This window comes from Achromobacter sp. EG18, from assembly GCF_059759395.1.
Genome location: NZ_CM186213.1, coordinates 5,559,551 through 5,614,654, shown reverse-complemented (window position 1 = coordinate 5,614,654; position 55,104 = coordinate 5,559,551). Strand labels below are relative to the sequence as shown.

The window sequence follows — 55,104 nt, the reverse complement described above, 5'->3', positions numbered from 1 at the left end:
GGTCAAGTTCCACGCCAAGTTCTACGGCGCCGGCAAGATCGAATATTCGGCCGTCGGCGACTTCGAGCCCGAAGCCGTCGAAAAGGCCGTCAAGGATGGCCTGGCGGGCTGGAAACGCGCCCCCGCCTACACCCGTGTCGGCAATCCGTACCGCGACATCCCGGCCAAGCAGTTCGACATCGAGACCCCGGACAAGGCCAATGCGTTCTACATCTCGCGCATGCCCCTGAAGCTGCAGGACAGCGACGCCGACTACCCGGCGCTGTACCTGGCCAACTACCTGTTCGGCGCTTCGGAGACCTCGCGCCTGTGGAACCGTGTGCGCGAGACCGAAGGCCTGTCCTACAACGTGCGCAGCTCGCTGTCGGTGTCGTCGTTCGAACCCAGCGCCAGCTGGACCATGTACGCCATCTACGCGCCGCAGAACCGCGAGCGCCTGGAAAAAGCCATCGGCGAGGAACTGGCCCGTGTGCTCAAGGACGGCTTCACCGACAAGGAAATCTCCGAAGGCATCACCGCCCTGCTGAACTACCGCAACCTGGCCCGCGCCCAGGACGATGTGCTGGCCGGCACCTGGCTCGACTACCTGCAACGTGGCCGCACCTTCGAATGGTCGGCCGAAATGGACAAGAAGATCACCGCCCTCACCCCTGACGTGGTCAACGCGGCGTTGCGCAAGTACCTGCGCCCGGACGGCTTCAGCACCGCCGTCGCCGGCGACTTCAAGAAAAAGGCGCCCTGACGCCACGCCTTCCGGCATCCCACGCCCCTGCTCCGGCAGGGGCTTTTTTTTGCCTGTCCGCCACCCCGTTCCCCTCATGAGGGACGGGCTGGGCGCATGACCATGCCATAAACGGGGAGATTTCTTATCCAAATGTTTATTACCCATCCATTTGGAAAGATGTTTTCAAGATATACGGGTTTATCCCAAGTGGGATGACGCGCACAATTCAGTCATCGGGAACAAACAACGAACCACGACGGAGGGCCGCCGGATTCGGCCCCGTCTACAACATTGGAGGTCATTATGAAAACCCTGACGACTACCCTTCTGATTTCCCTAGCCTTGGCCGGCGCCGGCGCGCAAGCCGCCGGTGTCGAGCAAGCCAAGTCGAGCGCCCAGGTCGCGACCGAACTGCAACAAGCCAAGGTCAGCGGCCAATACACCTTCGGCGAGCTGGACTACCCGCCCGCCCTGCCCCAGGCCACCAGCCTGAGCTCGCAGGAAGTGCAGGCCCAGCTGCAACAAGCCAAGACCAGCGGCGAATACACCTTCGGCGAACTGCAATACCCGCCGGTCGTGGCAGCGCCCGCCGCCGGCAAGAGCCGCGCCGAAGTCCAGCAGGAACTTGCCCAGGCCAAGGCCAGCGGCCAATACACGTTCGGCGAGCTCGAATACCCGCCGATCACCCGGTGAGCTGCTTGCTGTAGCCCGACCGGCCTCGGACGGCATCATGGTTCGGGGTCGGTATTTTCCGGCCACAGCGGCAGAACTGTAGCAGTGGAAGTAGCAGGACCTGTAGTAGCAGTACGAAGTCTGTTTTGGAAGAGGCAGCAACTGTAGTTAGCAAGACCCGTAGTTAGCAGCACCCGTAGTCAGCAGTACGAAGTCTGAAGCAAGAAGTAGCAGTACCCGTAGTGAAACCGCGGCGCAAGCCGCGGTTTTTTTTTTCGCCCCGACGTCGTGCCGCCTGCCACAATGAAAGCGGCCCAGGGTCCGGATACCTCCAGACCCTGGGCCGTGGTCCGCCGCAATGGCGGGAGTCAGGTCAGGCGATTCAGCTGAAAAATTCCTTGACGCGATCGGTCCAGGACTTGCTTTGCGGCGAGTGGCGGTCGCCGCCGTCGTTCAGCGAGGCCTCGAACTGGCGCAGGATGTTCTTCTGGTCATCGCTCAGGCGCACCGGCGTCTCGACCACCACGTGGCAGTACAAGTCGCCCGGATAGCTGCCGCGCACGCCGCGGATGCCCTTGCCGCGCAGGCGGAAGGTCTTGCCGGACTGCGTGCCCTCGGGAATCGAGATCTCGGCCTTGCCGCCCAGCGTCGGCACCTGCAGTTCACCGCCCAGCGCCGCCGTGGTGAACGGGATGGTCAGTTCGCAGTGCAGGTCGTCGCCATCGCGCTGGAAGATCTTGTGCTGCTTGATGTGGATTTCCACATACAGGTCGCCCGGCGGGCCGCCATTGATGCCCGGCTCGCCATTGCCGCTGGAGCGGATGCGCATGCCGTCGTCGATACCGGCCGGGATCTTGACCTGCAAGGTCTTGTTGCGGCGGATGCGGCCGACGCCATCGCAGGCCACGCACGGATCGGTGATTTCCTTGCCGTTGCCGTGGCAGGTCGGGCAGGTCTGCTGGACGCTGAAGAAGCCCTGCTGCATGCGCACCGCGCCGGAGCCGCCGCAGGTGCGGCAGGTCTTGGGCGAGGTGCCGGGCTTGGCGCCGGAACCGTGGCAGGTGTCGCAGTTTTCCCAGCTGGGCACGCGGATCTCGGTGTCGAAGCCGGCCGCTGCCTGCTCCAGCGTGATTTCCAGCGCGTACTTCAAGTCGGCGCCGCGGTACACCTGGGGACCGCCACCGCGGCGGCCACCGCCGCCACCGCCGAAGATCTCGCCGAAGATGTCGCCAAAGGCGTCGGCGAAGCCACCGCCCATGCCGCCGCCGCCCATGCCCGCGGCGTTGGGGTCGACGCCCGCGTGGCCGTAGCGGTCGTACGCGGCGCGCTTCTGTTCATCGCCCAGGACCTCATAGGCTTCCTTGGCTTCCTTGAACTTCTCTTCGGCTTCCTTGCTGTCCGGATTGCGGTCCGGATGGTATTTCATGGCCAGCTTTCGATAGGCCTTCTTGAGTTCGTCGTCCGAGGCATTTTTTGCCACGCCCAGGACGTCGTAATAGTCGCGTTTTGCCATGATCGGTGGGCTCGGGGGAGAGCCTTCTTTTCAGTGCTACAGAATGAGTTCGCCCGGTAGGCGGATTTCTCCGGCTACCGGGCGGCAGAGGCAGGTCAGCGCCCGGCCATTATTGGTCGCGCTTGACTTCCTTGAAGTCGGCGTCGACGACATTGTCGTCCACCGGCTTCGCGTTGTCGGCGGCCTGCTGCTGGCCGGCCGCTTGCTGCGCCTGCATGTCGGCGTACATCTTTTCGCCGAGCTTCTGCGAGGCGGTCGACAGGGCTTCGACCTTGGCGTCGATGGCGGCCTTGTCGCCGTCCTTCAGCGTGTCTTCCAGCGCCTTGATGGCCGCTTCGATGCTTTCCTTCTCGGACGCCTCGAGCTTGTCGCCGTATTCGGTCAGCGACTTGCGGGTGGCGTGCACCAGCGCATCGGCCTGGTTGCGGGCCTGGGCCAGTTCGGCGACGCGGTGATCTTCCTCGGCATTGGCCTCGGCATCCTTGACCATGCGCTGGATCTCGTCTTCCGACAGACCCGAGTTGGCCTTGATGGTGATCTTATTTTCCTTGCCGGTGCCCTTGTCCTTGGCCGACACGTGCAGGATGCCGTTGGCGTCGATGTCGAACGTGACTTCGATCTGCGGCATGCCGCGCGGCGACGGCGGGATCCCTTCGAGGTTGAACTCGCCCAGGGCCTTGTTGCCCGCGGCGATTTCGCGCTCGCCCTGGAACACCTTGATCGTCACGGCCGGCTGGTTGTCGTCGGCGGTCGAGAACGTCTGCGAGAACCGGGTCGGGATGGTCGTGTTCTTCTGGATCATCTTGGTCATCACACCGCCCAGGGTTTCAATACCCAGGGACAGAGGGGTGACGTCCAGCAGCAGCACGTCCTTGCGGTCGCCCGACAGCACGGAACCCTGGATGGCGGCGCCGGCGGCGACGGCTTCGTCGGGGTTCACGTCCTTGCGCGGATCCTTGCCGAAGAATTCCTTCACCTTTTCCTGGACCTTGGGCATGCGGGTCATGCCGCCGACCAGGATCACGTCGTCGATGTCGGAAACCTTCACGCCGGCGTCCTTGATGGCCACGCGGCAGGGCTCGATGGTGCGTTCGATCAGTTCCTCGACCAGCGCTTCCAGCTTGGCGCGCGTGATCTTCAGGTTCAGGTGCTTCGGACCCGAGGCGTCGGCCGTGATGTACGGCAGGTTGATCTCGGTCTGCTGGCTGGAGGACAGCTCGATCTTGGCCTTTTCGGCGGCTTCCTTCAGGCGCTGCAGGGCCAGCACATCCTTGGACAGATCGACGCCTTGTTCCTTCTTGAACTCGCCGATGATGTAGTCGATGATGCGCTGGTCGAAGTCTTCGCCGCCCAGGAAGGTGTCGCCGTTGGTCGACAGCACTTCGAACTGCTTTTCGCCATCGACGTCGGCGATTTCGATGATGGACACGTCGAACGTGCCGCCGCCCAGGTCATACACGGCGATCTTGCGGTCGCCCTTTTCGGTCTTGTCCAGGCCGAAGGCCAGCGCGGCCGCGGTCGGCTCGTTGATGATGCGCTTGACTTCCAGGCCGGCGATGCGGCCGGCGTCCTTGGTGGCCTGGCGCTGGCTGTCGTTGAAGTAGGCCGGCACCGTGATGACGGCCTCGGTCACTTCCTCGCCCAGGTAGTCCTCGGCGGTCTTCTTCATCTTGCGCAGCACGTCGGCCGACACTTGGGGAGGCGCCATCTTCTTGCCGCGCACTTCCACCCAGGCGTCGCCGTTGTCGGCCTTGACGATGGCATAGGGCATCAGGTTGATGTCCTTCTGCACCGCCTTTTCCTCGAACTTGCGGCCGATCAGGCGCTTCACCGCGTACAGGGTGTTCTTGGGGTTGGTCACTGCCTGGCGCTTGGCGGGCGCGCCCACCAGGGTTTCGCCGTCGTCCATGTAAGCGACGATCGAGGGGGTGGTGCGGGCGCCTTCGGCGTTTTCGATGATCTTGACCTGACCGCCGTCCATGACAGCCACGCAGCTGTTGGTCGTGCCCAGGTCGATGCCAATAATTTTGCTCATGGTCGGGTTACCTTGGATAAATCTGTGAAATTGGAGAGAAATTTCCTGTCCCCACATAACTGGGGCTGCCCGCAGGGTTTTTCAAGACGCCTGGCTGGAATTTTCCGCCGGGGTCTCCTGCAGGCGCCGGATCGCCGCCGTGAACTGGGGCAATCCGGGCCAACCGGTAATGCGGCCGAGCCGCTTTCCGGCCCGGTAAAGCACAAAAGTGGGGACGCCATGCAGGGAGAAGCGACGGCCCAGGGGTTCGTCGGCGTAGACGTCAGCCTCGAACCAGGTCAGGCCCAGGCCCAGCAGGGTTTCCTGGTGCAGCAATGCCGCCTGCTTGAAGAGATTGCAGTTATAGCAATCCTGGCCCCACAGGAACACGCAGCGCAGGTCCAATCCCGGCGCCTGGACCACGGCCGCGTCGAATCCCGCGGAGTCGACATGCCGCATGTCGAAGACCGCGAAGACCTGCGCCGGGTCGAAACGGGGATCGGTCATGGCGCGCCGCCCGCTCAGCCTTGGCCGGCGGACACCACTACCAGCGCCGGGCGCAGCGTGCGATCGGCGATGACGTAGCCTTTCTGCAGCAGTTGCACCACCGTGTTGGCGGGCTGCTCGGCGGGAATCGACGAAATAGCCTGGTGCAGGTGCGGATCGAACTTGTCGCCCTGGACCGGCGCGATTTCCTTGAGCAGGTTGCGCTCGAAGGCGGCGGCCAGCTGCTTGAGCGTCACTTCGACGCCTTCGCGCAGCGTGTCCACGGTCTGGTCGGCCTGGGCCAGCGCGGCCTCCAGGCTGTCCTTGACCGGCACCAGGCTTTCCGCGAACGACTCGATGCCGAACTTGCGCGCCTTGGACACTTCTTCCTGGGCGCGGCGGCGCACGTTCTCGGCTTCGGCGCGCACGCGCAGAAGCTGGTCCTGCTGCTCATTGACGGTAGCCTGGGCCGCGTCCAGCTGGGCGCGCAACTCGTTCAGCTCGGCCTGCGCGGCGTCCTGGGCGGCGGGGGCCGCATCGGCGTCATCGCCGAATCCGGGCGTCTGATCTACAGGCTCGTTGGGTGCCGTCATGGGGAATCCTCCAAAAAGAATGGCTTTCGCAGACATGAATGGGGGCCAATACCCCTATTTCAAGCCCGGGAAAGCAAATATTCCCCGTCGCGGACCACCCTTGGGACGGGGCGGAATCCACGGCAAGAAGCCCGCCGTTCTCCTGGAGCCCCTTCAGACGCCCAGGATCAGGGGGCAAAATGCCCGTCCGGCCCGGTCAACGACAGGTCATTTCTTGCCCGGCTGGGCCGGGGCCGGCGCGTCGCTGGCGGGAAAGGTGTCTTTCAGGGCCCGGTCGACGGCAGGGTCGTCGTCGGGTTCCGGGTTGATGGCGATCGGGTCGCTTGCGGGGAAGGTCTCGGCCAGCGCCTCGTCCAGCTCGTGTTCGACCTGATCCTCGTCCACCGGGGTGCTGACGTTCCCCTTTTTCACAATCTTGCCCGTCTTGGGATCATGGTGCATGCGCCCTCTCCTTCAAGTCCGTGAATGCGTGGGCCACCCCTGCAAGTGCCGTTCCACCAGAGTGGCCAACCCTGCGATCCAGGCCGGATCGTCGTTCAGCGCCGGAATGTAACGGAATTGCCTGCCGCCCGCGCCAAGAAAGGCGTCGCGGCACTCCAGGCTGATCTCTTCCAGGGTTTCCAGACAGTCTGCCACAAATCCCGGACACACCACATCCACCTCGGTCACGCCCGAGGCGGCCAGCGCCTTGAGGGTCGGTTCAGTATAGGGTTCGAGCCAGCGGGCGGTGCCGAAGCGGCTCTGGAAGGTCACTTCGATCTGCTCGCGCGGCAGCGAGAGACGCTGCGACAGCAGCCGCGCGGTTTCTATGCAGTCGCGGTAATACGGATCGCCCAGCTCGATGGAATAACGCGGCAATCCGTGGAAACTCATGACCAGTTTCTGCGGCTTGCCGTGCTCGCGCCAATGCGCCTCGATGCTGGCGGCCAGCGGATCCAGGTAGAGGGGTTCCTGGTGGAAGCGCTTGATGAAGCGCATTTCCGGCTGGTCGCGCAGCCGGGCCGCATGGCGCGTGACGGCATCGACCACGGTGGCGGTGGTGCTGGCGGCATACTGCGGGTACAGCGGCACGGTCAGGATGCGTTCGCATCCTTGCGCCCGCAAGCGCGAGATGGCGTCGGGGATCGAGGGATTGCCGTAGCGCATGCCCAGCTCGACCACCGCCTCGACGCCGGCGGCGCTCAAGGCCGCCTGCACGCCTTCGGCCTGGCGGCGGCTGTAGACCATCAGCGGCGAGCCGTCCTTGAGCCAGACGCCGGCATAGCGCGGCTCCAGTTTCTTGGGACGCAGCGTCAGCACCAGGCCGTGCAGGATCGGCTTCCAGAGATAGCGCGGGATCTCGATCACGCGGGGATCCGACAGGAATTCGCCCAGGTACTTGCGGATGTCCTTCTTGCCAGGGGTGTCCGGCGTGCCAAGGTTCACCAGCAGCACGCCGACCTTGCCTTCGACCCGCGGCGGCGGATCTTCGTTGAAGGGGTCTTCCTGCTCGGCTTCGGGCAGGTAGCGTTCAGGCCAGAGATACTTGAACAGGCGAAGAAACACAAAAACTCCCCTTCCTCCGCCAGGAGGATGTCGGTTCGGGTGGGACTACTGGTTGTGGCTGAGGGCGTTGGACAGCAGGCGCGCCGTGATGTCCACGATCGGGATGACGCGCTCGTAGGCCATGCGGGTCGGGCCGATCACGCCGAGCGTGCCGACCACCTTGCCGTCCACGCCGTAGGGCGCGGTGATGACCGAGACCTCTTCCATCGGCACCAGCTGGGAATCGCCGCCGATGTAGATCTGCACCCCCTGCGCCCGGCTCGACACGTCGAGCAGCTGCAGCAGGTCGGTCTTTTTCTCGAACAGCGAGAACATCTTGCGCAGGCGGTCCATGTCGGACGCGATGTCGGTGACGTCGAGCAGCTTGCGCTCGCCCGAGATGACCACGGCGTCGCCATCCTCGGCCGCTTCGGCGCTGGCCTCGACCGCCGCCTGCATCAGCCGGGAGATGTCCTCGCGCAACTGCGCCAGTTCGGTCGAGAGGGTGCGCCGCACCGCGTCGAAGGACTTGCCGGCGAAATGGACGTTGAAGAAATTGCCCGCCTCCAGCAGTTCGGCCTCGGCGTAGTCGCGCTGCACGAACAGGATGCGGTTCTGCACGTCGCCGTCGGGCGTGACGATGATCAGCAGCACGCGCTTGTCGGACAGGCGGATGAATTCGATCTGGCGAAAGACCTGGGCCCGCTTGGGAGTCAGCACCACGCCGGCGAACTGGGTCAGGTTCGACAGCAGCGCCGCGGCGGCGTTGACCGCGCGGGTGGGTTCGGCCGCCGCCAGCATGTCGCCCATGTTGTGGGGTTCGAGCTGGTAGGACTGCACCGCCAGCAGCGAATCGACGAACATGCGGTAGCCACGGGGCGTGGGAATGCGCCCCGCGGAGGTGTGCGGACTGTGGATCAGGCCCAGTTCTTCCAGGTCCGCCATGACGTTGCGGATGGTGGCGGGCGACAGATCGAAAACCTTCGATAGCGTCCGCGAGCCGACTGGTTGCCCATCGGCGATGTAGCGTTCGATCAACGCTTTCAGTAATGCGCGTGCGCGGTCATCCATAGCGGGTATTTTAGGGAATCTTTTCCAATTAAGGCGATTTTTGTCCCGCAAGCCGATATGCGGCCCCATATAATCGGCTAACAGGCCCGATTCCGGACCGATTTCGTTTTTCTGATTCGCCTCGCCACCATGCACTTTCCTACCGTCGCGCTGATCGGCAGATACCAGGACACCGGCCTGGCCACTCCGCTAAGGGCGCTCGCGCACGCGCTCACGCAGGCCGGGCGGCAGGTGCTCGTCGATGCCGACACGGCCCGCAACACCGGCCTCACGGAATACCCGGTTGCCACTTACGAAGAAATCGGCAAGGATGCGTCGCTGGCGGTGGTCATGGGCGGCGACGGCACGGTGCTGGGCGCCGCGCGCCACCTCGCGCCCTACGGCGTGCCGGTGGTCGGCATCAACCACGGCCACCTGGGTTTCATCACCGACATCCCGGTGCAGGACGCGCATGGCGCCCTGACGCGCGTGCTGGAAGGCAACTTCCAGATCGAGGAACGCATGCTGCTCGAAGGCAGCGCCTGGCGCGGCGACCAGCAGATGTACGCGGCCTCGGCCCTGAACGACGTAGTGCTGAACCGCGCCGGGCGCGGCGGCATGATCGAGGTGCGTGTCGAACTCGACGGCGCCTTCATGTACACGCAACGCGCCGACGGCCTGATCATCGCCACGCCGACCGGCTCGACCGCCTATGCACTGTCGGCCAACGGCCCGATCCTGCACCCCGGCATGAACGCCATGGTGCTGGTGCCGGTGGCGCCGCAGACCCTGTCCAACCGCCCCATCGTCATTCCCGACAGCGGCGTGCTGAACATGACGCTCACCGCCATGGGCCGCGTCGAGGTCGGCGCCAGCGTGCATTTCGACATGCAGACCTGGTCCGACCTGCAGCCCGGCGACCGCATCGTGGTGCAGCGCGCGCCCTACACCATCCGCTTCGTGCATCCGGAAGGCTACAGCTTCTTTTCCACCCTGCGCCGCAAGCTGCACTGGAACCTGATGCCGCAGGCCACCGACAACGTAGAGTAGTAAGCGCCCCGACATGCTGCGCACCCTGCACATCCGCGACTTCGTCATCGTCGAGCAGACCGAGATCCATTTCGGTCCCGGCTTCACCGTCTTCTCCGGCGAGACCGGCGCGGGCAAATCCATCCTCATCGACGCGCTGGCGCTGGCGCTGGGCGAGCGCGGCGACGTCAGCGTGCTGCGCGAAGGCGCCGCCCGCGCCGACATCACCGCCGTCTTCGACACGCCGCCGGCGCTGCGCGCCTGGCTGGCCGAACGCGAGATCGACGCCGACGACGAACTGGCGCTGCGCCGCGTGATCGACGCGCAGGGCCGCAGCCGCGCCTACATCAACGGCACGCCCGCCACGGTGGCGCAATTGCGCGAACTGGGCGACAGCCTGGTCGATATCCACGGCCAGCATGCGCACCAGAGCCTGATGCGCCCGGAAGCCCAGCGCGACCTGCTGGACGCGCACGGCGGCCACGGCGAGCTGCGCCAGGGGGTAGCCCAGGCCTGGAAGCAATGGCGCGCGCTGGCGCGGCAGCTGGAGCTGGCCGAAAAAGACGCCGCAGGCCTGGCGGCCGAACGCGAGCGCTTGCAGTGGCAGGTAGATGAGCTCGACCATCTCGGCCTCGCGCCGGACGAATGGGACGCCCTGCAATCCGAGCACACCCGCCTGTCGCACTCGCAGTCGCTGCTGGACGGCGCCACGCAGATCCTGGACGCGCTCGATGGCGAAGGCGACTCCGCCCACCACCGGCTGACCGCGGCCAACCAGCGCATCCAGCAGATGCTGCGCCACGACACCGGCCTGCAGGGCATCTACGACGAACTCGAATCGGCCCGCATCGCCATAAGCGAAGCCGTGTCCGACCTGAACAACTATGTCAGCCGCGTCGATCTCGATCCGCGCCGGCTGGCCGACGTCGAGGCGCGCCTGAGCGCGGTGTTCGAGACGGCGCGCAAGTTCCGCACCGAACCCGAGGCGCTATGCGCCTTGCGCGACAGCCTGCACGCCGAGCTCTCGGCCCTGCAGGCCGCCGCCGACATCGACGCGCTGCGCGCCCAGGCGCAGGCGGCGCAGGCGCAGTACGACGCCGCCGCCGCCAAGCTCACCACGGCGCGCCGCAAGGTCGCCAAGGATCTCGGCAAGCAGGTCACCCAGGCGATGCAGACCCTGGCCATGCAGGGCGGCAAGTTCGAACCCACGCTGGCCGCGGCCGCGCCGTCGGCCCATGGCAATGAACACGTCGAATTCCTGGTGGCCGGCCACGCCGGCACCACGCCGCGGCCGCTGGCCAAGGTCGCGTCCGGCGGAGAACTATCGCGCATCTCGCTGGCGCTGTCGGTCATCGCCAGCCGCGCCGCGCGCGTGCCCACGCTGATCTTCGACGAAGTCGACAGCGGCGTCGGCGGCGCCGTGGCGGAAGCCGTCGGCAAGCTGCTGCGCGAACTGGGCGAGCGCCACCAAGTGCTGTGCGTCACCCACCTGCCGCAAGTCGCGGCCTGCGGCAACAACCAGTTCCTGGTCAGCAAGACCGAATCGCGCGGCACCACCCGCTCGCGCATCGAGGAGCTGGACGACGGCGCCCGGGTCGAGGAAATCGCCCGCATGCTGGGCGGCATCAAGCTCACCGCCACCACCCGCGAGCACGCCCGCGAAATGCTGGCAGGCTTCGGCCGCGCGCCGGCCTGAGACTGTTCAGGCCCAGCGATCCCCATTCCCCAAAGCGGACTCGGTCCGGGAATAAAAAAAGCCCCTTCCTAGAGAAGGGGCTTTTGCTTTCACTGACTCGCGGCGAGCGCGGCCGCGGTCAGGTCCGACGCGAAAAAGCTCAGCGGCCTTTCAGGCAGCTGCCGCAGATGCCGTACAGCACCATGGCGTGGCTTTCCAGCGCGAAGCCATTGTCCTTGGCGATCTTCTGCTGGCGCTTTTCGATGTCCGGGTCGGAGAATTCAACCACCTTGCCGCAGTTGGTGCAGATGAGGTGGTCGTGGTGATCGCCGTCGTTCAGTTCGAACACGGCCTTGCCGCTGTCGAACTGGCTGCGGGCAAGGATGCCGGCCTGTTCGAACTGGGTCAGGACGCGATAGACGGTGGCCAGGCCGATTTCGACGTTTTCGCCGATCAGGGCACGGTAGACGTCCTCGGCGCTGAGGTGGCGCTGGTCCGACTTACGGAAGATATCAAGAATTTTCAGGCGCGGGAAAGTCGCCTTCAAACCCATGTTTTTCAGTTCGCTTTGGTCGCTCATGGTGTAATCGCTCTCCGTCCGCGTTGGCATGGGCAAGGATACTCGGTAACCGCGAGCCGGCTCCCCAGAATTCCTGCCGCCCCGCAGAACTATCCTTATGAAACCTTTATGATAACGGTTTTGTCTGCTTCCAAATAATAGGGGCGCGTAGTGTCCATGATTGCACGAATTCCTTCCCGCTCGCTCAAGACCGGTTTGGCCATCGCCGCCCTGGCCGTCGCCCTCGCCGGCTGCACGGGGGACAAGTGGGGCTTTCCCTACAAGGCCGGTGTCCAGCAAGGCAACTGGATCACCCAGGAACAGGTCGCGCTGTTGCAGCCGGGCATGACGCGCGAGCAGGTGCGCTTCGCGCTGGGCAGCCCCACGCTGACCAGCGTGCTGCACGCCAACCGCTGGGACTACCCCTACTACTACAAGCCCGGCTACGGTGAGGCCCAGGAACGCAAGTTCACGGTCTGGTTCGAGAATGACCGGCTGACCCGCTGGGAAGGCGACAAGCAGCCCGACCTGCAGCCCTACCAGATCAACACGCCCAGCGCCGCCGCCGACGAAAAGGCCGACAAGCGCCTGAGCGAGGACGAGGCCCGGCTCAAGCAGGAAGAAGAACAGAAGAAGCGCGACGCCGCCGCCCCCACCAGCCCGATGAACCAGTACCCCGGCCAGCCCGGCAACGCGCCCGAGCCGCTGCGCTAACCCAAGGATTTTCTTCATGCGTATTGCTATCGCCGGCGCCAGCGGCCGTATGGGCCAGATGCTGATCGACGCCGTCCTGAAGGCCGACGGCCTGCAACTGGCGGTCGCGCTCGACCGCAAGGGCTCGCCCTCGCTGGGCCAGGACGCGGGCGCCCCGCTGGGCCAGCAGACCGGCGTCGCCATCACCGATGACCTGGCCGCCCTGGCCAACGCCGACTGCCTGATCGATTTCACCCGCCCCGAGGGCACGCTGGAACACCTGCAGGCCTGCGCCAGGCTGGGCGTGAAGGCCGTCATCGGCACCACCGGCTTCGACGACAACGGCCGCGCCGCCATCGAAGTGGCCGCGCAGAAAACCGCCATCGTGTTCGCGCCCAACATGAGCGTGGGCGTGAACGCCACGCTCAAGCTGCTGGACATGGCCGCCCGCATCCTGAATTCGGGCTATGACGTCGAGGTCTTCGAGGCCCACCATCGCAACAAGGTCGACGCCCCCTCGGGCACCGCGCTCAAGATGGGCGAGACCATCGCCTCGGCCTGGGACGTTGCCCTGCCCGACGTGGCCACATGGAGCCGCCACGGCGACACCGGCGTGCGCAAACCGGGCACCATCGGTTTCTCGGTGCTGCGCGGCGGCGACATCGTCGGCGATCACACCGTGTCGTTCTGCGGCATCGGCGAACGCATCGAGATCACGCACCGTTCGGCCAGCCGCGCCACCTACGCCGAAGGCGCGCTGCGCGCGGCGCGTTTCCTGGAAGGCAAGCACAACGGCCTGTACGACATGCAGGCGGTGCTGGGGCTCTGAGCCCGGCCGCCACCATGAAAAAAAGGACCCGCGCGGGTCCTTTTTCATTTGTGTGCCGGCGGCTTCACACGACCACGGGTTCGGGTTCCAGCGCCACGCCATAGCGATCCATGACCGCGTCCTGGATCGCACGCGCCAGCGCCATGATGTCGGCCGCCGTGGCGCCGCCGCGATTCACCAGCACCAGCGCTTGCCGATCATGCACGCCGGCGGCGCCCAGCTGGCGTCCTTTCCAGCCGCATTGATCGATCAACCAGCCCGCGGCAAGCTTGAAACGCCCGTCCGGTTGCGCATAGGAAACCAGCCCTGGGAAACGCTCGAGCAGCGCATCACGCTGCGCGGCCGCGACGATGGGATTCTTGAAAAAGCTGCCGGCATTGCCGGTAACGGCGGGATCCGGCAACTTGGCGCGCCGGATCTCGCAGACCGCATCGAAGATGGCGCGCGCGGTCGATTCCCCCGCGGCCAGGCCCGGATGGCGCTGCAAGTCGGGATATGCCAGCACCGGACGCCACGGCCGCGGCAGGCGCAAGCGCACCGCCACGATGACCCAGCCGCCGGGCGGCTGATGCTTGAACACGCTGTCGCGATAGGCGAAGCGGCAGTCGGCGGCGGTCATCTCCACGTAGCGGCCCGCGCGCACATCCCAGGCCGTCAAACTGTGGAAGCGGTCGGCCAGCTCGACGCCATAGGCACCGATGTTCTGCACCGGCGCCGCGCCCACGGTGCCCGGGATCAGGGCCAGGTTTTCCAGACCGTCCCAGCCCTGCCGGACGCACTCGGCGACGAAGCCATGCCAGGTTTCACCGCCGGCGGCCTCCACCAGCCAGGCATCGGGCTCCGCCCGCAGCAGGCGCACACCGCGCAACGCCACCCGCGCCACCAGGCCGGGCACGGCCTCGGGCAGCACCAGATTGCTGCCGCCGCCCAGCACCAGCAACGAGGCATGGCCCGCGGCCAACTCGGACAAGGACGGCAATTGCGCGACATCGTCCAGCGTCACGCAGGCCTGGGCCATGGACACCAGGCCGAGGGTATTGAGCCCGGAAAGGTCCTGCGGTGCAGCGGTCAACACGGGCGCCGTAGCGGAGGGATTTGACATGGATACTATTGGGTATGCTATATTTTCTGTCTTCGCTCATATTACTTGATTGAGCTTGGCAGCCGATTCAACCCCGGCGGCGTAAAGCTTAAAGCGCTTGAAGCGATCCGCTGGCCCTGGCAAACAAGCGATGAAACATGCGCCTGAAATTAGCGACGGCAAGCACGATCGAAAAAAATCATGTAGAATGCGCGCCTTCTGATCGATAACCAAGTTGATCAGGCAATCGCGAAAGCGGTTGGCAATAAGAAATGGTTTGCAGGCTGAAAGGCCGGCGGCGCCACTGAAAAGTGCGCCACGGCGCCAGACATGCAAGCCCATGCGGGAGTAGCTCAGTTGGTAGAGCGCAACCTTGCCAAGGTTGAGGTCGCGAGTTCGAGACTCGTCTCCCGCTCCAGATTTTTTGCGCAGCGTCTTCACACTGCGCATGATGAAAAAGGGCCTGCGGGCCCTTTTTTCATTTCCACGACCACCCTCACACTCTCTCTTCATCGCTGCCGTTCGATCGCGCGCGGACACCATCGGCTGGATCATCGGCCGCGCACCTGGCCGCGCTGCTGCCTGGAGGCGTCGACGACCTGCGCCCGTCGCCCCGGCGCGCGATTCATCATCGACGCCCCGAGGCCACGAAGACGTGCGGATGGAACCCTAGGCGGACAGCAGGTCGGCCCGGAACGGGGACGCCGCGAAATGCGCGGCGATATCCGCCTGGGCTCGCAAGCGGGCCGCCTCCAGGGCCTGCCCTCCCATCGCGGTGCCTTCCACCGAGAAGAATGTCAACCGCTTCAGGCCGATGGTGGCCAGCGCCGCCTTCAGGTAGGGCGTGAGGAAATCAGGCTGGCGCGCGTCGGACCCGGAAAACAGCCCTCCCGAGGACACCGCCACGAACACCGGCCTGTCCACGAGGATGCCGACCTTGCCTTCGCGCGTCACACTGAATGTGCTGCGCACCCGCACCACATGATCGATCCACACCTTCAATGCCGACGGCACGGTGTAGTTGTGCATCGGCGTGGCGATGACGACGTAGTCGGCATCGGCCAGGGACCGGATCAAGCGGTCGGACTGATGCAACGATCCCGATGGATCGCCGTCCGGATCGCGGGATGAGCCCAGCGCCCAGGCGTATTCGGCATCCACATGCGGCAACCGGTTGGCGTCGAGCTCGACCAGGTCGTGGCCGCGCTCGGCGTCGACCCGCGCCAGGCCATCGACAATGAACTGCGACAACCGATGGCTTTCGGAATCCGCGCCGCGCGGGCTGCAAGTCAAACGCAGGACGCTCATGCCGCTTGCTCCCCCAGGACCTTGCTGAAGCGCATCGCGCCGGTCAGCAGCCCCTGCCGGAAGTAGAAGCGCTGCGCCAATGCGTTGCCCAGGCCGGTATCCAGCACCAGCTTGGCACAACCGGCCTCGCGGGCCATGCGCTCCAGCGCTTGCAACAGACTGGCGCCATGGCGCGCCCCACGACTGCGCTCGGTGACGACCAGATCGTCCACATAGAGAAAGCGCCCGTAGATCAGGTTTTCCTGAAAGCGGTAGCCGGCCAGCGCCACGGGTACGCCCTCCTCCCACACCGCCAGCAAGGCGTAGTTCTCGCCGCGCATGCGCGCGACGCGATCGGCGAAATCGGCCTCGCCGGCCAGGTGCGGGCGCAACTCCCGCATCACCGGGAAGCAGGCGCGCAGCTCCCCGGTGGTTTCGATGTGACGGATTTCCTGATGACTCATGACGGTCCTGTCCTAAATGAAGCCTCCCGCCGCGACGGCGGGAACAGACACCATGCTAGGGAAGCCATGCCATAATTTGAAGAACCATAAATTGATCTTTCAACTAGGCCATGATGCCCCCGCCTCTTGCCAGCCTGCCGCCCGCGACCAGCGGCGAGCCGTTGTACCGCCAGGTCTATGAACGCTTCCGGGGCGCGATCACCCAGGGCACGCTCAAACCGGGCGACCGGATCCCCTCGGCACGCGCGCTCGCCAAGGACCTGGGCGTGGCGCGCGGCACGATCGAAATGGCCTACTCGCTGCTGCACGCGGAAGGCTACGTGCAGCCGCGCGGCCAGGCCGGCACCGTGGTCACCCCCGGCCTGCAGGCCCAACCGGCGGCCAGACCGTCGCCGCCGCCGGCGCGGCCGGACCCCGACACCTGGCGCCAGCCGCCGGAACCGCTGCCGTTCCAGATGGGACTGCCCGCGCTGGATGCCTTTCCGCGCAAGATCTGGGCGCGGCTCGGCGCTCGGCACCTGCGCGCCACGCAGGCGGCCGACCTGTCCTACCCGCCCACCGACGGCTTGCCCGCATTGCGCACCGCCATCGCCGCCCACCTGCAGGTCGCGCGCGGCATCCATTGCACCCCGGACCAAGTATTCATCACATCGGGTTATCGCGAGAGCCTCAACCTGGTGATCCAGGCGCTGCTGCAACCAGGCGACCAGGTCTGGGTGGAAGACCCCGGCTATCCGCCCACGCGCGAACTGCTTAAGCACTCCGGCCTGACGTTCGCGCCCGTGGAGGTCGACAGCGAAGGCATCATCGTGTCGCAAGGCATCGCCCAGGCTCCCCAGGCGCGCGCCGCGATCGTCACACCGGCGCACCAGAGCCCGCTGAGCGTAACGTTGTCCTTGACCCGGCGCCAGGCATTGCTGGATTGGGCCGAGCGCCACCAGCGCTGGATCGTGGAGGATGATTACGACGGCGAGTACCGCTATGTCAGCCGGCCGCTGCCGGCACTCAAGAGCCTGGATCGCCACGGCCGCGTGCTTTACGCAGGCACTTTCAGCAAAGTGATGTTCCCCGGCATACGCCTGGCTTACCTGGTGGCGCCCGCAGCGCTCGTGCAGCGCTTCGAGATCGTCAACCGGGTGCTGGGCAACGGCATTCCCGGGCTGACCCAGGCGCTGGTCAGCGCATTCATGACGGAGGGACATTTTGCCCGCCACATCCAGCGCATGCGCAGGCTCTACGCGGAACGGCGCAATGCCACGGCGGCGGGCCTGGCCAAGGTTTTCGGCCCTGGCATGCCGATCGATCCACAGCCGGGCGGCATGCACCTGCTGGTTCGCATGAAGGGGCGCCATACCGACCGCGAACTGGCGCAGCGCATGCTCAGCAATGGCCTCTACGCGCACGCGCTGTCGCGCTGGGCTACCGCCGCGTCATGCGGTTCGGGCCTGCTGATGAGCTTCACCAACATCGAGTCGCAGGACCGCGCCGAGCAACTCGGCCGGCGCATACTCGAACTGATGTAGCGCGCCCGGCCTGCCGCCCCGGAAGGAGCGGCGCGGGCATTGCCGCGGGTTCAATCCAGGCCGGCCTTGTCCAGGCCGAAGGCGACATCCGCAGAGCCCGGTACGGTGCGGAAAGCGACATTCAAGCGGTTCCAGCCGTTGATGCCCACGACCAGGAAAGTCAGATCCGAGATTTCCTCTTCGGACAGTTGGGCACGCACTTGCTCGTACACCGCGTCGGACACGCCATGCGGGTGCAGCACCGTCAAGGCCTCGGTCCATTCCAGCGCCGCCCTTTCTCGCGCGCTGAACAGCGGGGATTCGCGCCAGATGGCGATATGGTGCAGGCGCAACTCGCGCTCGCCGGCTATCCTGGCCTGCTTGATGTGCATGTCCAGGCAGAAGCCGCAGCCGTTGATCTGCGAGGCGCGAATGGTCACCAGGTCGTTGAACTCCTTGATCACCGCCTTCTTTTTCAGCGAGGCGCTGAAGTCGAGGTAGTACTTGGACAGTTCGGCGGAAACCTGGAAGTAATTCAGACGCTGGCTCATTTCAGAAACACCTTGGTGGGATGACCTGCGGACGACATCGCCGCATGGCTGCATATTGCGGCCAGTCGCCAAGGCGAAGAAAGCGCCAAGAAACGTCATTCGGCCTGGGCCATGCGGCTGTCGGATCAGGCCCACCCCGGGCAGGGCGCTATCCGACGGCCGCGTCCCGCCTTCGTTGACCGCATGTCAAAATCCTGTATACTCACGCCTCTTCAAAGCAGTACCCGCGCGGGAGTAGCTCAGTTGGTAGAGCGCAACCTTGCCAAGGTTGAGGTCGCGAGTTCGAGACTCGTCTCCCGCTCCAGTCGATGCGTCGTTGGCTGAATGCCACCGCATCATTGGCCCCCACCGCCGGACCGCCAAAGCCGCCTGGACCACAATCGGGTCCGCTCAGCAGCAGCCCCCCCCCCATTACAGTTCCCAACGCTCCCGCAGTGCTCCCGGGCAATGCCCCCAAAGCAACGCCCGCCGCAACATCGCGTCGTAGCGGCAACTCGTGGTCGCGCGCCTGCGGATTCGATATGCGCAAGGATCGAACCGCAATGGGTGGACCGCGATAGACGAGGCGAGCCACGAGCGGCAATGGGCGCGCCATGCGCGAGCGAGACCTGCTCGCTGGCAACGAGCGCGATGCCGCGGCGGTTTTTTCCGGTAGAGCAACGTCGAGCCCGCACAAGTCCTAAAAACTGTGTATAATCGCTGTCTTTGGTGGACACGGGCTCTTTCAGAACGTGTCGATGTGCCGGCAGCAATACCGGCAACATACTGGCAACACACCAGAACGCAGTGCCCCCGCGGGAGTAGCTCAGTTGGTAGAGCGCAACCTTGCCAAGGTTGAGGTCGCGAGTTCGAGACTCGTCTCCCGCTCCAAATACAAAAAGGAAGCACCGGCCTATACCGAGCTTCCTTTTTTCTTGCAGTACTGGCGCAATGGCAGAGTGGTTATGCAGCGGATTGCAAATCCGTGTACGTCGGTTCGATTCCGGCTTGCGCCTCCAGTACCTTCCCTGCAATCCCCCCCTGCATCTCGTTACCCATCCCTACGCCCGGTCAATCGATTGATTGCTATGGTGACGCCGTTTTCATTTGACGACGCTCCCATGCTCAACAATCAAAAATCCCGCCGCCCCTCCCCTACGTTGTTGGCATTGTCCACCGCCGCCTTGATGACGCTGGCGCCGCTGGCCGCCGAAGCGGATTCCGATCGCCATCACCATCGCCATGGACATGGGCATGGCCGCGGCGAGTATAAAGAGAAGTATTGGGATGGCGCCTGCGAAGTCGAGCGCAAATGGAAACGCAACGGCGACTATCGCGAAAAGCGTAAATGCCGCGATGACTACCGCTATGGCTACGCGCCCCAGCCGGTTCTGGTGCCGGCGATGCCGGCGCCCGCCATCGTCATCAACCCGCCCCCCATCATCATTCGCCCCTGACCATGGACCCCTTGGTGAAAGACGCCATTGCCCGCTGGCCCGACGTGCCGGCAGTATTCGGCTGGCTGTCGCTGGACGCGCGCGGCCGCTGGCGCCTGCATCCTCAGGGACAGGCCGCGCAAGGCGGCGCGGGCGAATCGATCACCAACCCGCAGATCCTGGGATTCATCAACCGCAATTACGAACGCGACAACGATGGCCGCTGGTATTTCCAGAACGGGCCGCAACGCGTGTTCGTGCGGCTGGACGCGGCGCCATACGTGCTGCGCCTGGGCGATGATGGCGGCAGCCTGGTCACGCATACCGACGCACCGGTCGATACCATCACCGCCTGGTGGCTCGATGACGCCGGACAGTTGTATGCCATGGCGCCGCAAGGGCCCGGCATCGTGCTGGACCGCGATCTACCCGCGCTGATGGACCGTTTGACCACGTCCGACGGCGTGCCATTGCTGGACGCCGTGGAATCGCTGGCGGGCTCGCATCCCTTGCCCGTCACGCTGCCCGGCGCCTATCCCGCCGCGCCATTGCGGCAGGTCGAGCGCGCCGACGTGCCGCTGGTGCTCGGCTTCCAGGCAAATCCCACCGCCTGAATCTCACCCCCCACTGCGGCCGCGCGCCGCGCCGCATGCCGTTCAGAACATGCCATTGCCATTGGCGGACTGCTCGGGGATCGGCTGGACCGCGTCCCAGTGCTCGACGATCCTGCCCTTTTCGAGACGGAAGATGTCGATGATGGCGTTGCCGCGCGTGCCCGGCTCGCGCACCGCGTGCACGTGCAGGATCACGTAGTCGCCGTCGGTGAAGACACGCTTGATCTCGCTTCTGGACTGCGGGTACTTGTCGCGCAAGAAGGCGACGAACTTGCGGAATCCCTCGGGCCCGTCGGCGGCGTTGGGGTTGTGCTGCACGTAGCGGTCGCCCAGATAGCGCAAGGCGGCATCCGCGTCCTTCTGGTTCAGGCCCTTCTCGTAGAAGGCCAGCACGGCCGCCTTGTTGGCGGCTTCCTGTTCGGGCGAGGCCTGGGCAGTGGACGACAGGGAGGCCGCGAACAGGACGGCAGCAAGGACTCGCATAACGGGTGACATGGGATCTCCAGAGAAGCCAAGGCGGCCGGCCCATTCTAGGGCCGGCCGCGCCGGGGACGATGCCCAATCCAGTAGACAGTTTGATGCGCGGGGCGATCAGCCGCGGCCGCTCTTGAGCAACGCGAACTTGCCGTCGCCCAGCAGCGCCAGCACCGCGGCAGCCACGGCCAGGAACACCGGATATTCCCAGCCGCCGCCCGGGTTGCCGAAACCCCAGCCGTTGCCGAAGTGGACGCTGGACGCGACAAACAACTGCACCGCCGCGATCACGGCGATCCAGCGCGGCCACACGCCGAGGATCAACAGCGCGCCAGCGCCGATTTCAAAAAAGGTCACGGGATAGGCCAGCCAACCGGCGAACCCGATCTTGGCAAAGAACTGCGCGGTGCCCGGCAGCGTGAACACCAGCAGCTTGGTCAAGCCGTGGGCCAGGAACATCACGCCCAGCGCGATGCGGAGCAAAAGCGCGGCATACGGCGCGGTACGGGTGTCGATCATTGTGCATTCTCCGGGAGCGAATCGCCCAGGACGGGAAGATTCTTGATGGCCGCTATTCTTGCGATTCCAAAAACAAAGATAAACATGCAAAATCGCAACTTATTGTTCCCCATTAGGAAACAATCATGGACACCCATACCGCCATGCAGACCTATGTCCGGGTCGTCGAACTGGGCTCCTTCGCCGCGGCCGCCGACAAGATGGGCCAGGCGCGCTCGGTGGTGACCCGGCAGATCGCCTTCCTGGAAGAGAAGTACGGCGTGCGCCTGCTCAATCGCACCACCCGCAAGCTCAGCATGACCGACGCCGGCCGCGCCTTCTACGAGCGCGTGCGGCCGATATTGGCCGAAGTGACCGACCTGGAGTTGTCGCTGCAGGCCGAAGGCCAGGCTCCGAGCGGCCGCCTGCGCATCAGCGCCCCGGTATCGTTCGGCATCCTGCACCTGGGCCCCGCCATCGCGGAATATCTGCTGCGCTATCCGGACGTGGTGATCGACCTGGACCTGAACGACCGCGTGGTCGATCTGGTCGAGGACGGCTATGACGTCGCGGTGCGCATCGGCCCGCTGCAGGATTCATCCCTGGTGGCGCGGCCGCTGGCCCCGCAGCAACTGTTGGTGTGCGCCGCGCCGGCCTACCTGGAAAGCCATGGCGTGCCCCTCGTCCCCGAAGACCTGAAACAGCACCGCTGCCTGCACTATGCCTACGCCAGCACCGGCAACGAATGGCATTTCGAGAAGGACGGCGTCAGCCACCCGGTGCGGGTCAACGCGGCCTTGCGCGCCAACAACGGCGACGTGCTGCGCACCGCGGCGCTGGCCGGGCACGGCGTGATCCTGCAACCGGAATTCCTGGTGGGCGATGACGTGCGCGCCGGCCGCCTCGTCGCCCTGCTGCAGGACTATGTCCACACCCCGATTTCCATGTACGCGGCCTATCCCCATCGCCGCTTCCTGTCGCCCAAGGTGCGTTCCTTCGTCGAACACCTGGAAACGCGCTTCGGTGGCAACGCGCCGACTCCGCCCGCGCGGCGCACCAGCCGGCGCCGCAGCCGTTAGAATCGTATCCATGACCGCCAAATCGCCCCTCGAATATTTCCCCGCGCCGCGCCGTGCGAATTTCTGCAGCCAATGCGGCTCGCCCGTGAACCGCCGGGTGCCCGAGGGCGACAACCGCGAACGTGACATCTGCGACCACTGTGGCGCCATCCACTACCAGAATCCGCGCCTGGTGGTCGGCACGGTGCCTGTGCTGGACAACCGCGTCCTGCTGTGCCGCCGCGCGATCGAGCCGCGCTACAACACCTGGACGCTGCCGGCCGGCTTCATGGAACTGGGCGAAAGCACCGCGCAGGGCGCCGGCCGCGAAACGCTGGAGGAATCCGGCGCCCGTATCCGCCTGGGCGACATCTACACCATCATCGACGTGCCGCAGATCGAACAGGTGCACGTCTTCTACCTGGCCGAAGTCCTCGGCCCCGAGCTGGATCCCGGCCCCGAGAGCCTGGAAGCCCGCTTCTACGACGAGGCCGACATTCCCTGGGACGACCTGGCGTTCCGCACCGTGGCGACCACGCTGCAACGCTACTTCGAGGACCGCAAGCGCGGCACGTTCGGCCCTCACCACTACACCTTAGAATCGCACCGTTGAAGCTGCCCTGGCTCGCCGCAGACACGCCGTTCCCGCCAGCCGAATTCGCCCTGACGGATCCGGACGGGCTGCTGGCGGCTGGCGCGGACCTGTCCATCGATCGCCTCGTCCAGGCCTATTCCAACGGCATTTTCCCGTGGTATTCCGAGGGCGAGCCGATCCTCTGGTGGAGCCCCGACCCGCGCATGGTGCTGGCCTGCCAGGACTTCGCGCCCTCGCACTCGCTGCGCAAGCTGCTGCGCCAGGTCGCCAGCCACGAACACGAGGCCGCGCCGCGCATCGAGGTACGGGTGAACACCGCCTTCGCCACCGTCATGGCCGAATGCGCCGCGCCCCGCGAGGGCCAGCCGGGCACCTGGATCACCGCCGCCATGCGCCAAGCGTACCGCGCCTGGCACGAAGCCGGCTACGTCCATAGCGTCGAAACCTGGATCGACGGCGAACTGGCCGGCGGCCTGTACGGCATCAGCCTGGGGCGCATGTTCTTCGGCGAATCGATGTTCACGCGCGCGCCCAACGCCTCCAAGATCGCGCTGGCCTACCTGGTGCGCTATGTCAGCGCCCAGGGGGTGCAGTGGATCGACTGCCAGCAGCAGACACGGCACCTGGCCAGCCTGGGCGCCCGGCCGATCCCGCGCTCGCGCTTCCTGGCGCACATCCGCGCGGCGACCTCGCGGCCCGCCATCGCCTGGGCGCCCGGCAGGCTGGACAGCACCGGGCGGTTGATTCCGTTCGCGGCCTCGGCAGGCTAGCCGCGGCGCGACGGGCGCCGCCATGGCCGCGGCGTTCATGCGTCCCCTGGTCACATCGGATCGCGGGTTAGGCGTTACTATGTAGTCGTCCCCGTCACCGACTTGGCGCCGGACACCGGGATTCCAAATGAGCCAGCTAAAAGAATTACCTTTCTCCACGCTGCAGTTCTACGCGACCGCGCCCTACCCTTGCAGCTACCTGCCGGGACGCCAGGCCCGGTCGCAGGTCGCCGCGCCCGGCCACCTGATCAATGCCGGCACTTATTCGCAACTGGTCGAGCAGGGCTTTCGCCGCAGCGGCCTGTTCACCTATCGCCCGCATTGCGACAACTGTCACGCCTGTGTGCCGGTGCGGGTCGATACCGCCGGCTTCGCGCCAAACCGGAGCCAGCGCCGGGCCTGGCGCGACCACCGCGACCTGCAGTCGTTCGTGGCGGAGCTGGCCTGGTCGCCCGAACACTACCGTCTCTATACCCGCTACCAGCAAGGCCGCCACCCAGGCGGCGGCATGGACGAGGACAGCCGCACCCAGTACGCGCAGTTCCTGCTGACCAGCCGCGTCAATACCCGCCTGGTCGAATTCCGTGACCCGGGCGGCGTGCTGATGATGGTGTCGATCATCGACGTGCTGGACGACGGCCTGTCGTCCGTCTACACCTTCTACGACCCCGACGTGCCTGGCAGCCTGGGCACCTACAGCATCCTGTGGCAGATCGAGCAGTGCCGCACCCTCAACCTGCCCTGGCTCTACCTGGGCTACTGGATCGAGGACAGCCGCAAGATGTCCTACAAGGCAAGCTTCCATCCCGCCCAGTACCTGATCGACGGCGCCTGGGGCGAGCCTCCGGCGCCGGCCGGCGGCGCCGACGATCGCGCCGCCTGACCCGCGGCGGCGGGCGCGCCCAAAGACGTTCTACAATCCCGCTCCATGTCGATCCTCTTCCACGCCTATCCCCTGGCCCGCCCGGCGCTGTTCGCCATGGACGCGGAAACCGCCCACGAAGTCACCCTGTCGGGGCTGCAACGGGCCTATGAATGCGGCGCCACGCGCAAGCTCCTGCATGCGCAGCCCAAGGCGCCATGCACGCTGATGGGCATGCATCTGGCCAACCCCATCGGACTGGCGGCCGGCCTGGACAAGAATGGCGCGTATATCGACGCCCTGGGCAACCTGGGGTTCGGTTTCATCGAAGTGGGCACCGTGACCCCGCGCGCGCAACCCGGCAATCCCAAGCCGCGCATGTTCCGGCTGCCACGCGCCAATGCGCTGATCAATCGCCTGGGGTTCAACAACCAGGGCCTGGACGCATTCCTGGCCAACGTGCAGCGCAGCCAATGGCGCAAGCAGGGCGGTATCCTCGGCCTGAACATCGGCAAGAACGCCGACACGCCGATCGAGCGCGCGGCAGACGACTACCTGATCGGGCTGGCGGGCGTGTACCCGCATGCCGATTACGTGACGGTGAACATTTCGTCGCCCAACACCAAGAACCTGCGGGCACTGCAAGGCGGGGACGAACTCTCGGCGTTGCTGGGGCAATTGGCGGACAAGCGCCGCGCGCTTGAAGACCAGCACCAGCGGCGCGTGCCGATGGCGGTGAAAATCGCCCCCGACCTGACGGTCGAGCAGATCGACGCCATTGCCGACACCCTGCCCCGCCACGGCATCGATGGCGTCATCGCCACCAACACCACGCTGTCGCGCGACGCGGTCAATGGCATGGCGCACGCCGAAGAAGCGGGCGGGCTGTCCGGCGCGCCGGTGCATGAACTGTCGCTGGCGGTGATCCGGCGCCTGAAGGAGCGCCTGGGCGACAGCCTGGCGATCATCGGCGTGGGCGGGGTGCTGTCGGGGCAGCAGGCACGCGAGAAAATGCAGGCCGGCGCCGATGCCGTGCAGCTCTATACGGGACTGATCTATCGCGGCCCCGCCCTGGTGGGCGAGTGCGTGCGGGCCGTCCGCCGCTGAACGGCAGCCTTGCGCGCCAACTACGGCACGCGGACGACAGGCAAAAAAAGAGGCCACCCCGAGGGGTGGCCCTAATTCCAGCTCTGCTCTGTCACTCAACAGTACTACATAACTGCAATTTGCGCAGCACCGCTGCGCCAAATACTTAGGCGCTGCGGCGGCTGCGGCTGGCGACCTTGGTGGCGGCGTCGGCGGCGTCCGTCGCGGCCTTGAAGGTCGCGTTGGCGGCGGCGTTCAGGTTCGACTCGGCGACTTCGGCGGCCTGCTTGGCGGCCTTGGTCAGCGAATCGTAGGCGCTGTTGGCGGTGGCCAGCGAGGACTTGATCAGGGCGACGGCGCTTTCCGAACCCGTGGGGGCGTTCTTGGAGAACTGCTCGACGGCGTCGGTCAGCTGCTGCTGGCCTTCGGCGATCTGTTCTTCGGTCAGCTTGACCAGGTTGCCCTGCACGCCGGCGACGATGTCATACACGTGCTTGGTGTAGGCCAGGGCCTTTTCGGCGCCCGGTTGCAGCAGGCCCGAGGCGAACGCCACGGCTTCCTGCGGATCCTTGACGTCGGCGGCTTGCTGCGACTTCTGGGCGACTTCGTCCAGGGTGGCGCGCACGACCTTCAGGTTCAGTTCGACCAGCTTTTCGAAGCCGGCGAACACGGCCGACTGGGCGGCCACGAAAGTGTTGATGCTGGCTTTTTGACGGTCCAGGACTTGTTGCGGGATAGCGCTCATAGAATTGCTCCTTTTAGGGGTAGCCGGAGGCTGTCCGGCAGGTAAGGATGGTGTCTGCGACGAAATAAGGAACGTGCGCGGAAACTGGTACTACAAGCTACCGCCGGCCCGTTTGATGCACTGCACAATTGACATTCTACGGGCCAAAAAAACCTTGTCAAGCAATATTGGTGCAACGCAACAACTATTTGCACATTAACAGTGCAGGCGCCGGTGCCGATTTGATCCAGCACAAGGATTTCCCATGATTCGGGAAATACCGGACATGACGGCGTATCAATTCTTTTCTACACTGCTTGCACGCTGATGACAGACAAACACAAACGATAAGTCAGCGGTCAAAAACACATCGCAGCAAGCAAAACCCTGCAATTGGAGACTTCATGACCCTCATCCCCCGCACGCTTTCGGCCCTGCTCGCGGCCAGCGCCATGCTCGCGGCCGGCGCCGCCCACGCGGAATATCCGGAACGCCCCATCAACATGGTGGTGCCTTTCGCCGCAGGCGGCCCGACGGACAACGTCGCGCGTTCGCTGGCTGAAGCCATGCGGCAATCCCTGGGCCAGACTGTCGTGGTCGAAAACAAGGGTGGCGCGGGTGGCACGATCGGCACCACGCAGGTCGCCCGCTCGCAGCCGGACGGCTATTCCGTGCTGCTGATGCACGCCGGCTTCTCGACCGCGCCCTCGCTGTACAAGAATCCGGGGTACGACCCCTACAAGAGCTTCGAGCCCATCGGCCTGGTGGTCGACGTGCCGATGACCATCATCGCGCGCTCGGACTTCCCGCCCAACACCATCCAGGAACTGGCCGACTACGTCAAAAAGAACAAGGACAAGGTCTCGCTGGCCAATGCCGGCATCGGCGCCGCCAGCCACCTGTGCGGCACCATGCTGGTCGAGGCCCTGGGCGTGCAACTGCTGACCATCCCGTACAAGGGCACGGCGCCGGCCATGAACGACCTGCTGGGCAAGCAGGTGGACCTGCTGTGCGACCAGACCACCAACACCACGCAGCAGATCGACGGCGGCAAGGTCAAGGCCTACGCCGTCACCAGCCTGCAGCGGGTGCCCACCCTGCCCAAGCTGCCCACCATGGACGAGTCCGGCTTCAAGGGCTTCGAAGTGGGTATCTGGCATGGCATGTGGGTGCCGAAGGGCACGCCTAAGCCGGTGGTCGACAAGCTCGTCAAGAGCCTGCAGGCCGGCCTGGCCGACCCCAAGTTCCAGGAGCGCATGAAGCAACTGGGCGCGACGGTGCTGACCAAGGAAGCCAACCCGCAGGCGCTGGAGGCCAAGGTCAAGCAGCAGGTCCCGCAATGGGCCGAGCTGTTCAAGAAGGCCGGCGTCGAACAGCAGTAAGCCAGAGGCCCCGCCAGACGGGGCCTGCGCTGCCTATCCCGCCTGGTGGACATCCTGTCCCCGGCAGTGAAAAAGCCCCTCGGTTGCTGAAACCGCGGGGCTTTTTCGTTGGGGGATGCGACGGGCGTATCAGGTGCGCATCGCCTCGGCCGCCATGCCCAGGCCATTGAAGCCGCTGGACACCGAGGGCTCGTAGCCCAGGGCCTCGGAAATGCTGGCGGCGGTATCGACCAGCGCCTTGATCCAGTCGTCCTGCAGGCGTTCGGCCGGCGCCGAGATCGACAGCCCGGCAACCAGCTTGCCGGTGTCATCGAAAATGCCCGCGGCGATGCAACGCACGCCCAGTTCCAGTTCCTCGTTGTCGCGCGCATAGCCATGGCGGCGCACCAGCGCCAGCTCGCGTTCGAGGCGCTCCAGGTCGGTCAGGCTGTTGCGGGTGTGGCCGGCCAGGCCGGTTCGGAGCGCATAGGCGCGCACCTGGCGGGTGTCGGCGGTGGACAGGAACAGCTTGCCGGTGGAGGTCAGGTGCAGCGGCGCCCGCCCGCCAATGGCGCGCACCACCTGCATGCCGGAACGCTCGCTCCAGGCGCGGTCGATATAGACGATCTCGTCGCCCTGCTGCACCGACAGGTTGACGGTCTGCCCGGTCAGCTTGTGCAGCGACCGCATGGCGGCGATGGCCGCCTCGCGTACGTTCAGCCGCCCCTTGACCAGCGAGCCCAGTTCAAGCAAACGCATGCCCAGCTGATACAGGCCGTTGTCCACCCGCTCGACGTAGCGCCCCACCACCAGGTCGTTCAGGATGCGGTGCGCGGTGGAGGCGTGCAGGCCGGTGGTCGCGGACAGTTCCTTGAGCGTGACGGGATCAGGCTGCGCGGCCAGCGCGTCGAGCAGGCGCATGGCGCGCTCGATGACCTGGATGGCGATGGGACTGCCCGAGGCGCCGTCGGTTTCGGCATCCAGGGCGTTGCGAGTGGAGGAAGGGCGGGACATAGGCGGGGAAAGGGCTCGCGCCGCGCCACCGGAAGAGCAAACTTGCGGCAACGCAGCAAACAGTTCTTTCCCGTATTGTGAAATTTACGGAGCCATTTGGCAACCGTTTTTTGGCCGGCCTATCGGGGACACTCCCCGATTCGGCCGGCATCTGTCCTCAGGCCGCGGGCGGCGCCAGCTTGCCGCCCAGGCGCAACACTTCGGCTCGCAGAAACGCCAATGCCTCGGCGGCCGCCTCGGGCTCGCCCTTCACGCCCAGGTCGATGTGCGGCGTGCCGCCGGCTTCGCCGACGCTGGGCAGACTGAAGGCGCGCACGCCGGGCCAGCGTGTTTCCACCGTCTGCATGGCCGGCGTGATGCGGGATTCCGGCATGCTGAACACCAGGAAGGAATGCTCGGCGTGGCGGCGCGTATGTTGCAACGCACGATAGCGCGTGTCGAGCGTCCATTCCAGCATCGGCCACGCCATCACCGGGAAGCCCGGCACGAAGGTGTGGTCACGGATGAAAAAGCCCGGAATGCGGTTGTAGGGGTTGGGCACGATCTCGCAACCCTCCGGGAACACGCCCATCTGCAGCCGCTGCTGGTTTTCGGGCGCGCTCATGTCGGCCGTGCCCTGCCCCTTGGCCGCCATTTCGGCGGTGCGCAGCGCGATGGCCTGTTCGGCCTCGGGATGCAGGGCCAGTGGCAGATCGAGCGCGGCGGCGGCGGCCTGGCGGGTATGGTCGTCGGGCGTCCCGCCGATGCCGCCGCACGAGAACACCACATCCCCGGTGGCGAAGCTGCGCCGATAGGCCGCCACCAGGGTCTCGCGGTCGTCCGGCAGGAATTCCGCCCAGCCCAACTGCATGCCGCGCGCGCCGAGCAGTTCCACGACCTTGGAAAAGTGTTTGTCCTGCCGGCGGCCCGAAAGGATTTCGTCACCGACGATGATGAGGCCGATGCGGCGGGAGGCGGGTTCTGCTGCCATGTCCGGTTCCAGAGAGTGGCGGTTGAGGGAGAGGCGGGACGACGCCGCGTCAGGCGACGTCGATGGTGCGATCCTGACGCAGCCGTTGCACCGCGTCCAGTCCGTAGTGGGCATAGACCAGCGCCGAAAACACCGGCAGGATGATCCAGGCCGGCGGCAGCAGGTTGAGCAGCGCGCAGATCAACCCGATGATCCAGAAGCCGCCATTGTTGCGTTCGAGGATGAGTTTGCGCTCGGCCGGGCTGGCATGCTCGACGATGGCGTCGACCCGCATCATGCGCGAGAAGGCGAAGGTCCACCAGAAGACCGGCAGCACCAGGGCCATCGGCGGCACCAGCCACAACGGCATGGTGAACAGCCAGCCGAGCACGAACGCGCCCGACACCCATACCGCGTTCCAGACGCTGACGGTGGTGGCCAGCTTGCCCTGCCGGCTGAGACCGGCGTATTCGCGCTGGCTGACGTGGCGCAGCACCAGCGGCATGACGAACACCGCGGCGATCGCCAGGCCCAGCACGCCCGACAGCGGCAGCAGGATCGACACGGCGACCAGCGGCACCAGATAGAGCTTGAGCGAGAACAGCCCCATCGCCAGCAGCCATTCGTCGGTGCGGTTGATGAAGTCCCAGTGCGAGGCCTGGGCGGCGAGCCAGTCGGTCAGGGGCGTCCAGAACAGCCAGAACAACAGCAGCGCGCCGACCAGCGCGATCAGGAAGGGCAGCAGCAGCGCGAACAGCATGGCCGGGTGGCACTGCGACACGAGCGCGCGCTTGAAGGCTTGCGCCACACCCGCCATGCTGCGGGTGTAGCGGCTGGCGCCGGGCATCTCGGTATCAGGGCGCAGGACAGGCATGGCGGGAACAATGGAGGGTGGTCATCCCGGGTATGATAGTCAAACACGCTTTCCCGCGCTCGTATGACATTACTGGTTCCCGGCTCCGATCTCACCGCCCTGCGCGCCCAACTGGCGGCCTCGCCCAAGGCCTGGCTGGTGGCATGTTTCTGCGCCGCCTGGTGCGACACCTGCGAAGAATACAAACCCAAGCTGCGGGCCTTGTCCAGTACCCTGCCGCACCACGTCTTCGCCTGGATCGACATCGAAGACCACGCCGAACTGCTGGGCGAGGTCGACGTCGAGAACTTCCCCACCCTGCTGGTCCAGGTCGGCGGACGCGTGGTCTTCTACGGCCCCATGCTGCCGCATATCGGCCATCTCGAGCGGCTGCTGGAAAGCCTGGATGAACACAGCGCGGCGGTCACCGCGCCGTTGCCCGACCTGCCCCGGCTGCTCGCCGCCTGAATCCGCACATATGAAAAAAGCGCCCTGTGAACTGACCCCCGAAAGTTGGACGCAATCCAACCTTCGGGGGTTTTTCGCATGGCGAAGTACGAAGAGCAATTCAAGATCAAGGTGGTGCAGGCATACCTGCAAGGCACAGGCGGCTTCAAATCGGTGGGGCGCCGACACGATGTGCCGTACTCCATGGTGCGGCGGTGGGTCGAGAGCTTTCGAGCGCATGGCGTTGATGGGTTGCGCAGGCAATCTGGCTCGTACAGTGCGGCCTTCAAACAATCGGTGCTGATCAAGATCCGGCGCGAAGGTCTATCGGACACGCAGGCAGCGGTGTTGCTGGGGATTCGTCATACAGGGCACATTATGAAATGGCGCGCCCAGTATGATGCTGGGGGTATAGAGGCGCTGGCGCGCAAGCGCCCAGGAGCAAGCATGCCGCATAAGTACCCCCCAGAGCCGGTGTCCAAGGACATGACCAAGGAAGAACTCGAGCAAGAGCTGGCCTATCTGCGCGCGGAGAACGATTACCTAAAAAAAATGAAGGCCTTGATCGAAGCGGAGAAGACCCGGGCGCTGGTTGGAAAGCGCAAGTGGTCCAAGGATTAAGGCCCAAGCATCCGCTGGCACTACTGCTACGCGTAGCCAAGCTGTCGCGCAGCACGTTTTATTACCACCTGAAGTCGTTCGGAGCCGTGGACCCGTACACCGAGCTCAAGCAGCGCATCAGCGCGGTCTACGCCCATCACAAGGGCCGCTACGGCTACCGCCGGATTACGGCGGTCTTGCGCCAGGCCGGCGAGCTAGTGAACCACAAGACCGTGCAGAAGCTGATGCAGGCGCTAGGCTTGAAGTCGCTGGTGCGCGCCAAGAAGTACCGGTCCTACCGAGGCCAATCGCACCACGTGGCGGCCAACGTGTTGGCGCGCGACTTCGAGGCGGCGCGTCCGAACCAAAAGTGGGTCACCGATGTGACCGAGTTCAACGTACGTGGCGAGAAGCTGTACCTGTCGCCGGTGATGGACCTGTACAACGGCGAGATCGTGGCCTACGAGACCAGCCGCCGGCCGGTGTTCAAGCTCGTAGGCAGCATGTTGAAGAAGGCGCTGGCGAAGTTGTTGCCCGATGACCGACCCGTTCTGCACTCCGACCAGGGATGGCAATACCAGCAGCCCAACTATCGGCAGATACTGGCATCTCGGTCTGTGACCCAGAGCATGTCACGCAAGGGCAACTGCCTGGACAATGCCGCCATGGAAAGCTTCTTCGGCACGCTCAAGGCCGAGTTCTTCCACCTGAACCGCTTCGAAAGCATCGACCAGTTGCAGACCGGTATCCGGCAATACATCCGTTACTACAATCACGATCGCATCAAGCTCAAGCTAAAAGGCCTGAGCCCGGTGCAATACCGAGTCCAGGCCTTCGGGCTTTAGCCGACCGTCCAACTTCTGGGGGTCAGTTCACTGCCAGGGCGCTTTTTCGTTGGGCGCGCAGCGCGGCCGCGACGCCGGGGCGGCGATCGTCGCCCTACTTGCGGCTGCCACCCAGCAACACGGCAAGCTGGCGCTTGGGCGCGGACGAATTGCCATTCTGGCGCGGCGCCTGTTCCTCGGCCGGCGCCGACGGGGCCGACGGCTCGTAGGGCTTGAGGAAGAAGTCGTCCACCGGCTGGCGCGAAGCGCCGCCGCCCGAGCGGCGTTCGGACGAGCGGCCGCGTTCACGGCCGCCTTCGCGCGACGACGAACCGCGTTCCTCGCGGCGGCCATGGCTGCGCGCGACCAGTTCGGCCGGCACGTCGAGCGTGCCGCGCGGCACTTCGCGCTTGATCAACTTCTCGATGTCGAGCAGGAAGCGTTCTTCGTCGGCGGTGAACAGGGCGATGGCTTCGCCCGTGGCGCCGGCGCGGCCAGTACGGCCGATGCGGTGCACGTAGTCTTCGGCGTTGTACGGCAGGTCGTAGTTGATGACGCAAGGCACGCCGGCGACGTCGAGGCCGCGCGCGGCCACGTCGGTGGCCACCAGCACTTCGAGTTCGCCGGCCTTGAAGGCCTCGAGCGCCTTCATGCGGTCGGCCTGGGTCTTGTCGCCGTGGATCGATTCGGCCTTGACGCCGTCGCGCTCGAGTTCGCGCGCCAGGCGCGCCGTGCCGATCTTGGTGTTCGAGAACACGATGACCTGCTTGAGGCCACGCGACTTCACCAGGTGCACCACCGCGGCGCGCTTCTGGTCGCCGCTCATCTTGTAGGCGATCTGCGTGATGGTGTTGGCCGTGGCATTGCGCGCCGCGACTTCGATTTCCACCGGGTGATTCAGGTAGGAACGGCCCAGCTTGCGGATCTCGTTGCTGAAGGTGGCCGAGAACAGCAGGCCCTGGCGCTGCGCGGGCAGCAGCCGGATGATGCGTTCGAGATCGGGCAGGAAGCCCATGTCCAGCATGCGGTCGGCTTCGTCCAGCACCAGGATGCCGACCTGGCTCAGGTTGACGTTCTTCTGCTCGACGTGGTCGAGCAGGCGGCCGGGCGTGGCCACCAGCACTTCGCAACCACGGCGCAGCGCTTCCTTCTGCGGCCCGATGTCGACGCCGCCGAACACCACGGCGGAACGCAGCGGCGTCTGCTTGCTGTAGCGCTTGACGCTTTCGTAGACCTGGTCGGCCAGCTCGCGCGTCGGCGTCAGGATCAGCGCGCGCACCGGATGGCGCGCGGGCGAGGCGCTGGTATTGGCCAGCGGCATCAGGCGGTGCAGGATCGGCAGCGTGAACGCCGCGGTCTTGCCGGTGCCGGTCTGGGCCGCGCCCATGACATCACGCCCTTCGACCACGACGGGAATGGCTTGCGCCTGGATCGGGGTGGGCGTGGTGTAGCCGGTTTCGGCGATCGATTGCAACAGCAGGGGATGCAGCCCGAAATCGGAAAACGTGGGCGTCGGCGCGGGCGCGGCGGCGGGTGCTGCGGATTGAGTGGATTCAGTCATCAGGGTTTGGCAGATACCGGGACCAGTAAAAAAAGAACAAAACGAGAGTGCTGCGAGCACTGCACTGCATATGCATCAGGACAACCAGAACGCGCGCCACGCTCGCGCGGCCACGTGCGAACCACCGCGAGGCGCAAGCGCATCGCAGGCAATCAGCACCCTGCCTTGCAGGCCAGGTGGCGCATTCTGGTTTCGATACTTATGAGGGCAGTACCAGGCCCGGATTGCTGTGGATAACTTGATTTTAGCGCAGCCGGGCGCCGGGGCGGTCAAGCCAGTGCCGGGGGGCGACTCCTTTGGCCTGGCGAAAGCTCTTGCTGAAATGGCTCAGGTTGGCGAATCCGGTGGCCAACGCGGCGTCGGTGACCCGGTATCCGGCCTCCAGCATGGACGCCGCGGCCTCCAGCCGGACCGACTTCAGGTAGGCGTGGACCGAGCGGCCGGCCACCTGGCGAAAGCCCGCTTTGAGCTTTTTCTCGCTCAGGCCGACCTCGCGCGCCAGCCGCGGCACCGTCCATTCCTCGCCATAGCGGACTTCGATCAGACGCCGGGCCTGGGCCAACTGGCGCCGTTCGCGGGCCGCCACCGGCGGTTCGCCGGCCGCGCCGCTCAGGGTTTCCAGCACGATGGCCAGGGCTTCGAGCGCCTTGGCGCGCATGTAGAGGCGACGCGCGGTGGCGTCTTCGTGGCGGCAGTCCAGCACGTCGGCGGCCAGCCGTAACAGGCCCGGCGGGGCCGGGAATCCCGCCATCAGCGAGCCGGCCGTCGGCACGCTGTGATCCAGCACGAACGCGCCACGCAAGGCCGCGAGCGGCCTGCCCCCGGCACGCAGCAGCCCGGCGGGCGAATAACGAATGTCCACCAGACGGACGAGCTGCCCGCCCGACATCTGGAAACGGCCGCGCGCCCCGCGTTCGCCCGTCTGCACCACCGCCATGCCGGGACCGGCGCGCAGCGGCACCCCGCCGTCGATCGACATGCAGGCCTGGCCCTCAAGGAAGACCGCGATGCAGAACATGGGCGGCCCTTCGGCGGCGACATCCAGGTCAACGCCCGGCGCCCCGCTCCAGACCGACATGGTCAGGTCTTCGTCGAACGCTTCCAGGCGGGACAGCGCCTCCCAGGCGGCCGGGATGACCGCGGCCGGCAGGAGCGGATGGCCGCAATGGTGCCCGGGTCCGTGGGCGGTTTGCACGCGCGTGCCAGTGGCGAAATCCAAATTTAGACCCCGAATTGAATAGTGGCGGCACCGAAAGCGTTAGTCCGCGCCCGAACAAATAACAATAATTCTCATTAATGATTCTACTGAAAACCCGCTTCGACGACATGACACTTTCGCTCCCTTTCCGCCACACCGCGCTGACGGCCGCGCTCTGCGCACTGACACTTCCCGCCGTCGCGCAGTCCCAATCCGTCAGCGAGCTCGCTCCCATCACCGTCACCGCCAGCAAACAGGAACAAGCGCTGCGGGATATCAACGGCGCCGCCATCGTGGTGCCGGCCGAAACCCTGCACGCCGCGCAGGTGGACAACACCCTGCAGTTGTCGCGCGTGCTGCCGGGCGTGCAGATGTCGGGCAGCGGATCGTTCCTGTTCCCCGTCATTTCCGTGCGCGGCATCACCTCGGCGCAGGATTTCTACAACCCCGCGCTTACGGTTTATGTGGACGGCGTGCCGCAATTGCCCACGTTCGCCTCCCAATTGCTGACCGATGTCGATCGCGTGGAAATGCTCAAAGGCCCGCAGGGCACGCTGTACGGCAAAAGCGCCATGGGCGGCGTGCTCAATATCGTGTCGCGACAGCCGGACGACACGCCGTATTTCCGCGCGACCGCGGGTGTCGCCAGCCGCGATGGCTACCTGTTCAAGGCCAGCGGCGGCGGGCCGCTGGTCGACAACCTGCTGTATGGCTCGGTGGCCGCCGTGGTCAACGACGCCCCCGGCCGGCTCGACAGCCCGGTCACCGGCGCCAGCCATATCGGCGGCACCTCGGCCAACGCGGGAACGGCGCGCCTGCGGCTGGCGCCAGCCGGCAGCCCCTGGGAAATGGGGTTGGCCGTCAGCGGCGAATGCACCCGCGGCAGCCAGGATGTCTACGTGCCCTTCGATGCCCCTGGCAGCGGACAAGCGGCGATTTCTCCGGACATGCCCGCAACGCTGGCCGATCCCTACCAGAAGCGCTGCAGCGCAAGCCAGGCACTGACGGGCCGCTACGATTTCGATGGCTGGCGGCTCGATGCGGTCGCCGCCTGGCAACGCCTGCACTACGACCGCCACTTCTCGCTCGGCTCGACCTATACCAGCCAACCCGAGCGCTGGCGCCAGCAGGTGCAGGAGCTGCGCCTGTCCACCACCGGCACGCGTGCGGTCGACGGCGTCCTGGGCCTGTACCGCCAGCGGGTCACGCAGTCGCGTTCCGCGCTCAGCCAGATGCAGATGCCCGGGATGCAGCTCGACGCGTTCTCGGCCGGTTCCCGCAACACCAGCGAGTCAACCGCCTTCTACGGCGACGCCACCTGGCATGCCACCCGCGCGCTCGACCTGTCGGCCGGCCTGCGCTATTCCCGCGACAAGGCGTCCACCCGCTACGACGGCTCGACGCTCAATGGCATGACCTACGGTCAGGACCCCTTCGGCGGCGCGGGCACGGCCTCCGGCAACACGGTGCTCGGCAAGCTGTCCGCCGGCTACCGCCTGTCGCCCGAATGGCGCGCATACGTCAACGCGGCGCAAGCTTACAAGCCCGGCGGCTACAACCTGGCCCCGTCCAACCCCGCCGATGCGCGCCCCTTCGGCAAGGAACGTGGCGTGAGCTACGAAGCCGGCGCGCGCTTTGACGGCGATGCGTTGCGCGCAGGCGCCGCCCTTTACCGCACCGACATCCGCGACGCGCAGCTCTATGTCAGCGACCAGATCGGCTATCAGCACATCGAGAACGTCGGCAACACGCGCTCCACCGGGGTCGAATTCGACCTGAGCTGGGACGTGACCTCGCAATGGACGCTGGGGCTGGATGGCTTTCTCAACCACACCACGTTCCGCAGCTTCAACAGCAACGCCGTCTGCCCCGGCTGCGATGGCAACCGCGTGCCGTTTTCGCCGGGCTATGGCCTGAACGCCAGCGCGCGCGGCCATTTCGACCCGGGTGTCGGGCGGCTCTCGCCGACCCTGGTCGTGCGCCGGGTCGGCGCGCAGTTCTTCGACATCGGCAACAGCCTGCGCCAGGACGCCTACACACTGGTCGATCTCAGCCTGGCGTGGCGCATTCGGCCACAGGTCGAGGCCACGCTGTACGTCAACAACCTGACCGACCGGCGCTACCGCACCTACGCCTTCGGCGGTGGCGCGCGCGGCAGCTACGCGCAGGTCGATCCCGGCCGCACGGTGGGCCTGAACGTCGCCTTCGAATACTGACCCGGGACCCAACGCGATGCCGAACGCCTCCCTGGCGCGCCTGCCCACCGCGCGGGTCATCGCCGCCATTGGCGGCATCTGCATGGTCCAGAGCCTGGTCAGCGGCATTGCCTTCCAGGGCGTGCCGACGCTGCTGCGCGACAGCGGCACGCCGCTGGACCAGGTTGGCCTGGCCTACCTGGCCTTCCTGCCCTGGTCCCTGAAATTCCTGTGGGCGCCATGGATCGAGCGCTATCGGCTGCCCCACGGGCAGGCGGGGCGCCGCACCCGCCGCATCGTGCTGCCTGGCCAGTGGCTGCTGGCCGCCCTGCTGTTCCTGCTGGCGGTCCTGGGGCAACCGACGCTGCCCGCGCTGCTGGCCGTGCTCGGCCTGATCTCGCTTACCGCGGCCACCGTCGATATTGCCGGCGACGCCTTCGCGGTCGAGCAATTGGCGGCGCGCCGGCGCGGCTGGGGCAATGCCACCCAGGTCGGCTCCAACTACGTGGGCATGTTCCTCGGGGCCGGCCTGTTCGTGGTGCTGGCGGGCAGCCATGGCTGGCGCGTGGCGGCCGCCGCCATGGGCCTGCTGGTCCTGTTGTTGACCCTGCCGTTCGCCGGCTTGCCCGAACCGGCCCGCGCGACCGACACGCCACCGCATCGGCCCAGCCTGCCGCATGCGCTGGGTCGGTCCGGCGTGCGGCTGGGCCTGCTCATCACCGTGGTGTTCCAGATCGGTTCGCGGCTCGGCGCCGGCATGACCTCGCCACTGTTGCTGGACCGCGGCGTGCCGCTGGCCTCGGTGGGCTGGATCAACGGCGCCGGCGCGGTCGTCGCGGGCCTGGCGGGCACATTGCTGGGGGCGCTGGCGCTGCAACGCTGGCGCGCGCCGCGCGCGGTGGTCGCGGCCATGGCCCTGCAGGCGGCCGCGCTGATCCTGTTCGTGGCCGGCGTCGCCGCGCCCGGCCTGGGGCTGCCGGCCGCCAGCCCCGGCTGGCTGGTGGCGCTGACGCTGTTCAAGGCAGCCACCGCCGCCACGGGTTTCGTCACGCTGTACGCCTTTCTCATGGGCCTGGCGTCGCCGGCCCAGGCCGGCGTCGATTTCACGCTGTTCCAGTGCGCCGATGCGCTGGTCGCCATGGTTGGCGGCGTGGCCGCCGGTTGGCTGGCGCAGCACCTGGGCTACGGCGCCTGCTTCGGCATCGCCGCCGCACTGGGCGCGGCCGGCCTGCCTGTCCTTTCCGTCCTGATGCGGCGCGCCGCGCCGCTTTCATCTTCTGGAGAATGAACATGTCTGAACGCACCGTGGTCATCGCGGGCGCCGGCGTCGCCGGACTGGCCTGCGCCTGGTGGCTGGCCCGGCAGGGCTGGCGCGCCATGATCGCCGAACGCGCCCCGCACCTGCGTGACGGCGGCTACATGATGGGCCTGTCCGGCCCTGGCCTGCTGACCGCCCGCCGCATGGAGCTGGTGCCCGCCCTGCGCGCCGTGGAGCGCGAAATCGGCGAGAACGTCTACCGCGATCGCCGGGGCCGCGAAGTCATGCGGGTCCGCTATCGCGAGCTGCTGCGGGAACTGGACTGGGTCACCCTGCGGCGCACCGATCTCGTCCAGGTACTGCACGCCGCGGTGCGAGACCGCGCCGAAATCCGGCTGGCCACCACCGTGGCGGACTGTAGCCAGGATGCCCACGGCGTGGACGTGACGCTGTCGGATGGGTCCCAATTACGCGCGGATCTGCTGATCGGCGCCGATGGCGTGCGCTCGGCGTTGCGCGCCCGGGTCTTCGGCGCCAGCACGGCGGTGCCATCGCCGCTGGGCTACCGATATGCCGCCTATGACGTCGACGACGACACCGGCATGGCGAGCGACTTCGTGTCCTATGCCACGCCGGGCCACCAGGTCGAATACCATGGGCTGGGCGGCGGCCGCAAAGCGGCCCTGCACGTCTGGCGCAGCCATGAGGCCGGATGGGTCGAGGCGCCGCGGCGGCTGGGCCTGCTGCGGGAACTGGCGCGCACGACTCACGCGGAAGTGGGACGGCAGCTGGACACACTGCCCGCCGACGCGCCGATCGTCATGGATGACCTGGCGCTGGTCGAGATGCCGCGCTGGCACCAGGGCCGCATCCTGCTGGCCGGCGACGCCGCACATAGCCTGTCCCTGATTTCTGGCCAGGGAGCGGGGATGGCGCTGGCCAGCGCCTACGTGCTGGCCCAGGAACTGGCGTGCGCGCCCCTGCCGGAGGCCCTGGCCGCTCATGAGCGGCGGCTGCGGCCGGTAATCGACAGCCTGCAGCAGCGCAGCCGCAGGCTTGCGCCCGTCTACGTGCCCGCCTCGGCATTCGCCTTCGGCCTGCGCAACACGGCCCTGCGGTTACTGCCCAGGTTGATCCTGAAGCGCTACTTCCTCAGCGGGCTGAAATCCGAAATGGAGGCTGCCGCCGCGCTTGGCTGAGCGGCCTCAGCCCGCCAGCCAGCGCAGCCCCCACAGCACCAGCATGCCGACCACGATGACCAGCACGGCGCTGCGGGTGCGCAGGAACACCAGGATGGCGATGATGCCTGCCACCAGCTTGTAGTCGAAGATGGGGCCCAGCCCGGCCTTCCAGGGCAGCAGGTCGGGCACCACGATGGCGGTGAGCGCGGCGGCCGGCGCGTAGCGCAGGGCCCGGCGCACGCCATCGGGCAGCGGGATGTAGTCGCCGAACAGCATGAAGCCGGCGCGCGTCAGCACGCTGCACAGCGCCAGCAGCAAAATCGCAGAATAGACGTAGATTTCCGAAGGCCAGAGAGTCATGCGCGCGCCTTGAAGAAGCGTTCGGCCCACATGCCCGCCACCACGCCGGCAATGACCGCGGCCGCCAGGCCCAGGCGCAGCGGCAGCACCTGGCCGGTCCAGGCGACCACGCCCGCGGCCAGCATCGACACCAGCATGGGCTTGGAATTGGCCAGCGGCACGGTGATGGCCAGCAACGCCAACACCGCCGCGAAATCCAGCGACCACGCGGCCGGCACCATGGTGCCCAGGTAGATCCCGACGATCGACGAGGTCTGCCACACGAACCAGCCCGGGGCGATGGTGCCGATGAAATACCAGAGCTGTTCACGGGTGCCGCGCTCGGCCGCATCGCCGAAACGCGGCATGAACAGCACGAAGCCCATGTCGGTGGTGAAATAGCCCAGCCCCAGCCGCTTGGGCCACGACAGGTGGCGGAAATAGGGTTGCAATGCCGCGCCGAAGATCAGGAAGCGCAGGTTGACCACGCAGCCGGCGGCGAAGATCAGCCACAGGGGCGCGCCAGTGGCGATCAGGGGCAGCGAAGTGAGCTGGGCCGAACCGGCGTACAGCAGCAGCGTCATGGCCAGGGCCATGGATTCGGTAAGGCCGGACTTGACCATGGCCACGCCGGTCACCAGCCCCCAGGTGGCGGTGGCGATGAGCGCGGGCACGATGGCATGCACGCCGGCACGGAAAGCGGCGACACGCTCCTGGCGGACCGCCCGTGGGTCTTCGGTTTCGGGAAACGCGGACTCAGAGGACAACGGCAAGCCCCTGGGGAATCGGACAGGACGACATGGAAACTCTGTGGGAAGGAAACTCACGACAACCTGCTCGCCCGCCGGGGCCGCGGGCGCCGCAAGGCACCGCGCCGGTGCGCGAATAGGCCGCTATTGTAACCTCGCCGCTTGATACAATACGGCCCTCGGGTTTAGAGAGGGAGACAGGCCATGTCGATGGCTGACCGCGATGGCTTCATCTGGTATGACGGCAAGCTCGTGCCCTGGCGCGACGCGACCACGCACGTCCTGACCCACTCCCTGCACTATGGCCTGTCGGTATTCGAGGGCGTGCGCGCCTACCGTTCCGAGATCGGCACGGCGATTTTCCGTCTCGAAGACCACACCAACCGCCTGTTCAACTCGGCGCACATCTACCAGATCCCCATGCCGTTCGATCGCGACACGATCAACGAGGCGCAGCGGACGGTGGTGCGCGAGAACCAGCTGGAATCCTGCTACCTGCGGCCGCTGGTGTTCTACGGTCCTGAAAAGATGGGCGTGTCGCCCAAGGGCGCCAAGGTGCACGTGGCGATCGCCGCCTGGCCCTGGGGCGCCTATCTGGGCGAGGAAGCCCTGTCGCAGGGCATCCGGGTCAAGGTCTCGTCGTTCGCGCGCCAGCACGTCAACGTGACGATGCCGCGCGCCAAGGTCGCCACCACCTACGCCAACTCGATCCTGGCCAACACCGAGGCGCTGCAGGACGGCTACGACGAGGCCCTGTTGCTGGACACCGAAGGCTTCGTGGCCGAGGGCTCCGGCGAGAACCTGTTCCTGGTCAAGGACGGCGTGCTGTGCGAACCCGAGATCGCCTCGGCCCTGACCGGCATCACCCGTTCCACCATCCATGCGCTGGCCGCCGATTTCGGCCTGCGCGTGGTGACCAAGCGCCTGACGCGCGACGACGTCTACATTGCCGATGAAGCCTTCTTCACGGGCACCGCCGCCGAAGTGACGCCGATCCGCGAGGTCGACAACCGCCAGATCGGCTCGGGCCGGCGCGGCCCCATCACCGAGAAGCTGCAGAAAGCCTTTTTTGACATGGTGAATGGCCGCAACCCGAAGTACCATCACTGGCTGAGCAAAGTCTGATTCGCGCCGTCCTGCCTGGCGGGACGGCATTACTGCCCCAACCTACCGTCCTACCGGTATTTTTTATTCAGGAAATTCCATGACCGCCGCTGCCCCGGCCGCCGCCCCCCACGAAGTCATCGAAGTCGGCGCCGAAGACCTGCCTGTGTTCTGTCCGGGTCCCAAGGCCCCGCTGTGGAGCATGCACCCGCGCGTCTTCCTGGACGTCGCCCACACCGGCTCGGCGCGCTGCGCCTATTGCGGCGCCGAGTACAAGCTCAAGCCCGGCACCGTGCTGCACGGCCACCACTGAGAATCGCCGCTCAACAGCCATCCGTCCCGCCATCATGTTCGCCACGCCCGAAGAAGCAGAACACGCGTTCTACGAAGCCCTTGAGCAGGGGGACGCCGTCCGCCTGATGCAAGTGTGGGCGGACGACGAGGAAGTCGTCTGCATCCATCCGGGAGGCCTGCGCATCGTCGGCCACTCGGCCGTGCACGAATCCTGGCAACACGTGCTGGCGAACGGCCCGTTGCACATCCGGCCGCTGCGCCCGCTGGTCATGCTGAGCATGATGTGCGCGGTGCACGTGCTGGTCGAACAGGTGGCGGTGCGCACGCGGGAAGGCACGCAGTTCGCCAACTGCTACGCCACCAACATCTATCACAAGGGCCCCACGGGCTGGCGCATGGTCATGCACCACGCCTCCTCGGCGCCCACCGAAGCCGGGGTGCTCGACTTGCACGACGTGCCCGACATGCTGCACTGATCGGGTCGATTTTGGCTGCTGCTCGTTTCGATACCACGCCCTGCCCCGTTCCCTCCTGGCTCCCCGGAGGCGATGCCCAGACGGTCTACGCCGCGCTGTTCGCGCAATACCACCGCATCGCTTTCGTGCGCGACCGGGTCGAGACGCCCGACACCGACTTCGTCGACTTCGACTGGACCGGGCCGGGGCTGTTTCCGCACAAGGCCGCCGACGGCGCGCCCGTCAGCGGGCAGCAACCCGTGGCCAACGGCAAGACCGCGGCCGCGCGCTGGATGACCGAGGCCGACTGGAAATCCTTGCCGCAGACGGCCGACACACCGGCGCTGCTGCTGTTCCACGGCCTGGAGGGCGGCAGCAACAGCCGCTATGCGCAATCCATCGCGCACCACTTCCGGGCGCGCGGCTGGATCGTGGTCATCGCGCACTTCCGCGGCTGCTCGGGCGTGCCAAACCGCCTGGCGCGGGCCTATTATTCGGGCGATTCGGCCGAAGTCGGCTTCCTGCTGAACACGGTGCGCAACCGCATCCCGCACGCGCGCTGGCACGCCGTGGGCGTGTCGCTGGGCGGCAATGCGCTGCTGAAATACCTGGGCGAGCACCAGGAGGACACCGGCTGGCTGACCGCCTGCGCGGGCGTCTCGGTGCCGCTGGACCTGGTGGCCTGCGGCAAGACCCTGTCGACCGGATTCTTCAACCGCAAGGTCTACACCAACCACTTCCTCAAGACCCTCAAGCACAAGGTGCTGGAGAAAGCTCATCGCTACCCCGGGGCCATCGACGTGATGCGCATCGCCCACGCGCGCGACCTGCGCGACTTCGACGATGCCTACACCGCGCCCATGCACGGCTTTCGCAATGCCCTCGATTACTGGACGCGCGCCTCCAGCAAGCCCTGGTTGCCGCGCATCTCGGTGCCGACGCTGGTGCTGAACGCGCTGAACGATCCCTTCATTCCCGCCAGCGCGCTGCCCAAGCCCGACGAATGCTCGTCCAGCATCCTGCTGCACCAGCCCACCGATGGCGGCCACGCGGGCTTTCCGACGGGCGCCTTTCCCGCCCACCTGGGCTGGCTGCCGCAGCGCCTGGGCCGCTTTTTCGAAACCGGGCTGTAAACGGCCGCCGTCGGGCGGCTCCCCACGGCGCATCCGCCGGGCGTCAGCCTGACTTGAAGCGCTCCAGCAGCTGACGCTCTTCGGCCAGCTTGTCCTTGACTTCCTTGATCTGCACGTCGATCTGCGATTGCTCGTAGAAGTCGCTGGACATGCCGCGTGCCTGCTGCAGTTGCGATTCCGCCGCGGCGAAGGCGCCTGTCATCACGTAGTAGCGCGCCAGGTCGCGCCGCGCCTGCACCGGCTTGCCGGTGCGTTCCTCGCTCTGCGCCAGCATCTGGTAGAGGCTGGGCTCATCCGAGCCCCATTGCTTGATCTTGGCGCGCAGGTAGTCCTGCGCTTCGGCGTGGCGGCCGTTGGCCTGCAGGGCCGTGGCGTAGGCGATGCCCAGGGCCCGCTGCTCGGGCCAGCGGCGGGTGGCGGCCTGGGCCAGGTCCTGCGCCCGCCGGTTGTCCTTGCGGGCCAGCGCGATGTCGACGGCAAGCCTGGCCATCTGCGGCGAATCGCGGCCATCGGCCTGGGCCTGCGCGAGCTGGCGCTCGGCCTCGTCCAGGCTGTTGCGCTGGAAGGCCTGCAAGGCCAGTCCGTAGTAGGCCGCCGAGCGGCGCACGCCGGACAGGGCCTGGGCCTCGTCTTGCAGCTGCTGGCCGGCCGTGCGCAGGCTGACCGCGTCGCGGCCCTGCACCACGCGCATCTTGGCGCGGATGTACCAGAAGTCGTCGCTGTCGACATGGCGCGACACGGGCAGCGATCGCACGCGGTTCTGCACGTCGGACATCCGCTCGATCGACAGCGGGTGGGTGCTGGCCCAGGAACCGCCGCCCGCCCCTTCGTTCAGGCGCGAGGCGTTCATCAGGCGCGAGAACATCTGCGCCATGCCCTGGGCATCATAGCCGGCCTTGGTCAGCATGGTGAAACCGGCCCTGTCGGCCTCGCGTTCGGCGTCGCGCGAGAAGCCAAGCTGGCGGTTGATGGCGGCGGCCTGGCCGAACGCGGCCACGCCCATCGCCAGGTTGCCGCCGCCGCCGGCCAGGGCCGCCAGCAGCGCGCCCGCCAGGCTCGCCAGCATGACCATGCTGTTCTGGCTCTGCTGCGTCATGCCGCGCGCGATATGGCGCTGCACCACGTGGCCGATTTCGTGCGCCAGCACCGCCGCCAGTTCCGATTCGCTGCCCGAGGAGACGATCAGCCCGGTGTTCACGCCGATGAAGCCGCCCGGCATGGCGAAGGCGTTGATCTCGGGATCGCGCACGCCGAACATCTCGACGTCGGGCACCGCCCCGGGCGAGAACGCCGCCAGCTTGCGCCCCATGGTGGTCAGGTACTGGCTGAGTTCGGGATCGTCGACATAGGTCGGATCGCGGCGCCCCTGCGACATGATGGCTTCGCCGAGGCTGCGCTCCAGCGCGGGCGAGAGATCCGCGGAGGATGCGGCGCCCATCGAGGGCAACCCCACCGGCTGGGCCCAGGCCGTCGCCGGCAGGGCCGGGACGGCCAGCGCGGCACAGATTCCGAAGATCGCGCCCCGCTGCGCAATCGAGCAAATGGATGGCATTTTCCTGCGGTTCATGAGCCTATGATAGCGATGCGCTTAAAATGTTTCATCGATACCCCCAACGAGGTTTCAATGCGTCCCGTCCGTAAAGCCGTTTTCCCCGTCGCCGGCATGGGCACGCGCTTCCTGCCCGCCACCAAGGCGATGCCCAAGGAAATGCTGCCCGTCGTCGACAAGCCGTTGATCCAGTACGCCGTCGAAGAAGCCGTGGCCGCCGGCATCACCGACCTGATTTTCGTTACTGGTCGCAACAAGCGGGCCATCGAAGACCATTTCGACTCCGCGCCCGAACTCGAATCCGACCTCGAAAGCAAGGGCAAGCACGAGCTTCTCGCCATGGTGCGGGGCATTCTACCCGCCCACGTCAATTGCCTCTATATCCGTCAATCGGCGCCGCTGGGACTGGGCCATGCCGTGCTGTCGGCCGCGCCGGCCGTAGGCGACGAGCCGTTCGCCGTGCTGCTGGCCGATGACCTGATCGACGCCGACACGCCGGCCATGAAGCAGCTGGTCGATATCGCCATGGCCCAGAACGCCAGCGTGCTGGGGGTACAGGACGTGCCGCGCGAAGACACGCGCAAGTACGGCATCGTCGCCACCCGTGATGGCGAAGGCGATGGCCGCACCGAACGCGTCACCCACATCGTTGAAAAGCCCGATCCCGACGCCGCCCCCTCGACCCTTGCGGTGGTGGGACGCTACGTGCTGGAAGCCGCCATCTTCGATCACCTGCGTTCGACCAAGATGGGCGCCGGCAATGAGATCCAGCTGACCGACGGCATCGCCTCGATGATGCGCGAACGCGCTGTCTATGCGCACCGCTACGACGGCACGCGCTACGACTGCGGCAACAAGGCCGGGATGTTCCAGGCCACCGTGGCGCTGGGCAGGAAGTACCACGGCCTGCTGCCGGAATGACGACGAGGCGGCCGCACGGGCCGCCCGATCAATCGCTTGCGTGGGCGCGGCCAATCGGCCGCGCATGACGCGCCCGCGCCAGAGCGTCGCGATCGGCCTTGCGCAGGCGGCCCTTGGCCGACAAACGCATCAGCGTCCCCAGGGCCACCATCAACCCGATCACCTCGACCAGCGCCGCGGGAATCCACATGGTCAGGCCGCCGATGGTCTGGTCGGTCTGCGCCGACATGGCGATGGCCCGGCCGCACAGCTCGAACAAGGGATAGATATCGCTTTCGGTGAAGGCGATGACGGCGCCCGCCACCATCTGCGGCAACATGGTCAGGATCGGCGAAATCACCCGGCCGCCCGGGGTCATCGCGGCCGGCGGGGCGGGCCGGCGGTCCAGGATCAGGTTCCAGTACATGAAGCCGCTGATCACCACCGACCAGTTCATCAGGCGGTAGAGCCGCCAGTCGAGCATCGAATAGAACTGCACTGACGGGATCAGCCAGACCAGCACCAGGAACACGAACAGCGTCGGCACGAAGATCTTGTTGGTCAGCACCGCCACGGTCAGGCGGCCGGCGCCGGTGCGCAGGAAGTCACGCAGCCGGATGCGCCACGCCATCGGCAGGCCGGCGCGCATGACCTGCCCGGGAAATGCCGCCATCACCAGCAACGGCCCCAGGTGGTGCAGCACCAGATGCTGGATGCGGTGGATGAAGAACATGCGTTCGGCGTAGTAGTCCAGCCGGGTGTGCATGGACAGGTACAGCAGCACCATGCCCGTCCAGAACAGCACGCGGCGCGCGCCCGTGACGTGATGCACGCGCTGGCCGCGCACGAACAGCACGATGGCCACCAGGAAGGAGGCCACCAGCGTGGGAGAGAACTCCCAGGGTATGAGCCATTCGAGACTGTCCATGCGGGTCATCCGGAAAATGCCGACGGGGGCGTGGCGGGTTCGGGCCGGAACACGCAGCCGGGTCGATTGTAGTAGACCCGGCCGCCCCCGTACGGCTCAGAACCGGTGCGAAATGCCCGTACCGAAGCGCGAGGTGTGGGAATGGCCAGGGTCGAACTGGTTGTCCAGGGTGTAATTGGACGCGTAACCGGCGAACGCGTAGAGCGTGGTGCGCGGCGACAGGTCATACGTATACCCCAATGTCACCAATTGCGCATTGCGCGCCGTCGAACCGTCCTCCCATTTCCAGTCGGGCCGCGCCAGCGACCACTGCGCCACCACGGCGCCGTGGCCCACTGGCACGCTGGCGCCCAGCAGCCAGGCGTTGACGCTGCCGCCGCGCGCAAAGGCCGCCGGCCCCAGGTTCTGCCCCAGGCTGTCCGGATCGCCACCATCCAGCCCGACATAGCCATTGCGCTGGCGCGACCAGGCGACCGACACCTTGACGACTTCGAAATCGTAGGACGCACCAAGCTGCACCGCCCGCGGCCGCCCCGCCTGGCCCGCCGGCGGCTCGGCCAGACGCAACTGGTCCCAGGTGGCGACCGCCAGCAAGGGACCGTCCTCGTACTTCAGGCCCAGGCTCAGCGCGCGGTTGTTGGCCGCGGTCTTGAAGCGGTCGCGGCCGTCGGCGTCGAAGGAATAGCCGATGCCCGCCTGCAAGCCCTGCCAGGTGGGCGTGTAATAGTTGACTAGGTTGCTGAACTGGTAGTTGTCGGAGGCCTTGAAGGTGGCGCCCATGCCCATTTCCTTCCATGACGCCAGCTCCAGCGCGTTGCCGTAGGTCTTGCCGACCGTGTACTGGCGCCCCAGGCGCAGGTCGCCGTAGCGATCATGGGCCAGACCGACCCAGGCGCCGTAGTTGAACAGGCGGTCGTCGTCGGCGCGCTTGCCGGTGGACGGATCGAAACCGCTTTCGAGCTGGAAACGGCTGCTCCAGCCGTCGCCCAGGTCGTCGGAACCGCGCAGGCCCCACAGGGAGTCGGTCAGGCCGCCGTTGAGCAGGCCGTTGTGCGTGCCCTGGCCGGAGGTATGGGTGGTGGCCACGCCCGCGTCGACCACGCCGTAAAGCGCTACGCCCGACGCCCCGCCGGCCGCACAGGTGGCCAACGGCCAGCTGGCCGCGCCCGCCACCAGGGTGGTGGCAACAGTCGAGATTTTCATGCACATCTCCTGAACCCGGCGGCGGGCCCTCCGCCGCCGGACATATCGAATTGACTATTGCCAGCCGTAGCGACGCACCCAGATACCCTTGAGCATTTGGGTCAATACGCAGTAGCTCAGCAGGATCCCGGCCAGCCAGGGGAAATAGCTCCACGGCAACGCCTGCAGCTGGAAGTAGCCGGCCAGGGGCGAGAACGGCAGGAACAGCCCCAGCCCGACCACCATCACCGTCATCGCCATCAGCGGCCAGGCGGCGCGGCTCTGCAGGAACGGAATCTTGCGTGTGCGGATCATATGCACGATGAGCGTCTGCGACAACAGGCCTTCGACGAACCAGCCGGACTGGAACAGGGTCTGGTGCTCGGGGGCGTTGGCCTGGAACACGTACCACATGAGCGCGTAGGTGGCGATGTCGAAGATGGAGCTGATCGGGCCGAAGAACACCATGAAGCGCCCGAGTCCGGCCGGATCCCACTGCTGCGGCTTCTTGAGCAATTCCTCGTCGACATTGTCGAAGGGAATCGCGGTCTGCGAGATGTCGTACATCAGGTTCTGCAGCAGCAGGTGGATCGGCAACATCGGCAGGAACGGCAGGAAGGCGCTGGCCACCAGCACCGAGAAGACGTTGCCGAAATTGGAGCTGGCGGTCATCTTCAGGTACTTGAGCATGTTGCAGAAGGTCTTGCGGCCTTCGATCACGCCATCCTCCAGCACCATCAGGCTCTTTTCCAGCAGGATGATGTCGGCGGCCTCCTTGGAGATATCGACCGCCGAGTCCACCGAGATGCCCACATCCGCGGCGCGCAGGGCCGGCGCGTCGTTGATGCCGTCGCCCATGAAGCCGACGGTGTTGCCCTGGGCGCGCAGCATGCGCACGATGCGCTCCTTGTGCGCCGGGGTCAGGCGGGCGAACACATTGGCCTCGCGCACCGCCGCGGCCAGCCTGGCGTCGTCCATGGCCTCGATCTCGGCGCCCAGGTACACCTTGCGGACTTCGAACCCGACTTCGCGGCACACCTTCTGGGTCACCAGTTCAACGTCCCCGGTCAGGACCTTGACCTCGATCCCGGAATCGCGCAGCGCGGCCAGGGCCGGGCCAGTGGATTCCTTGGGAGGGTCGAGGAAGGCGATGTATCCGACCAGCACCAGGTCGGCCTCGTCCGCCACGCCATAGGCCTGCTGGGTGGGTGGCAGCTCGCGCACGCCCACCGCGATCACGCGCAAGCCGTCGCGGTTCAGCTCGGCCGTCACGCGACGGATATCGGCACGCCGCGCCTCGGTCAGCAGATGCACCTCGCTGCCGACCCGCAGGCGGGTGCAGACGGACAGCATTTCCTCCAGCGCGCCCTTGCAGATAAGTTCGTGGTGCTCACGCCCGTTTTCGGTTTCGCTGACCACCACCGACATGCGGCGGCGCGAGAAATCGAACGGAATCTCGTCGATCTTGCGGTAGCGGGCGGCCAGGTCCAGCTTGCGTTCGACCTCGGCGTGGCGCAGCACGGCCACGTCGAGCAGGTTCTTCAGGCCGGTCTGGTAGTAACTGTTGAGATAGGCGTAGGCCAGCACGTCGTCGCTGGTGGCGCCGTACACATCGGTGTGGCGCTCGAGCGCGATGCGGTCCTGCGTCAGCGTGCCGGTCTTGTCGGTGCACAGCACGTTCATCGCGCCCAGGTTCTGGATCGCGTCGAGCCGCTTGACCACGACCTTGCGCCGGGACATCCTGACCGCGCCCTTGGCCAGCGTGGCGGTGACGATCATCGGCAGCATCTCCGGCGTCAGGCCGACGGCGATGGCCAGCGCGAACAGCAGCGCCTCGAGCCAGTCGCCCTTGGTGAAGCCATTGATCAGCAGCACGATCGGCGCCATCACCAGCATGAAGCGGATCAGCACCCAGCTCACCCGATTGATGCCCTGCTGGAACTGCGTCGGCACGCGCGAAGCCTGGGTCACGCGCCCGGCCAGTTGGCCGAAGTAGGTGCCGGAGCCGGTCGCCACCACCAGCGCGCTGCCGGAGCCGCTGACCACGTTGGTTCCCATGAAGGCCATGTTCTCCAACTCCAGGGCGTTGCCCGTCGCGGTGCGCTGCACTGCGTACTTTTCCACCGGCAGCGACTCGCCGGTCAGGGCTGCCTGGGCCACGAACAGATCCTTGGCGCCCAGGATGCGGCAATCGGCCGGGATCATGTCGCCGGCGGAAAGCAGCACCACATCGCCGGGCACCAGTTCCGCCAGCGGCACCTCGATCTGGCGCGAACCGCAGGCGTGCAGCGTGGCGCCGAAGAAGCGGCGGGCATCGCCCTCGGCCATGCCCGCGGGGTCGCTGCGCAGCACGGTGGCGGTGTTCTGCACCATCGCCTTGAGCGCTTCCGCGGCGCGGTTGGAACGGCGTTCCTGCACGAAACGCAGCAGCGTCGAAATCGCCACCATCGAGCCGATGATGATGACGCCCTTCCACGACTGGTCGTCGGGCTCGGCCATGTACACGTCCGTGACCCAGGACAGCGAAGCCAGGCCGGTCAGCAGCAGGTTGAAGGGATTGCGGAACGATTGCCAGAGATGGGCATACCAGGTCAGCGGCTTTTCGTGGTCGACCTCATTGGCGCCGTAGCGCGCGCGGGCCTCTTCGGCCTGGACCTGGGAAAGGCCGCCGCGGCCGCTGCGGAACAGGGCGAACAGCGCGTCGAAATCCTGTTGCGCCACATCCAGCATGCGGCGGTTGGCGCGACGCGCTGCATCGGAAGTGTCGGCCGCGGCCTGCCCGCCGCCCTGCTCCAGCATGGGCGAACGCCGGAAGTGCCGGCCAGAGCGCCGCAGCCCGGCCGCGGACGAGAAAAAAGTCTTGAGGAATTTGAACATCGTAGTGTTCCCGTTATTGGTGTTGTTATGGAAGACACGGACGACAGGCGCCAGGCGCCGCGCGCGGGCAGCACGGGGCCGCGACCCGGGCGGGTCGTGGTCGCCCCGTACGGGCGTGCGCAGGCACCGGAGCGATGTTGCCGGTGTCCGGATCGCGTCGAGGCGCGCCGGGTGCGTGAAAGCGGAACGGGAAACTAGCGGGAGAACCGGGGCCGGCGGCAGTAGCGCGCGAGGAGCGGGCCTGGCCGGAGGTTCGGGGCTGCGGATTCCGTACTAGACCGGGTGACTATCCGGCCAGTCGGCTCGCAAGGGAGAAGACGGGTCAGACAGGCATGCCGGCGCCGCGCACGTGGCGCAATCGAGGCTCGGGGTCTAAGGCACTGGGCATGGTCTCTCCTGGGGGTGACGGGCGGCTTCAGGCCGCCAGCGGTTGCGCGCCGAAATGCACGTGGCGCACGGCGGGGTTGGCGCTGAGCCGACGGGCTTGCGACATCAGTTCGCCACGCAGTTCGGGCGGGCAATTGACGGTGATGCAGGCCGAAGCCAGGCCGGGGTCGCGCCCCTGGTCGATCTGCACTTGCGACACATCGAGCCCGGCGGCGCTGAAGTCCAGGCAGATCTGCTTGCGCAGGGCGCCCAGTTCATCGCGCGGGCAGATGACCGTCAGGCGCGACGTGCCGCGGCGGCGGCCCATGGCGGTGGCACGATCGACGCCGGCGCGGCGCAGGAACAAGTCGAAGAAACGCATAGCGACCTCCATTGCGTAATGGGAGCGGCTTTCGCGCATACGCGCGCACGCGAGGCACACGGCGCCAGGCGAACGGGCACGGAAAGACGTGCGCGCGCGTTGACGCTGCGACTAGCGGCGGTTCTGGCGGTTTATGTTGGGAAGAATCCCCGCAAGCCGTGGGCTTGCGCTGCTGCCCGGCACGAGACCCGGGGCGGGGGATACAACCGCAACCTGTTCAACAGGTTGCGGCAGACGGAGTTCTGCGTGGACCTGTCAAACAGCGGCGTCGATGCAAGATCGACTACTTTCGCCGGAATCGGTATTCACGAAGACTGCTCCTGGGATGGATAACGGGCAGAATTTTACGCGGGTTTCCACTGATGGACAAGGTTTGCCGGCATAAAAATTGCTTTTGCGCGCAAAAAAGGCGCGAGGCCGCGGTGCCTCGCGCCCTTGCCCGGTCACGCGTAGAAATGCCAGCCCAGATAGGCCGCGAACAGGGCATAGAAGCCGCCCACCGCCGACAAGGCCGGCACGCTCATGCCGGCGCGACGGAAACGCAGCCACAGCAGGCTGATGGACAGCATGGTGAACAGGCCGGCGGCCAGCAGCGGGCCATCGAGCAGCCAGGGCGTCAGGAAGATGCCGAGCGCGCTGGGAATGGTGGCCTGGATCATCATGGCGCCCGAGATGTTGGCCAGCGCCAGGCGCTCCTTGCCCTGGCGCACCCAGATCAGCGCGTTCATGATTTCCGGCAGTTCGGTGGCCACGGGCGCCAGCAGCAGCGCGGCTACGTGCGGCGAGGCGCCCATGGCGATGCCCAGCAGTTCGATCTGGTTGACGAACACGTGCGAGGCGCCGGCAATCACGACCAGGGCCAGCAGCGTCTGGGTCGCGGCCCAGAACATCGACGGATTGTCGTCGCGCGGGCGCAGCTTGAGCGGTTCCAGGTCCTCGCAATCGATGCAGTCCTCGTCGTTGCTCAGTTCGCGCTTGATGTACAGGCCGTAGGTGGCCAGGAACAGGATGCCGAGCCAGGGTTTCCAGGCGAAGGCCAGCAGGCCCAGGCCGACCTTGAAGACGAAGATGCCCATGAACCAGGCCTGGTCGCGGGCCAGCCGGCGCTGGTCCGCGTTGATACAGTTGGCTTGCGCGGGCTGGCCGCGGCGCGCGCGCCACAAGGCCAGGCCGACCACGGCATAGGCCAGCGTCGCCAGCACCAGCGGGCCGCCCATGGCCGCGCCGACGCCGATGTCCTTCTGTTCGGGCGTGTCGCCGAACACCACGGCCATGAAGGTCACGGCGCTTTCCGGCAAGGCGGTGCCGAAGGCGGCCAGCACCGTGCCGGTCGCGGTGGCGCCGAGCTGGAAGCGATGTCCGACCCATTCAACGCCATTGACGAAGAATTCGCAGGCGAGATAGATCACTGCCGCGGACAGGAAAAACAGGAACAGGGTGAGCAACATATAGGCGAGCCGGACGAGCAGAAACCAATTGGCGCGACGCAGCGGCTCGCCCGGCCAGGGTGAACGCTACGCGGCCAAAGGTCTCGCCTGGCTGATCCATGCGCGGGCGGACCGCAGCATGGAGACCGTTAGCGCCATGGAGTCCTGGAAACCGCAGTGCGGCACCGAACCACCAAGTCTGTTGACGCTAACTCCTTTGGGGACAAAGGATGGCTACTCCCCAATGACAGAGCCGCGATTGTAGCAGTCCGCCGGTGACAGTCCAGTGAATCCGCACGCCGCGCGCGGGAATGGCGCCGGACTGTCGCATCGGCGGCACGACGGGTAAAGTAAGTGGCACCACAGCTTCCCGCCGGGCCTTGCGCCCCTTTGCCCATGAGCCTGCCTCCCACCGATATCGCCCCCTTCGCCGCCCGCCGCCAGCGCTTGATGGACCGGATGCGCGCCGATGGCGGCGGCATCGCGATCCTGGCCACCGCGCCCGAAGCGATCCGCAACCGCGACGCCGAATACCCGTACCGGCACGACAGCGACTTTTTCTACCTGACCGGCTTCACCGAGCCCGGGGCCTGGCTGGTGCTGATCGCCGGCGCCACCGACCGCGCCCTGCTGTTCTGCCGCCCGCGCCACATCGAACACGAGATCTGGGAAGGCCGGCGCTTCGGCCCGGAAGCCGCGGCCGAGCATTTCGGCTTCGATGACGCGCACGCGCTGGACGCCCTGGACGAACTGGTGCCGCAGCTGCTGCAGGACCAGCCGACCCTGTATGCGCCGCTGGCGGGCGACAAGCGCGGCGACGGCCGCCTGCACCGCTGGCTGGCGGCCGCGCGCGAAGCCAGCCGCGGCGGCCACCAGCCGCCCGCGCGCCAGCAGGACATCCGGCCAATCCTGGCCGAGATGCGGCTGGTCAAGGACGCCAGCGAAATCGCCGCGATGCGGCGGGCCGCCAAGATCTCCGCCGGCGCCCATGCGCGCGCCATGCGGGCCACGCGCGCCGGCATGCGCGAATACGAACTGGAAGCGGAACTGCTGTACGAGTTCCGCCGGCATGGCGCCCAGGCGGTGGCCTACAACAGCATCGTGGCGGCCGGCGCCAATGCCTGCGTGCTGCACTACCCCGCGGGCGAAGCGGTGCTGCGCGACGGCGACCTGGTGCTGATCGACGCCGGCTGCGAGGTCGACAGCTATGCCAGCGACATCACCCGCACCTTTCCGGTCAACGGCCGCTACAGCGGCCCGCAGCGCGCCCTGTACGACCTGACGGTGGCGGCCCAGGAAGCGGCGGCGCAGGCCACCGCGCCCGGCCGCGGCTGGAACGACGGCCACGAAGCCGCCGTCCGCGTGCTGGCGCAGGGCATGCTGGACCTGAAACTGCTCAAGGGTTCGCTGGACGGGGTGATCGAGTCGGGCGACTACAGCCGCTTCTACATGCACCGCACCGGCCATTGGCTGGGGCTGGACGTGCACGACGTGGGCGACTACCGCCAACCGGGCGCGGCGCCCGGCGCCGAACGCCCGTGGCGCACGCTGGAGACCGGCATGATGCTGACGATCGAGCCCGGCATCTATGTGCGCCCGGCCGACGACGTGCCCGAGGCCTACTGGAATATCGGCA

General features: G+C 66.5%; 55 protein-coding genes, 4 tRNA genes and 1 riboswitch (2 of these 60 only partly in view). Of the genes, 30 read left to right on the top strand and 29 right to left on the bottom strand.

The window, feature by feature from the left end:
* Positions 1-742, top strand: partial view of a M16 family metallopeptidase gene (locus AC6CR5_RS25970; RefSeq protein ID WP_395500806.1) — the final stretch only. 2,012 nt of this gene lie to the left of the window's left edge; only the last 742 of its 2,754 coding nucleotides appear in the window; the start codon falls outside the window, past its left edge; it ends in the stop codon at positions 740-742.
* A gap of 285 nt (positions 743-1,027) precedes the next feature.
* The gene (locus tag AC6CR5_RS25965; protein WP_006389048.1) at positions 1,028-1,417 is read left to right on the top strand and encodes a DUF4148 domain-containing protein; all 390 of its coding nucleotides are present in this window, start codon (positions 1,028-1,030) and stop codon (positions 1,415-1,417) included.
* A gap of 361 nt (positions 1,418-1,778) precedes the next feature.
* Here AC6CR5_RS25965 and dnaJ read toward each other — a convergent pair whose 3' ends face one another.
* From dnaJ to hrcA, 7 genes are all read right to left on the bottom strand, one after another.
* On the bottom strand, positions 1,779-2,909 hold the full coding sequence (gene dnaJ, locus AC6CR5_RS25960) for a molecular chaperone DnaJ (protein WP_006389047.1): 1,131 nt from the start codon (positions 2,907-2,909) through the stop codon (positions 1,779-1,781).
* A 109-nt stretch (positions 2,910-3,018) separates the two neighbouring features.
* Positions 3,019-4,944: a molecular chaperone DnaK gene (gene dnaK, locus AC6CR5_RS25955; protein ID WP_020924906.1), complete on the bottom strand. Its 1,926-nt coding sequence runs from the start codon at positions 4,942-4,944 to the stop codon at positions 3,019-3,021.
* 81 nt (positions 4,945-5,025) lie between these two features.
* Entirely contained in the window at positions 5,026-5,430 is a 405-nt protein-coding gene (locus AC6CR5_RS25950) for a thioredoxin family protein (protein ID WP_498085053.1), read from the bottom strand.
* Between the two features lie 14 nt (positions 5,431-5,444).
* Positions 5,445-6,002: a nucleotide exchange factor GrpE gene (gene grpE / locus AC6CR5_RS25945; RefSeq protein WP_006389044.1), complete on the bottom strand. Its 558-nt coding sequence runs from the start codon at positions 6,000-6,002 to the stop codon at positions 5,445-5,447.
* Between the two features lie 207 nt (positions 6,003-6,209).
* Positions 6,210-6,443 (bottom strand): hypothetical protein, encoded by a 234-nt coding sequence (locus tag AC6CR5_RS25940; RefSeq protein ID WP_006389043.1) that lies wholly within the window; start codon positions 6,441-6,443, stop codon positions 6,210-6,212.
* A gap of 12 nt (positions 6,444-6,455) precedes the next feature.
* Entirely contained in the window at positions 6,456-7,547 is a 1,092-nt protein-coding gene (hemH, locus tag AC6CR5_RS25935) for a ferrochelatase (RefSeq protein ID WP_498085052.1), read from the bottom strand.
* A gap of 45 nt (positions 7,548-7,592) precedes the next feature.
* The gene (hrcA, locus tag AC6CR5_RS25930; protein WP_006389041.1) at positions 7,593-8,597 is read right to left on the bottom strand and encodes a heat-inducible transcriptional repressor HrcA; all 1,005 of its coding nucleotides are present in this window, start codon (positions 8,595-8,597) and stop codon (positions 7,593-7,595) included.
* Between the two features lie 129 nt (positions 8,598-8,726).
* Here hrcA and AC6CR5_RS25925 point away from each other — a divergent pair, with 129 nt between their 5' ends.
* Both AC6CR5_RS25925 and recN read left to right on the top strand, forming a co-directional pair.
* Entirely contained in the window at positions 8,727-9,626 is a 900-nt protein-coding gene (locus tag AC6CR5_RS25925; protein WP_020924910.1) for an NAD kinase, read from the top strand.
* A gap of 13 nt (positions 9,627-9,639) precedes the next feature.
* Positions 9,640-11,301 (top strand): DNA repair protein RecN, encoded by a 1,662-nt coding sequence (gene recN, locus AC6CR5_RS25920; RefSeq protein ID WP_498085051.1) that lies wholly within the window; start codon positions 9,640-9,642, stop codon positions 11,299-11,301.
* A 139-nt stretch (positions 11,302-11,440) separates the two neighbouring features.
* Here recN and fur read toward each other — a convergent pair whose 3' ends face one another.
* Entirely contained in the window at positions 11,441-11,860 is a 420-nt protein-coding gene (gene fur, locus AC6CR5_RS25915) for a ferric iron uptake transcriptional regulator (RefSeq protein WP_006223539.1), read from the bottom strand.
* 156 nt (positions 11,861-12,016) lie between these two features.
* Between fur and AC6CR5_RS25910 the strand changes: the two genes are divergently transcribed.
* Together AC6CR5_RS25910 and dapB are read left to right on the top strand one after the other, a co-directional pair.
* Entirely contained in the window at positions 12,017-12,553 is a 537-nt protein-coding gene (locus AC6CR5_RS25910; protein WP_006389038.1) for an outer membrane protein assembly factor BamE, read from the top strand.
* A 16-nt stretch (positions 12,554-12,569) separates the two neighbouring features.
* Entirely contained in the window at positions 12,570-13,361 is a 792-nt protein-coding gene (dapB, locus tag AC6CR5_RS25905; protein ID WP_076415311.1) for a 4-hydroxy-tetrahydrodipicolinate reductase, read from the top strand.
* 64 nt (positions 13,362-13,425) lie between these two features.
* Here the strand turns inward: dapB and murB are convergent, their stop codons facing one another.
* Both murB and AC6CR5_RS25895 read right to left on the bottom strand, forming a co-directional pair.
* Complete coding sequence (murB, locus tag AC6CR5_RS25900; protein WP_026382332.1) at positions 13,426-14,463, bottom strand: UDP-N-acetylmuramate dehydrogenase; 1,038 nt, start codon at positions 14,461-14,463, stop codon at positions 13,426-13,428.
* Positions 14,464-14,499: 36 nt separating this feature from the next.
* A complete protein-coding gene (locus AC6CR5_RS25895; protein WP_127481512.1) occupies positions 14,500-14,784 on the bottom strand; it encodes a hypothetical protein in 285 nt (94 codons plus the stop codon).
* On the opposite strand from AC6CR5_RS25895, the gene AC6CR5_RS25890 reads away from it, so the two are divergent.
* Positions 14,785-14,860: transfer RNA gene (locus AC6CR5_RS25890), tRNA-Gly, on the top strand.
* 251 nt (positions 14,861-15,111) lie between these two features.
* Here the strand turns inward: AC6CR5_RS25890 and AC6CR5_RS25885 are convergent.
* Entirely contained in the window at positions 15,112-15,750 is a 639-nt protein-coding gene (locus AC6CR5_RS25885) for an FMN-dependent NADH-azoreductase (protein WP_026382624.1), read from the bottom strand.
* The gene (locus tag AC6CR5_RS25880) at positions 15,747-16,193 is read right to left on the bottom strand and encodes a GNAT family N-acetyltransferase (RefSeq protein WP_006389034.1); all 447 of its coding nucleotides are present in this window, start codon (positions 16,191-16,193) and stop codon (positions 15,747-15,749) included. The genes AC6CR5_RS25885 and AC6CR5_RS25880 overlap by 4 nt, the downstream gene beginning before the upstream one ends.
* Before the next feature lie 110 nt (positions 16,194-16,303).
* Between AC6CR5_RS25880 and pdxR the strand changes: the two genes are divergently transcribed.
* Positions 16,304-17,716 carry a MocR-like pyridoxine biosynthesis transcription factor PdxR gene (gene pdxR, locus AC6CR5_RS25875; RefSeq protein WP_047992540.1) on the top strand — a complete coding sequence of 471 codons (1,413 nt, stop codon included), beginning with the start codon at positions 16,304-16,306 and terminating at the stop codon, positions 17,714-17,716.
* A gap of 50 nt (positions 17,717-17,766) precedes the next feature.
* Here the strand turns inward: pdxR and AC6CR5_RS25870 are convergent, their stop codons facing one another.
* Positions 17,767-18,246 carry a carboxymuconolactone decarboxylase family protein gene (locus AC6CR5_RS25870; RefSeq protein ID WP_026382626.1) on the bottom strand — a complete coding sequence of 160 codons (480 nt, stop codon included), beginning with the start codon at positions 18,244-18,246 and terminating at the stop codon, positions 17,767-17,769.
* A 228-nt stretch (positions 18,247-18,474) separates the two neighbouring features.
* Between AC6CR5_RS25870 and AC6CR5_RS25865 the strand changes: the two genes are divergently transcribed.
* From AC6CR5_RS25865 to AC6CR5_RS25845, 5 genes are all read left to right on the top strand, one after another.
* Positions 18,475-18,550: transfer RNA gene (locus AC6CR5_RS25865), tRNA-Gly, on the top strand.
* Between the two features lie 490 nt (positions 18,551-19,040).
* Positions 19,041-19,116, top strand: a tRNA-Gly gene (locus tag AC6CR5_RS25860).
* A 54-nt stretch (positions 19,117-19,170) separates the two neighbouring features.
* Positions 19,171-19,244: transfer RNA gene (locus AC6CR5_RS25855), tRNA-Cys, on the top strand.
* Positions 19,245-19,313: 69 nt separating this feature from the next.
* Positions 19,314-19,682: a hypothetical protein gene (locus AC6CR5_RS25850; protein WP_006389031.1), complete on the top strand. Its 369-nt coding sequence runs from the start codon at positions 19,314-19,316 to the stop codon at positions 19,680-19,682.
* A 2-nt stretch (positions 19,683-19,684) separates the two neighbouring features.
* The gene (locus tag AC6CR5_RS25845; RefSeq protein WP_006389030.1) at positions 19,685-20,275 is read left to right on the top strand and encodes a DUF2946 family protein; all 591 of its coding nucleotides are present in this window, start codon (positions 19,685-19,687) and stop codon (positions 20,273-20,275) included.
* Positions 20,276-20,317: 42 nt separating this feature from the next.
* On the opposite strand, the gene AC6CR5_RS25840 is transcribed toward AC6CR5_RS25845, so the two are convergent.
* Positions 20,318-20,770, bottom strand: a complete 453-nt coding sequence (locus tag AC6CR5_RS25840; protein ID WP_047992542.1) for a nuclear transport factor 2 family protein — start codon at positions 20,768-20,770, stop codon at positions 20,318-20,320.
* 96 nt (positions 20,771-20,866) lie between these two features.
* Positions 20,867-21,268 (bottom strand): DoxX family protein, encoded by a 402-nt coding sequence (locus AC6CR5_RS25835; RefSeq protein ID WP_006389028.1) that lies wholly within the window; start codon positions 21,266-21,268, stop codon positions 20,867-20,869.
* Positions 21,269-21,393: 125 nt separating this feature from the next.
* Between AC6CR5_RS25835 and AC6CR5_RS25830 the strand changes: the two genes are divergently transcribed.
* The 5 genes from AC6CR5_RS25830 (at position 21,394) to AC6CR5_RS25810 (ending at position 25,639) form a co-directional block, all read left to right on the top strand.
* The gene (locus tag AC6CR5_RS25830; protein WP_498085050.1) at positions 21,394-22,326 is read left to right on the top strand and encodes a LysR family transcriptional regulator; all 933 of its coding nucleotides are present in this window, start codon (positions 21,394-21,396) and stop codon (positions 22,324-22,326) included.
* Between the two features lie 10 nt (positions 22,327-22,336).
* Entirely contained in the window at positions 22,337-22,918 is a 582-nt protein-coding gene (locus AC6CR5_RS25825; RefSeq protein WP_006389026.1) for an NUDIX hydrolase, read from the top strand.
* Positions 22,915-23,670 (top strand): leucyl/phenylalanyl-tRNA--protein transferase, encoded by a 756-nt coding sequence (gene aat, locus AC6CR5_RS25820; protein ID WP_173000827.1) that lies wholly within the window; start codon positions 22,915-22,917, stop codon positions 23,668-23,670. The genes AC6CR5_RS25825 and aat overlap by 4 nt, the downstream gene beginning before the upstream one ends.
* A gap of 127 nt (positions 23,671-23,797) precedes the next feature.
* Positions 23,798-24,553 (top strand): arginyltransferase, encoded by a 756-nt coding sequence (locus AC6CR5_RS25815; protein WP_020924968.1) that lies wholly within the window; start codon positions 23,798-23,800, stop codon positions 24,551-24,553.
* Positions 24,554-24,598: 45 nt separating this feature from the next.
* Positions 24,599-25,639 (top strand): quinone-dependent dihydroorotate dehydrogenase, encoded by a 1,041-nt coding sequence (locus AC6CR5_RS25810; RefSeq protein ID WP_006389023.1) that lies wholly within the window; start codon positions 24,599-24,601, stop codon positions 25,637-25,639.
* A 145-nt stretch (positions 25,640-25,784) separates the two neighbouring features.
* Here the strand turns inward: AC6CR5_RS25810 and phaP are convergent, their stop codons facing one another.
* Entirely contained in the window at positions 25,785-26,363 is a 579-nt protein-coding gene (gene phaP / locus AC6CR5_RS25805) for a TIGR01841 family phasin (RefSeq protein WP_498085049.1), read from the bottom strand.
* A gap of 383 nt (positions 26,364-26,746) precedes the next feature.
* Here phaP and AC6CR5_RS25800 point away from each other — a divergent pair, with 383 nt between their 5' ends.
* Positions 26,747-27,724 carry a tripartite tricarboxylate transporter substrate binding protein BugD gene (locus AC6CR5_RS25800; protein ID WP_006389021.1) on the top strand — a complete coding sequence of 326 codons (978 nt, stop codon included), beginning with the start codon at positions 26,747-26,749 and terminating at the stop codon, positions 27,722-27,724.
* Between the two features lie 129 nt (positions 27,725-27,853).
* Here AC6CR5_RS25800 and AC6CR5_RS25795 read toward each other — a convergent pair whose 3' ends face one another.
* The 3 genes from AC6CR5_RS25795 to AC6CR5_RS25785 all read right to left on the bottom strand — a co-directional run bounded on the left by AC6CR5_RS25795 (position 27,854) and on the right by AC6CR5_RS25785 (position 30,540).
* A complete protein-coding gene (locus AC6CR5_RS25795; RefSeq protein WP_006389020.1) occupies positions 27,854-28,717 on the bottom strand; it encodes an IclR family transcriptional regulator in 864 nt (287 codons plus the stop codon).
* A 157-nt stretch (positions 28,718-28,874) separates the two neighbouring features.
* Entirely contained in the window at positions 28,875-29,687 is an 813-nt protein-coding gene (locus AC6CR5_RS25790) for a competence/damage-inducible protein A (RefSeq protein ID WP_053500441.1), read from the bottom strand.
* Between the two features lie 49 nt (positions 29,688-29,736).
* Entirely contained in the window at positions 29,737-30,540 is an 804-nt protein-coding gene (locus tag AC6CR5_RS25785) for an EI24 domain-containing protein (protein ID WP_498085048.1), read from the bottom strand.
* A 63-nt stretch (positions 30,541-30,603) separates the two neighbouring features.
* Here AC6CR5_RS25785 and AC6CR5_RS25780 point away from each other — a divergent pair, with 63 nt between their 5' ends.
* Entirely contained in the window at positions 30,604-30,987 is a 384-nt protein-coding gene (locus AC6CR5_RS25780; protein WP_054447213.1) for a thioredoxin family protein, read from the top strand.
* Between the two features lie 78 nt (positions 30,988-31,065).
* A protein-coding gene (locus AC6CR5_RS25775; RefSeq protein WP_412169861.1) for an IS3 family transposase occupies positions 31,066-32,411 on the top strand; the annotation gives its coding sequence in 2 pieces (ribosomal slippage) (positions 31,066-31,530 and positions 31,533-32,411; 1,344 coding nt in all).
* A 94-nt stretch (positions 32,412-32,505) separates the two neighbouring features.
* On the opposite strand, the gene AC6CR5_RS25770 is transcribed toward AC6CR5_RS25775, so the two are convergent.
* Both AC6CR5_RS25770 and AC6CR5_RS25765 read right to left on the bottom strand, forming a co-directional pair.
* On the bottom strand, positions 32,506-33,951 hold the full coding sequence (locus AC6CR5_RS25770; RefSeq protein ID WP_006389016.1) for a DEAD/DEAH box helicase: 1,446 nt from the start codon (positions 33,949-33,951) through the stop codon (positions 32,506-32,508).
* Between the two features lie 244 nt (positions 33,952-34,195).
* Entirely contained in the window at positions 34,196-35,146 is a 951-nt protein-coding gene (locus tag AC6CR5_RS25765) for a helix-turn-helix transcriptional regulator (protein WP_498085047.1), read from the bottom strand.
* Between the two features lie 101 nt (positions 35,147-35,247).
* Between AC6CR5_RS25765 and AC6CR5_RS25760 the strand changes: the two genes are divergently transcribed.
* Genes AC6CR5_RS25760 through AC6CR5_RS25750 form a run of 3 tightly spaced genes read left to right on the top strand, consistent with a single transcriptional unit; the run spans position 35,248 to position 39,801 of the window.
* Positions 35,248-37,365, top strand: a complete 2,118-nt coding sequence (locus AC6CR5_RS25760) for a TonB-dependent receptor (RefSeq protein WP_498085046.1) — start codon at positions 35,248-35,250, stop codon at positions 37,363-37,365.
* A gap of 16 nt (positions 37,366-37,381) precedes the next feature.
* Positions 37,382-38,632: an MFS transporter gene (locus tag AC6CR5_RS25755; RefSeq protein ID WP_498085045.1), complete on the top strand. Its 1,251-nt coding sequence runs from the start codon at positions 37,382-37,384 to the stop codon at positions 38,630-38,632.
* A gap of 2 nt (positions 38,633-38,634) precedes the next feature.
* Positions 38,635-39,801, top strand: a complete 1,167-nt coding sequence (locus AC6CR5_RS25750) for an FAD-dependent oxidoreductase (RefSeq protein WP_448684701.1) — start codon at positions 38,635-38,637, stop codon at positions 39,799-39,801.
* Between the two features lie 6 nt (positions 39,802-39,807).
* On the opposite strand, the gene AC6CR5_RS25745 is transcribed toward AC6CR5_RS25750, so the two are convergent.
* A complete protein-coding gene (locus AC6CR5_RS25745) occupies positions 39,808-40,143 on the bottom strand; it encodes an AzlD domain-containing protein (RefSeq protein ID WP_006389010.1) in 336 nt (111 codons plus the stop codon).
* Positions 40,140-40,889 carry an AzlC family ABC transporter permease gene (locus AC6CR5_RS25740; RefSeq protein ID WP_006389009.1) on the bottom strand — a complete coding sequence of 250 codons (750 nt, stop codon included), beginning with the start codon at positions 40,887-40,889 and terminating at the stop codon, positions 40,140-40,142. Before AC6CR5_RS25740 ends, AC6CR5_RS25745 begins: the two co-directional genes overlap by 4 nt.
* A 186-nt stretch (positions 40,890-41,075) precedes the next feature.
* On the opposite strand from AC6CR5_RS25740, the gene AC6CR5_RS25735 reads away from it, so the two are divergent.
* From AC6CR5_RS25735 to AC6CR5_RS25720, 4 genes are all read left to right on the top strand, one after another.
* Complete coding sequence (locus AC6CR5_RS25735; protein ID WP_006389008.1) at positions 41,076-41,996, top strand: branched-chain amino acid transaminase; 921 nt, start codon at positions 41,076-41,078, stop codon at positions 41,994-41,996.
* Between the two features lie 79 nt (positions 41,997-42,075).
* Positions 42,076-42,288 (top strand): zinc-finger domain-containing protein, encoded by a 213-nt coding sequence (locus AC6CR5_RS25730; protein ID WP_006389007.1) that lies wholly within the window; start codon positions 42,076-42,078, stop codon positions 42,286-42,288.
* 34 nt (positions 42,289-42,322) lie between these two features.
* Positions 42,323-42,745, top strand: coding sequence for a YybH family protein (locus tag AC6CR5_RS25725; protein WP_006389006.1), 423 nt, complete (start codon positions 42,323-42,325; stop codon positions 42,743-42,745).
* 11 nt (positions 42,746-42,756) lie between these two features.
* Positions 42,757-43,857, top strand: a complete 1,101-nt coding sequence (locus AC6CR5_RS25720) for a YheT family hydrolase (protein WP_006389005.1) — start codon at positions 42,757-42,759, stop codon at positions 43,855-43,857.
* A 43-nt stretch (positions 43,858-43,900) separates the two neighbouring features.
* Here the strand turns inward: AC6CR5_RS25720 and AC6CR5_RS25715 are convergent, their stop codons facing one another.
* Entirely contained in the window at positions 43,901-45,409 is a 1,509-nt protein-coding gene (locus tag AC6CR5_RS25715) for a M48 family metalloprotease (protein ID WP_162838330.1), read from the bottom strand.
* Between the two features lie 72 nt (positions 45,410-45,481).
* Between AC6CR5_RS25715 and galU the strand changes: the two genes are divergently transcribed.
* Positions 45,482-46,327: a UTP--glucose-1-phosphate uridylyltransferase GalU gene (galU, locus tag AC6CR5_RS25710; protein WP_024067870.1), complete on the top strand. Its 846-nt coding sequence runs from the start codon at positions 45,482-45,484 to the stop codon at positions 46,325-46,327.
* 28 nt (positions 46,328-46,355) lie between these two features.
* Here galU and AC6CR5_RS25705 read toward each other — a convergent pair whose 3' ends face one another.
* The 5 genes from AC6CR5_RS25705 to AC6CR5_RS25685 form a co-directional block, all read right to left on the bottom strand.
* On the bottom strand, positions 46,356-47,243 hold the full coding sequence (locus tag AC6CR5_RS25705; RefSeq protein ID WP_006389002.1) for a cytochrome c oxidase assembly protein: 888 nt from the start codon (positions 47,241-47,243) through the stop codon (positions 46,356-46,358).
* Between the two features lie 87 nt (positions 47,244-47,330).
* On the bottom strand, positions 47,331-48,437 hold the full coding sequence (locus AC6CR5_RS25700) for a porin (RefSeq protein ID WP_054472863.1): 1,107 nt from the start codon (positions 48,435-48,437) through the stop codon (positions 47,331-47,333).
* 54 nt (positions 48,438-48,491) lie between these two features.
* Positions 48,492-51,293, bottom strand: coding sequence for a magnesium-translocating P-type ATPase (mgtA, locus tag AC6CR5_RS25695; protein WP_110059927.1), 2,802 nt, complete (start codon positions 51,291-51,293; stop codon positions 48,492-48,494).
* A 415-nt stretch (positions 51,294-51,708) separates the two neighbouring features.
* Positions 51,709-52,041, bottom strand: a complete 333-nt coding sequence (locus AC6CR5_RS25690) for a hypothetical protein (RefSeq protein WP_006388999.1) — start codon at positions 52,039-52,041, stop codon at positions 51,709-51,711.
* 443 nt (positions 52,042-52,484) lie between these two features.
* On the bottom strand, positions 52,485-53,489 hold the full coding sequence (locus AC6CR5_RS25685; protein ID WP_006388998.1) for a sodium:calcium antiporter: 1,005 nt from the start codon (positions 53,487-53,489) through the stop codon (positions 52,485-52,487).
* Between the two features lie 78 nt (positions 53,490-53,567).
* Positions 53,568-53,730, bottom strand: a riboswitch (yybP-ykoY riboswitch).
* Positions 53,731-53,864: 134 nt separating this feature from the next.
* Here AC6CR5_RS25685 and AC6CR5_RS25680 point away from each other — a divergent pair.
* Positions 53,865-55,104, top strand: partial view of an aminopeptidase P N-terminal domain-containing protein gene (locus AC6CR5_RS25680; RefSeq protein WP_020924982.1) — the 5' portion only. Its footprint extends 104 nt past the window's final position; 1,240 of the gene's 1,344 nt are visible here — the first part of the coding sequence; it begins with the start codon at positions 53,865-53,867; its stop codon lies beyond the right edge, outside the window.

Excerpts from the sequence above, each read along its gene's own strand:
- AC6CR5_RS25965 (WP_006389048.1), top strand. The coding sequence starts at position 1,028 with ATGAAAACCCTGACGACTACCCTTCTGATTTCCCTAGCCTTGGCCGGC.
- dnaJ (WP_006389047.1), bottom strand. The coding sequence starts at position 2,909 with ATGGCAAAACGCGACTATTACGACGTCCTGGGCGTGGCAAAAAATGCC.
- dnaK (WP_020924906.1), bottom strand. The coding sequence starts at position 4,944 with ATGAGCAAAATTATTGGCATCGACCTGGGCACGACCAACAGCTGCGTG.
- AC6CR5_RS25950 (WP_498085053.1), bottom strand. The coding sequence starts at position 5,430 with ATGACCGATCCCCGTTTCGACCCGGCGCAGGTCTTCGCGGTCTTCGAC.
- grpE (WP_006389044.1), bottom strand. The coding sequence starts at position 6,002 with ATGACGGCACCCAACGAGCCTGTAGATCAGACGCCCGGATTCGGCGAT.
- AC6CR5_RS25940 (WP_006389043.1), bottom strand. The coding sequence starts at position 6,443 with ATGCACCATGATCCCAAGACGGGCAAGATTGTGAAAAAGGGGAACGTC.
- hrcA (WP_006389041.1), bottom strand. The coding sequence starts at position 8,597 with ATGGATGACCGCGCACGCGCATTACTGAAAGCGTTGATCGAACGCTAC.
- AC6CR5_RS25925 (WP_020924910.1), top strand. The coding sequence starts at position 8,727 with ATGCACTTTCCTACCGTCGCGCTGATCGGCAGATACCAGGACACCGGC.
- recN (WP_498085051.1), top strand. The coding sequence starts at position 9,640 with ATGCTGCGCACCCTGCACATCCGCGACTTCGTCATCGTCGAGCAGACC.
- fur (WP_006223539.1), bottom strand. The coding sequence starts at position 11,860 with ATGAGCGACCAAAGCGAACTGAAAAACATGGGTTTGAAGGCGACTTTC.
- AC6CR5_RS25910 (WP_006389038.1), top strand. The coding sequence starts at position 12,017 with ATGATTGCACGAATTCCTTCCCGCTCGCTCAAGACCGGTTTGGCCATC.
- dapB (WP_076415311.1), top strand. The coding sequence starts at position 12,570 with ATGCGTATTGCTATCGCCGGCGCCAGCGGCCGTATGGGCCAGATGCTG.
- murB (WP_026382332.1), bottom strand. The coding sequence starts at position 14,463 with ATGTCAAATCCCTCCGCTACGGCGCCCGTGTTGACCGCTGCACCGCAG.
- AC6CR5_RS25895 (WP_127481512.1), bottom strand. The coding sequence starts at position 14,784 with ATGGGCTTGCATGTCTGGCGCCGTGGCGCACTTTTCAGTGGCGCCGCC.
- AC6CR5_RS25885 (WP_026382624.1), bottom strand. The coding sequence starts at position 15,750 with ATGAGCGTCCTGCGTTTGACTTGCAGCCCGCGCGGCGCGGATTCCGAA.
- AC6CR5_RS25880 (WP_006389034.1), bottom strand. The coding sequence starts at position 16,193 with ATGAGTCATCAGGAAATCCGTCACATCGAAACCACCGGGGAGCTGCGC.
- pdxR (WP_047992540.1), top strand. The coding sequence starts at position 16,304 with ATGATGCCCCCGCCTCTTGCCAGCCTGCCGCCCGCGACCAGCGGCGAG.
- AC6CR5_RS25870 (WP_026382626.1), bottom strand. The coding sequence starts at position 18,246 with ATGAGCCAGCGTCTGAATTACTTCCAGGTTTCCGCCGAACTGTCCAAG.
- AC6CR5_RS25850 (WP_006389031.1), top strand. The coding sequence starts at position 19,314 with ATGGTGACGCCGTTTTCATTTGACGACGCTCCCATGCTCAACAATCAA.
- AC6CR5_RS25845 (WP_006389030.1), top strand. The coding sequence starts at position 19,685 with ATGGACCCCTTGGTGAAAGACGCCATTGCCCGCTGGCCCGACGTGCCG.
- AC6CR5_RS25840 (WP_047992542.1), bottom strand. The coding sequence starts at position 20,770 with ATGTCACCCGTTATGCGAGTCCTTGCTGCCGTCCTGTTCGCGGCCTCC.
- AC6CR5_RS25835 (WP_006389028.1), bottom strand. The coding sequence starts at position 21,268 with ATGATCGACACCCGTACCGCGCCGTATGCCGCGCTTTTGCTCCGCATC.
- AC6CR5_RS25830 (WP_498085050.1), top strand. The coding sequence starts at position 21,394 with ATGGACACCCATACCGCCATGCAGACCTATGTCCGGGTCGTCGAACTG.
- AC6CR5_RS25825 (WP_006389026.1), top strand. The coding sequence starts at position 22,337 with ATGACCGCCAAATCGCCCCTCGAATATTTCCCCGCGCCGCGCCGTGCG.
- AC6CR5_RS25815 (WP_020924968.1), top strand. The coding sequence starts at position 23,798 with ATGAGCCAGCTAAAAGAATTACCTTTCTCCACGCTGCAGTTCTACGCG.
- AC6CR5_RS25810 (WP_006389023.1), top strand. The coding sequence starts at position 24,599 with ATGTCGATCCTCTTCCACGCCTATCCCCTGGCCCGCCCGGCGCTGTTC.
- phaP (WP_498085049.1), bottom strand. The coding sequence starts at position 26,363 with ATGAGCGCTATCCCGCAACAAGTCCTGGACCGTCAAAAAGCCAGCATC.
- AC6CR5_RS25800 (WP_006389021.1), top strand. The coding sequence starts at position 26,747 with ATGACCCTCATCCCCCGCACGCTTTCGGCCCTGCTCGCGGCCAGCGCC.
- AC6CR5_RS25795 (WP_006389020.1), bottom strand. The coding sequence starts at position 28,717 with ATGTCCCGCCCTTCCTCCACTCGCAACGCCCTGGATGCCGAAACCGAC.
- AC6CR5_RS25790 (WP_053500441.1), bottom strand. The coding sequence starts at position 29,687 with ATGGCAGCAGAACCCGCCTCCCGCCGCATCGGCCTCATCATCGTCGGT.
- AC6CR5_RS25785 (WP_498085048.1), bottom strand. The coding sequence starts at position 30,540 with ATGCCTGTCCTGCGCCCTGATACCGAGATGCCCGGCGCCAGCCGCTAC.
- AC6CR5_RS25780 (WP_054447213.1), top strand. The coding sequence starts at position 30,604 with ATGACATTACTGGTTCCCGGCTCCGATCTCACCGCCCTGCGCGCCCAA.
- AC6CR5_RS25770 (WP_006389016.1), bottom strand. The coding sequence starts at position 33,951 with ATGACTGAATCCACTCAATCCGCAGCACCCGCCGCCGCGCCCGCGCCG.
- AC6CR5_RS25760 (WP_498085046.1), top strand. The coding sequence starts at position 35,248 with ATGATTCTACTGAAAACCCGCTTCGACGACATGACACTTTCGCTCCCT.
- AC6CR5_RS25755 (WP_498085045.1), top strand. The coding sequence starts at position 37,382 with ATGCCGAACGCCTCCCTGGCGCGCCTGCCCACCGCGCGGGTCATCGCC.
- AC6CR5_RS25750 (WP_448684701.1), top strand. The coding sequence starts at position 38,635 with ATGTCTGAACGCACCGTGGTCATCGCGGGCGCCGGCGTCGCCGGACTG.
- AC6CR5_RS25745 (WP_006389010.1), bottom strand. The coding sequence starts at position 40,143 with ATGACTCTCTGGCCTTCGGAAATCTACGTCTATTCTGCGATTTTGCTG.
- AC6CR5_RS25735 (WP_006389008.1), top strand. The coding sequence starts at position 41,076 with ATGTCGATGGCTGACCGCGATGGCTTCATCTGGTATGACGGCAAGCTC.
- AC6CR5_RS25730 (WP_006389007.1), top strand. The coding sequence starts at position 42,076 with ATGACCGCCGCTGCCCCGGCCGCCGCCCCCCACGAAGTCATCGAAGTC.
- AC6CR5_RS25725 (WP_006389006.1), top strand. The coding sequence starts at position 42,323 with ATGTTCGCCACGCCCGAAGAAGCAGAACACGCGTTCTACGAAGCCCTT.
- AC6CR5_RS25715 (WP_162838330.1), bottom strand. The coding sequence starts at position 45,409 with ATGCCATCCATTTGCTCGATTGCGCAGCGGGGCGCGATCTTCGGAATC.
- galU (WP_024067870.1), top strand. The coding sequence starts at position 45,482 with ATGCGTCCCGTCCGTAAAGCCGTTTTCCCCGTCGCCGGCATGGGCACG.
- AC6CR5_RS25705 (WP_006389002.1), bottom strand. The coding sequence starts at position 47,243 with ATGACCCGCATGGACAGTCTCGAATGGCTCATACCCTGGGAGTTCTCT.
- AC6CR5_RS25700 (WP_054472863.1), bottom strand. The coding sequence starts at position 48,437 with ATGAAAATCTCGACTGTTGCCACCACCCTGGTGGCGGGCGCGGCCAGC.
- mgtA (WP_110059927.1), bottom strand. The coding sequence starts at position 51,293 with ATGTTCAAATTCCTCAAGACTTTTTTCTCGTCCGCGGCCGGGCTGCGG.
- AC6CR5_RS25690 (WP_006388999.1), bottom strand. The coding sequence starts at position 52,041 with ATGCGTTTCTTCGACTTGTTCCTGCGCCGCGCCGGCGTCGATCGTGCC.
- AC6CR5_RS25685 (WP_006388998.1), bottom strand. The coding sequence starts at position 53,489 with ATGTTGCTCACCCTGTTCCTGTTTTTCCTGTCCGCGGCAGTGATCTAT.